The organism is Gracilibacillus lacisalsi DSM 19029 (assembly GCF_000377765.1).
Taxonomy (GTDB): Bacteria; Bacillota; Bacilli; order Bacillales; family Amphibacillaceae; genus Gracilibacillus; species Gracilibacillus lacisalsi.
Genome location: NZ_KB898678.1, coordinates 1 through 57671 on the forward strand (window position 1 = coordinate 1; position 57671 = coordinate 57671).

Here is a 57671-nt window from a genome sequence, read left to right on the forward strand (position 1 = left end):
GTATGTGACAGTTAACTTTTTGAGGTTTTATACCATGTGAAATAAAAGACGTAATGTCCGTACGTTAAAACAATGTAGAACGTTATTTAGCGTAGGCGTCCACTTCGACTCCTGTGGGATCAGCGTGATCTGAAGATCCACTTTTGTAAAGCGATCTTCTTTACAAAAGTTAGCTGAAGACACGCCCCACGGAAAGCGAAGTGGACAAGCCGCAGCGGTTGTTACGCCTATTATTCATGTCAAAATGACTACTTTGGACAGGATCGGCGGGGCTAGCCGGTTTTTCGAATGCAATCTCCATTCAGCAACAAATCGATCGAAAGATATTATCAATCTAGCTTTATGAGTATGATATAATAGACTAAGAAATGGAGGGATTGGATGAGTACCAATGATTCGCAAAAACTTTTACATTTATTACATATGCACCATTCATCTTTCTTAAAAAGTCAGGTAGCACATGCAATTGGAATGGAAATGTATATCCGATCCAAGCAAGTAAATTCAAAGGAAGATCTGGCTTCCTTTTGCTATAGTTACGTCGGTAATTATTTATTATATAACGATGCAATTATTATTAAAGAATTATTTTCAAAACTGAAGAAAAATGATTGGGATCAGGTTCTGTATTTAGCCGAAATATATAATGCCAGAAAAAATGTATTGGAGTTAAAGAAGACTAGCCGCCAAGCAGGGAGCCGTTTCCTTGATCGGCTATTGACGATTGAAGCGACACCTATCCTCTCCAAATGGTCGGAAGAAATAAAGGATAGAGATTCGTTAAATCATTATGTTATTGTATATAGTCTTTATGCATTTGAAAAAGGGTTTGACTTGTTTGCAACGATCCAAACCTATTTATATTTTTCTTTAACAAACCTTATTCAGCATGCGGTAAGAGCGATTCCACTAGCACCAAAAGACGCGGAACAAGTCACATTAGATGCATTAACAAAAGTGGATCAAACAACTGAATTGGCGATGACACTACATTTTAAAGATATGCAGAATAGTGCGATCGGATTGGAAATATCCGCTATGCAGCATAAATATCTTTTATCAAAATTATTTATATCTTAATGGAGGTAAAGATGGAATCGAATAAGCAGTTACAAGCACGGTTTCAGAAAGTCAATCTTCTAGACTATAAAGGTGATCAACCATTAAAAATTGCAAAAGCAGATCAGAGCCACCGTGTGTTCACGACCTATAATATCGATGGATTGAATCAAACAACAGATCCCATTTCGATTGATTTTACAGTAAAAAAAGCGTCTAATATAAAACTATTAGAGATGGAAACGGATAAGCATGCTCAAGAAGATCACTCCCTTCAATTCACCTGTAACATCGAAGAAGAAGCGTTATTATTTTTTAAAAAGCGTGAAATAATCCCAGCTAATCATAGTAAGATTAGTCAGCATATAAAAGTGAATGTCACAGGGGATGCGGAATTTGTCTGGTCAGAAATCGTTCATTTAAATCAAGTATCTGATTATCATTACTATTCGCTAATGGAGATCTGGACAGAAGATCAATGTCTAGCTTATGATCCGGTCCAATTTACCGGAAAGGAAGAGATGTTGGCACATCATGGCATGACAGAGTCATTTCCATATGTTGCTTCGATATGGTATATTTCACCGGATCCGCCTTTTGATGAATGGGATGTCCAGCAGCGCTTATCGCAAGCGAAGCACCATCGAGCAGGGATGACCGATATCGATGGTAAAGGAATACTAATTCGCTGGCTTTCGACGGATTTAACATTATTGAAACAAGAGGTCGACGATGTGCTTGCCTTTTTTGATGAAAAAATCACAGATATACGAAAGTGGAGAGTTTGAAAAAAGTTAGGAGATTATCTTCTAGCTTTTTTTCTAAGGAGGATAAAGATGGGACAATTTCCTAAGGCTGTGGCTTATTATTATAAACGCTGGCACGAGTTTGAGATGGACTTGCATCATCATCCTGCAATCGAGATTATGTATGTTATGGATGGCAAATGTCAGATTGAAATTGATGACCGGATTGTTCATATGCGTAAGGGTCAATATATTTATATTCAGAGTAATGTGAAGCATCGTCTAATTATTGATAAAGATCACCCATGCAGAATGTTAAATATCGAATTTATCCTTCATAGCAATAAAACCACTCCTTATATATCCATTGAACAGCTTTTTCAAACACAGCCGTCCATACGGTCATTATTTGATCAGAACGAACGGTATTTTCTATTAAAGGATGATGAAGCGGTATATTTTACTTTAAGACACCTCGTTCTGGAATTAGATCATCAGTCTGCAAACAATCAACTGTTGATCGATAACTTAATGGTCCAATTGTTACTGTGGATTGACCGTAACCGACGTGAGTATCATGAACAAACAGGTAATCAGCATATTAAAAAGGCATTGACCTATATTCATGAACATTATGATACAGAAATAAAGGTAGAAAGGCTTGCGTCTATCACGCATCTTCATCCTAGCTATTTACATAAAATCTTCCGTCGTTCACAAGGAATGACGATTAATCAATATATTACCAAAGTACGGCTGGAGAAAGCAAAAATGCTGCTAGTTAATACTGAAATTCCTGTTACAGAAATTTCTAATTATGTTGGGGTGAACACGAGTCAATACTTTAGCAATTTGTTTAAAAAGGAAACAGGTTTATCACCGTCAGCCTATCGGGAACATTCTCGTGAAATATAAAAGGTTAGAATTTTACACATATACTGGTCAAGAAACGATAATATTTAAATCGCTTACACTCCTTTCGTGATAAGATACCTTTAAAGACGAAAAGGAGGTAGAGACATGTCATTTAAAATTGCTTTTATCGGTGCAGGTAGTATTGGATTTACGCGTGGCTTGCTTCGTGATATTTTGTCGGTACCAGAGTTCCAAAGAATAGAGGTAGCTTTTACCGATATCAATCAGAAAAACTTAGACATGGTAACACAGTTGTGTCAACGGGATATCGATGAAAATGGACTAGCTATTACGATTGAAGCAACGACAGACAGAAGAACTGCTTTAACAGATGCAAAATATATTTTTAATGTAGTCAGAATTGGTGGATTAGAAGCATTTAAACAAGATGTGGAGATACCATTAAAATACGGTGTTGACCAGTGTGTAGGGGATACACTAAGTGCAGGCGGAATTATGTATGGGCAACGTGGAATAGCAGAAATGTTAGAAATTTGTAAAGATATTCGTGAAGTAGCGGATCCAGGTGTGTTGTTGTTAAACTATGCGAACCCAATGGTCATGTTAACATGGGCCTGTAACAAATATGGAGGAGTTAATACAATCGGTCTTTGCCACGGTGTTCAAAATGGTCATAAACAGATCGCCGAAGTATTAGGAAAGAAAAAAGATGAAGTAGATATCATTTGTGCTGGAATCAATCACCAGACATGGTATATAGAAGTGAAAACAAATGGAGTCGACCGGACTGATGAGTTATTAGAAGCATTTGAAAGTCATCCTGAATATAAGGATACCGAAAAAGTACGGATTGATATGCTTCGTCGTTTTGGTTATTTTAGTACCGAGTCTAACGGTCATTTGAGTGAGTATGTACCGTGGTATCGCAAGCGTCCGGAAGAAATTAACGACTGGATTGATTTAAGCAGTTGGATAAACGGAGAAACAGGCGGGTATCTACGCGTTTGTACGGAGGGACGTAATTGGTTTGAGACAGATTTTCCAAATTGGTTAAAGGAACCATCCTTTGAATACAAAGAGGAAAATCGTGGTGAAGAACATGGTTCCTATATTTTAGAAGGATTGGAAACCGGTCGTGTATACCGTGGTCACTTTAACAGGGTAAACAATGGAATTATTTCGAATTTACCAGGTGATGCGATCATTGAAGCACCGGGTTATGTTGATCGCAATGGAATTAATATGCCGTATGTAGGGGATTTACCACTGGGACCTGCTGCCGTTTGTAGTGTCAGCATTTCCGTTCAGCGCTTAGCAGTTGAAGCAGCTGTCCATGGAGATGATTATTTGTTGCGCCAAGCAATGATGATGGACCCGCTAGTCGGTGCTGTGTGTAACCCGAAAGAAATCTGGCAAATGACTGATGAAATGTTAGTTGCCGAAAAAGAATGGTTACCACAGTATAAAGAAGCGATAGCTCAGGCCGAAAAAAGATTAGCAGAAGAAGAACGAATTCCAACGAAAGATTATCAGGGAGCGGCGCGAGTAAAAGTGAAATCAGTGGCAGAAATGGCCAAAGATAGAGAAACAGCTGTGAAAAATGCCGGAGAAGCAGATAAAGGGAATTTTTGATAAAAGTGAAGAAAATTAGTATAGTAAAGCCACTAGGATATTTTAGTGGCTTTTTTTCGTGTGAACTAATTTTTAGCAATCTCGCGGACAAAAAAGAGTGAAATCAAGGAAAAGTGTCCGTGAGAACCGATCTCGTGGACAAAAAAAGTGAAAACGATCAAAAGTGTCCATGAGATTTAATCTCGTGGACAAAAAAGAGTGAAAACGATCAAAAGTGTCCATGAGAATCAATCTCGCGGACAAAAAAGAGCGAAAACGATCAAAAGTGTCCATGAGAATCGATCTCGTGGACAAAAAAGAGTAAAATCAAGGAAAAGTGTCTCCGAGAACCGCGCTCAAGGACAAAAGAAAGCAATATCAACAAAATCTGTCACCGAAAAAAGGAGTTGAAAATATGAAAATAATCCCTCTAGGAATTTGGGGAGGCTATCCGCAGGCAAATAGTGCTACATCTTCTTTTTTAATTGAGGAAGACGGGTTTCATCTGTTATTAGATTGTGGTAGTGGAGTGCTTGCATCGTTGCAAAATTACATATCCATTCAACAATTAGATGCGGTGATTATCACCCATTACCATCATGATCATATTGCCGATGTTGGAGCGCTTCATTACGCAAAATTGATCCAAAACCAATTAGCGGATCAACCTAAAACAATAGCCATATATGCGCATGATCGGGATGAGCAGTACCACTCTTTATCTTTTAAAGAACATATTGAAGCATTTAATATAATCAAAACGTCACAAATAGGTCCTTTTACAATAGAGACAACAGAGACGAATCATCCTGTATACTGTTTAGCAATAAAACTAGAGGCAAAAGGAAAAAAGGTCGTCTTTACAGCTGATACTGGCTGGAAAAAGTCATTGATCCCATTCTCTCAACATGCTGATTTATTGGTTTCAGAGGCTAATCTCTATCAGGAATATGAAGGGAAAATTCCAGGCCATATGAGTGGTCGACAGGCGGGGGCATTGGCAGAAAAAGCAGCCGCTAAACAACTGATACTAACTCATTTACCTCATTTCGGCGATGTTCAAAATATATTAAAAGAGGCGGAACAAACATATACCAATCAAGCAGCAATAGCAATAGTCGGTCAATCGATTACTATTTAAAAAAAGGTATACCTACTAACACAGGTATACCTTTTCAACTATTGTAAAGTTTCAGATTTATTTGATTTAGTTGATTGTCTAAATTTAATTTCATAAGGAACAATAATACGTTTAGCTGGCTCATCCTTGTTTTTTGCTTTCTCAATTAAGCACCTTGCTGATTGCACACCTAACTGATAAATTTGAATATCAACAGTTGTTAAAGGTGGTGTGGTAATTTCCGATAAATAAAGGTTATTAAATGATGTTAAGGAAACATCTTCAGGGCAACTAAGACCGATTTCTTCTAATGTATTAATAACCCCTAAAGACATCAAGTCATCGGCAACTACCAAACCTGTTGGCGGTTCATCCAACGCAAATAGTTGCTCGACCGCATCACTACCACCGGATTTTAGAAATTCCGCATGTACCGTATATTCGTTTGGTAATGGCAAGCCTGCTTCTTCTATGGCAGACTTATAACCGTTTAGACGGTCAACGGTTACTGTTAATTCAGTTGAACCACCGATAAAAGCGATATGTCGATGTCCGATGTCTATCAAATGGTTGGTTAAGTCCTTGCTCGCTTTAAAGTTATTATTATCAACATACGTAATTTCACTTTCTTGTTCAGAAGGTTTCCCTACAATGACAAAGGGAAAATTTTTCTCCGTTAAAAATTGTTGTACAGGATCAGCAATCCGCGAATAAAGTAAGATAATACCATCAACCCTGTTACCGTTTACCATTCGTTGTACTTCTTCATATACGTCTTCTTCATTACCACCCGTTGATACGTATAAAGAATATTCTGCTTCATGGGCAAAAGAGCCAATTCCACGTAAAACTTCAGGAAAGAATGGATTTTGCAATGCTTTATCAGCTGATGATGGCATGATGACACCAATTGCTTGTGAAGATCGTACCGCGAGATTACGTGCGTTTATATTTGGATGGTATCCCAGATCTTTCATCGCTTTTCTTACACGCTTTTTGGTATCTAAACTGATTCTAGGATTGTCTGCTATAACTCTAGAAACCGTTGAGGGTGCTACTCCTGCTTTTTTTGCTACGTCTTTTATTGTAACTGCCATAATTTTTCACCCTTTAGATTTGTAAAAATGCATTAATGTCTGAGAATTCTGTATTTCTATTATATGTGATCAGGTATTATTATCAAAGTATATTTCACTCTAAAACGAAATTTATCCTTTCGTTCCTCCTGCTGTTAGTCCAGAAATTAAGTAGCGTTGCAAGAATAGATAAACCGTTGCAACTGGAACTGCTATTAAAATAGAACCTGCAGCAAATCTAGTGAAGTTATTTGCAAAGCGATCATTAATAAAATTAAATAATCCAACTGCTAGAGTATAGTTATCCTGACTTGATAGTACGATTGATGGTAATAGGAAATCAAAAAGTGGCATCATAAAATTAAATAATGCAACTACTGCTAAAATAGGTTTTGCTAGTGGAAGCATTACACTCCAAAATACTCTTAAATGCCCAGCTCCATCTATTCTCGCCGCTTCGTCAAGTTCACGTGGAATAGTGTCAAAATAGCCTTTAACTAACCATGCATTAAATGGTATTTGCCCACCTAGATAAACCAATATTAACCCAGTTAATGTATCAAGCATGCCAATCATATTAAGGAAAATATATAATGCTACCATTGCCATCATAACTGGAAACATTTGTAGTAACAGGAAGATATACAGTGCATTCTTTTTTCCAACAAATTGGTAACGAGAGAATGCATATGCTACCAATGAGGTAATGATCACACTGCCTGCAGCTACTGAGATCGATACAATCAATGAATTTTTATACCATAATAAATAATCACTTTCATCGCTAAAAAGCCATTTATAATGCTCCAACGAAAAATTTTCTGGAATAAGTGAAGATGAATATAAGCTGGTACCCTGATTGAGAGACATTCCCACCGTCCACACTAATGGATAAAAGATAATAATGGAAGTGATAAGAATGACTAGGTACATAAGCGTTACTTCGATTTTTGATTTTTGCTTTTGATTCATTACAATTCACCTTCTTCCTTGAATGATTTCGTCTGCCTAAATTGATAAAAGGCAAAACCAGAGATGATAAGTCCCATAATTAGAGAGATAACTGCTGCCATTGCATAGTTGTTTGTTTCAAATGTTAACTTGTATACCCATGATATTAATATGTCAGTGCCACCAGCATTTTGATTTCTTACCGGAGGTCCACCTTCATTAAACAAGTAAATAATGTTAAAGTTATTAAAATTTTGCGCATACTGCATGATTAGTAACGGTGCAGTAGCAAACATTACATGTGGAAAAGTAATAAATCGAAATTTTTGAAAACGAGATCCGCCATCTACGTCTGCTGCTTCATACCAGTCTTTTGAGATACTTTGTAAGACACCTGTAAACAATGCAAATATAAATGGGAACCCTAACCATGTTTGAATTAATATAATCGCTGTCCGCGCGTAGAATGGTTCACTCAACCACGGAATCCCTTCTCCACCGAGGAGTGGAATAATAATATCACGGTTTATCGCACCAAAGTCATCATTAAACATAGCTGAGAAAATTAAAATCGTAACAAAAGCTGGAACTGCCCAAGGTAAAATTAAAATGGTACGAATTAATTTCTTGAATCGAATTCTTGGATCATTAACGATCAATGCTAAGAATAAACCTAAAGCTATTTGCAGCGTCGTAGCAACTACTGTCCATACAATGGTCCAAGCTAAAACACTAATGAAGGTATCCTGCCAGATTGGCACCGTAATAAGTTCTTTAAAGTTTTCAAACCCAACCCAATCGACAAGGTTCCTTGGGGGTGAGTTGTATAAATTATAATTTGTAAATGCCAGTAAGACTGAAAAGATAAGTGGGAATATGACGACAAAAATCATTAGTAATAACCCAGGAACAGTCATTAAATATGGAAAAGCAGTATCATAAAAATCGATAATGGTATCTTTAAGCCCTTTTGGCTGCCATCCATCTTTTATTTTTTTGGCCTGGTTACGTGCATCCATCACATTTCCTACATATAGCGCGATCAAAATAATGGTGGCAATTAATGCTAAGACACCAAAGACCAATAATCGAATCGAGTGATCTGTACCAGGAATAGTACCTAACGTACGTAATCCCCATAATCCAAAATTAATGGTATCGAATAACGTTACTAAAAAAGCGAGCTCTAATAGAATAAAAATAGTTCCTTTTAAAAATCTACGATTATAAAGCTGACCTAACCCTGCAAAAATTATGGATAATATGGTAGCAATGTTAGGATTATGGTTTTTAAAGTTGTTATTGGAATTGTGATTCAATTTGATTACCTCCCCAATAGGACAGAAAAAATGAGAGGGAAGAAATTATTTTCTCCCCCGTGAATGTTTTATTGAGCACCACTAGCATCAATATTGGTTTTTATTTGTTCTACCGCTTCTGGAAGTACTGAAGAAGGATCTTCCCCTTCAGCTAAGAACTGTAATGCATTATTCATTGGTTCCCAAACTTGAGACATTTGCGGAGTACTAGGCATCGGTACTCCATTTTCAATTTGCTGACTGAATGAACTGAAAATTGGATCCTCGATAGATTCAAGTGCACTTGTATTAGTCGGCAGTTCTCCAGCAACGTCAAAGTAATGCTTTTGATTTTCTTCATTTGTCATAAATAATGCAAGATCTGTAGCCCATTCTGTATTGTCAGAATAGTATGATACCATCCAGGCTTTAACCCCAACTAATGATTGAGCTCCTTGCCCATCCATTTCAGGGAATGGGGCAAATCCAAGACTATCACCTAAAGCTTCTGTATAACTAGGTATACTCCATGGTCCGTTAATTACAGCACCAACTTTTCCTTCTGTAAATAATCCGTCTATAACATCAGTTGTGGTGGAAGGAGGAATCTTTCCATCTCCGAAGAATGATTGATAGAGTTCGCCCCCTTCGATAGCACCTTCATTTGCAAGTCCGATATCACTTGTATCATATTCACCGATATCTCCACCAAAAATGTATCCACCAAAACTCTTAAAGAATGGATAAGAGAAATATAAGTCATTTGGTTTCATTAAAAATCCAAATTTATCCTGGGAAGCGTCTGTGTTTTCCTCTAATGCAGTAAGTAAGTCATCAATTGTTTCTGGCTCATCCATTATATCTTTGTTATAAAAAATGCCGTATGTTTCAATTACAGCAGGAACGCCATACATATCGTTGGAACCTTCAAATTCGTACTGAACGGATGCTAGAGAAGCATCACTGTAGTCAGCTAACTGTTCATCAGAAATATCAAGTGGTTGTGCTAAACCTTGTGCAACAATATCGCCAGTTCGATCGTGTGGCTGAAAGAATAAATCCGGTCCACGTCCTTCTGGTCCTGCCAATGATAATTCATCTAATTGATCTAGCATTGATTTAGGAACTACATTAACTGTAATGTCATTTTGTTCTTCGTAATCTGCTGCTATTTTCTCGATAGCTTCTAATTGTTCTTCTTCATCATTGGCCCAAACTGTTAATTCTTCCGGTTTGTCTGCTGCAGCAGAATCATTTGATTCTTCAGCAGTATCTTCTGAGGTACTTTCTTCATTGTTATCAGTATTTGTGTCTTCCTCTCTGTCTGGAGCACATGCTGTGATGATAACGATTGCAAATAACAGTGTAATTAAAGCTAAAAATAATTTTATGTTTCTCATATATTTCTCCCCTTTTTACTAATTTGCGCAATCGATTGCGCTTAATTGGCTTTAATTATACATAGGATTTTTTATATAAGCAAGCGTTTTCTAGAAAAAACTTTCAAATATTTTTTTCTACATTATATGTATTTTTTGAAAAGGAAAAATATATTGACAGATCATCTCAGTTATTGTAATAATAAAGTTAACAACAGTGATAGACACCATTATACAAATGGAGGGCACTGCTTTTGTATTTTTTACAAACAACCCCGGCTAGTAAAAGTCGGGGTTGTTTGTTTTTGAGGAAGGAGGTTAGATTGAAATTGTAAAATTAGTGGACTGATGAGGAAAACGATTGCGCTTTTGTAGGTTGTCTTTTTTTTCGTCATCAATCATCTAATATACTTTCAGTGTTGCTATCTATCAAAATTGTAGATGATGGGGCAATCGACAAAATAACTGCAGAATGAACGGATTGTTTCTATTCCAAAAGGGGGATATTACATGTTTATGGAAGCTATAAACCATAGAGCAACTATTCCATACATCTATGCGAGAGATAAAGAAACAATAGAGATTATGCTAGAAACGAAAAAAGGAGACGTAGAAGCTGTCGAATTAATATTTGCGGACCCGTATGATTTTAAGGGTGATCAATGGCAATATAAAACAAAACAAATGATTAAGACAGGTTCTTCTCAATTAACAGATTATTGGAAGGTATCTGTACAACCTGAATACAGAAGATTACGCTATGGCTTTCAATGTACGGACAAAGATAATACGAAAATTATTGTGACAGAAAGGGGGTTTTATAAAACGATTCCCTTTGACATCGGTAATTACTTCTGTATGCCTTATTTACATGAAAATGATATATTTCAAGCACCTGATTGGGTGAAGGATACGGTCTGGTATCAGATTTTTCCTGAACGATTTGCTAATGGAGACTCTTCCTTAAATCCAGAAGGTAAAAGACCATGGGGGAGTGAAAAGCCTAGCCCAACTAATTTTTTCGGAGGCGACTTTCAAGGTGTCATAGATCATCTGGATTATTTATCCGATTTAGGGATTACTGGTATTTACTTTACACCTATTTTTAAAGCGTATTCGAACCATAAATACGATACGATTGACTATTTTGAAATAGATCCGCAATTCGGGGATAAAGAGACTTTTCGAAGGTTGGTGAATGAATGCCACGATCGAGGCATAAAGGTAATGTTAGATGCAGTGTTTAATCATAGTGGTTACTATTTTGAGCCTTTTCAAGATGTATTAACAAATCAACAAGATTCACGTTTTAAAGATTGGTTTCATATATGGGAGTTCCCTGTAAAAGCAGAAGGCTATCCCAATTATGATGCGTTTGGATTTGTTGCATCCATGCCCAAATTAAATACTGCCAATCCCGAAGTGAAAAAATATCTGCTAGATGTGGCGCGATATTGGGTTGAAGAATTTGACATTGATGGATGGCGTTTAGATGTTGCCAATGAAGTAGATCATGCGTTTTGGCGCGATTTTCGCAAAGTAGTAAAAGAAGTGAAGCCAGAAGCATATATATTGGGCGAGATCTGGCATGATGCAATGCCTTGGCTACAAGGGGACCAGTTCGATGCTGTGATGAACTATCCTTTCACGAATGGTGCGATAGAATATTTTGCTACCCAGCAAATGGACAGTCAAACATTTGCTGATAGTATCACAAATGTATTGCACATGTACCCGCAAAATGTTAATGAACCAGCCTTTAATTTGTTAGACAGTCATGATACGGCTCGAATTTTAACAATGGCTGAAGGTAATAAAGAACTGGTCAAACTGCTTTACGTATTTCAAATGTCCTTTGTAGGATCACCTTGCATTTATTATGGAGACGAAATTGGCATAACGGGTGGTGATGATCCTGGGTGCCGTAAATGCATGGAATGGGATGAGGCGAAGCAAGATCAGGAATTATTTCGCTTTGTTCAAAGACTAATAAAGATGAGGAAGGAAGTACTTGGATTTGGAAACTGTGCGAATTTCAGGTTTCTTAAAATAGATGGAAATACAGTTGTCTATCAAAAAAAAGCTGGCGAAGCAGAGCTTATTTTTGTATTAAATAACAGTGACCAGACGAAGTATATTGAGATAGAGGCACTTTCAAATAGAAAGGCAATAGAATTATTCTCCAATCAAGAGGTATTAGAAGAAGGTACAACAGTGAAAATCGAAGCATACGGATATAAATGCTTTCAATTGCATAATTAGATGCTTTTTCGTTTTTATCCAGCTAGGTTCATACACTTAAGAAAAAACTGAGCAATTCTCCTCTAGTGGCTATTATGGAATAATATCAACTGCTTGACCACCACTCCGGCTGCCCACTTCCCTTTCCGTGGGGTTTGGTCTTCAGCTAACTTTTTCGAGCAAAATTGGATCGGAAAAGTGGATCTTCAGGTCAAACAATTTCCACAGGAGTGAAAGTGGGCGGCCTACGCTATTATCAGGCTCTACAACGCTAGCATGAAGTAACACAGCTGCTTTTATACTCACGGATAGCGGTCATATTGTAAAAAAGATCAACCTATTACTTCTGACAAGAATTGTTGCACCTTCTCATAGCGGAGACTAATTACGGAGACTCCTGTGAGAATTGCACGAGCCGAAAATCCACTTTGCAAAGTGTTTTTCTTTGCAAAGTTAGTTGAGGCTGTGCCCACGGATAGCGAAGTAATTAGTCGGAGCGTTGTAAATATACATCAAACATGTCAAAATAACTACTTCACTTAACGTAGTCATTGCACTGATTATATCTTTTCTAAACTTACAAAGAAAAAAGCTTGCTTTCGATCGAAAGCAAGCCTCTTCATTATTGTTTCGCTTCATATCCTGCAGCGAAAATAGCGACAAAAAATGTAACGCAAACACCGATAATTAATGCGATTCCCATGAGTCTCCTCCTTTTTCACTGAAAAAATCGACCGCTTATGTACATTATTCTTTCTCTATTATAGCGAAGTCTATACTTTTTGTGAAGAGCTGATATGAATTTACATTCGGCCCTTCACCGCTGTTTCTCTAACCCATTTCATATAATTGGATTGCCTTCTTTACATGGTTATTTGCTTTCGTTAGATATTGAGCTGCTTCCTTTTTGTTACAGCCTGTTTTGGCAATCATTAGGGAAAGTTTTACATCATTGTTTGTCTCGTCCATTAATGTTTGAGCTTCCTTTTCCGAGATACTTGTCAATTGCATTAGCATCGACTCTGCGCGCTTCACTAATTTTTTATTAATAAGCTGCATATCGATCATCTCATTCTGATACACCTTACCAAGCTTGACCATGGTTGCGGTTGATATCATATTAATCGCTATTTTCTGGGCCGTTCCAGCTTTTAGTCTCGTTGAGCCGCGGATTACTTCGGGACCTACTATCAATTCGATCCCGACATCACTTAGTTTAGTTGACATTGTCTGCTGATTACAGCTTATCGAAATCGATGCGGCCTGTTTTTCTTTCGCGTAAGTTAGTGCAGCTACGGAATAGGGAGTAGAGCCACTCGCGCTAATAGCAATCAGTACATCGTTTTCGTTAAAATCGTATTGCTGTAGATCATAGACAATATCAGAAGCGTTGTCTTCATGCTGCTCAAGTGGTTCCCACATGGCATTCTTTCCGCCGGCAACGAACGCAATCCAACGGTCAGGTTCTATCGAAAAGGTTGGACCAAGTTCGACAGCGTCTAATACTCCAATACGTCCGCTCGTTCCAGCACCTACAACAAAGACACGAGCTCCATGTTCCCATTTGTCTACAATTAGTTCAACTGCTTCTGCAATAGCTGTTAACGATTTTTGAATTCCCTCTTGAATATGGCGTTCTTCTTCCAACATTAGTGAGACGATATCGATAGCTTCCATTTCATCGATAGCAAGCGATTTTTGGTTTATCGCTTCTGTAACTGTTTTAACCATTATACGACGCTCCTTATTAACGTTCTAGATCAAGCATAAATTTGTATCGATCTGCACGGTAAGAGGATTTTACAACTTCAAATGTTGTGCCATTTTCTAGTTGTGTCGTTCTTTTCATAAAAAGGACTGGTGAATGTTCAGGTATTTCTAAGTATTCAATTTCTTCTTCATTAGCAATAGTAGCTTCAAATATTTGGCTTGCTTTTCCTATTTTTAACCCTAAGTCATGCTCAATATATTGATAAAGTGAATTTTGCACAATATCATCTGTCAAACCTTTAATTAAATTTGCTGAAATATAAGTACGCTCCAAAGCCATGGGAATGTTCTCAGCTAATCGTATCCGTTTAATCTCATAAATTGGTGCGTGTTCAGGTATATGAAGCTGCTCAGCTAAACTCTGATTGGCTGGAATGATTTCGAAATTAATTAATTTGTTACCCGGTTCCATACCGCGTGCTTTCATGTCTTCTGTAAAGCTTGTAAGTCCATTTAAGTTTTGTTCTAACTTTTGCTCGGTTATGAATGTTCCTTTCCCTTTTATCCGGTGTAAATAGCGTTCATTAACTAAATTAGTAATTGCTTGTCGCACTGTCATTCTACTGATGTTCAGCTGTTCAGCGTATTCACGCTCGGATGGTAATGCATCACCTGGCTTGTATTCACCATTTTCTATTTTAGATTTAATTTGCTCTTCTAATTGATGATAAATAGGAATTGGCGATTGCTTATCTATCATTGCACTTTCTCCTTTCTGTTATAGATCTAATTACTAAAATATATAGTGGATTTAGTTAGCATTGTTTTTGGTGTTCTGCTTGCAATATCATTAAATTTCACATGGTAATTTATTAAATATCCGTATTCATTATAGCATCTTCATCTGCAATGATGGTAACATTTTCATGATTGTTCAGGATAGACGCTGGGAACTGTTCGTCAATTCTACCATGCAAGAGTTTGTTTAGTGCTTGATTCTTTTCTTTTCCGGATACTAGCAGTAATATTTCTTTGCTTTCCATGATCGAGCCAATTCCCATTGTAATGGCTTGTTTTGGGACTTCCTCTACTGTACCAAAAAAGCGAGCATTAGCTTGTATCGTTGAACGGGTTAAGGACACGATATGAGTGTGCTGATCAAATGGTGTTCCCGGTTCATTAAAACCAATATGACCGTTTTTACCTAAACCTAAGAGTTGTAAATCAATCCCATTGTATTGTTGGATCTTTTGCTCATATGTTTCGCATTCTGCTGCAAGATCTTCTGTTAATCCATTGGGAATGAAAGTTTGATCTCTAGGAATGTTCACCTTGCTGAATAAATGCTGATGCATATAGTAATGGTAACTATTAGGGTCATCTTTAGGAAGTCCGATATACTCATCTAAATTAAATGTGACAACGTGCTGATAGGAGGTTTGATTCTCCAGGTAATCTTCGGCTAAATAGGCATAGGTTTGAATAGGAGTGCCACCAGTAGCTAATCCCAATGTGATATGTGAACTTGATTTTATTCTATCCAAAATAATATTTGCTGCAATTTTACTCATTTCTTGATGATTGGTTGTGCGAATTACTTTCATCTTTTGTTACATCCTTTCGTAAGCAATTTCTCCGCGGCAAAGTGTAAGAATGATATCATTGTTATCATCTAATAAAACGATATCGGCATCTTTTTTCTCAGCGATGGTACCTTTTCTGTTTATCATACCCAACTCTTTAGCGGCATTTGCGGAAGTCATGGCGATTGCTTCCTCGAAAGTACAACCACTAAATTGAATAATATTTTTCAGTGCATCACCCAATTTCAAAGTGCTACCTGCCAATGTGCCATCCTCTAGTCTTGCTTTTTGTTCTACGACATTGACCTTTTGACCACCTAAGTCATAATGACCATCGTGCAAGCACTTTGCTCTCATTGCATCTGTTATTAACAGTAGTCTGTCTTTTCCTTTTAGTTTAAAAGCTGTCTGAATTGCTTCAGGTGTGGAATGAACACCATCAGCAATCATTTCTACCATAAGTTCATTCTGTAGCCAAGCAGCACCTACTACACCTGGTTCCCGGTGATGAAAACCACGCATCTGGTTATATAAATGTGTAATATGAGACAAACCATGTTTGATTGCTGTCTTAATTTCGCCAGCGGTAGCATCGGTATGTCCTGCTGATGCAATGATGCCTTGACTTTTTAAATGTTGAACAAATTCCATTCCACCATTTACTTCCGGTGCCAGTGTGACAAGCTTGATTTGTTGATGCGCTAATTGATGCCATTTTTGAAACAGTGAAATATCTGGTTCCTTAATATGTGCTTCAGACTGTGCACCTTTTCGCTTCATATTGATGAACGGTCCTTCTAAATGAATTCCGATAATTTCAGCTGCTCCCGGCTCTTGCTGATCCATGTAGGAAACAACATTTTTAATCGCATGTTCGATGTCATCGTTACTTTGGGTCATTGTGGTCGCTAAAAAAGAAGTCGTTCCTTCTTTAGGTAATGTATTTGCCATTGTTCGCAAGGCTTGCTTCGTGCCATCCATCACATCAGCTCCGTTTGCGCCATGTATATGAACGTCGATTAATCCAGGAATCGCTTTTACATTTTTATCTGAAAAATCAAGGACTCGGTACTCCTCTTCTGCTGTTAATTGGTCTAATGTACCAATTTCTTCGATGATATGATCCTTGATTTTAATGAATCCGTTATGAAGTTTCTGGTTATCTGCATATATTTCCGTATTTTTAATTAAAATCTTTTGTCTATCCAATTATGATCACACCTTTAGAGAATGAGTTGTTAATCATAGAATACCAGTTTAAAGTATGGTTGTCTATACCTAATGAAAATATATGGTATATTTTTTGTGAAAAGTGTGTGAACATTTGTTACAAAAAGGTTGCAAATGGTATATACAAGGTGTGGTGCCATTTGTTTAGGTGCTAAACGTCCGACTTCAAGTAACACAAGGATCAGTTAGGGGTAACAGACGATATACGCTGATCATAGTCTCACTTTATCGAAAATAACTTGGAAATGGTAGTTTGTTAGAAAAATAGTTTAAAATATCCTATTATTATAGATTGGTTTATTAACATTTCTAACCGGATTATTTAAATAGTGGTTGAATATGGAAGAATTGTAGAAAAAGTATTGACATTTCCAAACCATCAAGCTATATTAGGTATAGACAACTGTACATAAGTTGTTGATAAACTTTATAGAAAAGGGGTAGTTAGGTTGAAGCAATTTAAATGGAGTCTGTTGTTAGTATTTTTGTTTGTTTTAATAAGTTTAGTAGCATGTTCTAATAATGAAACCGATTCAACACCGGCAGATAATGATGATAACTCTGAAGGTGCCGAAGAGACAGATACAGAAGAAGCATCTGAAGAAGTTGATTTACGAGTGGTTACGACAATGGCAGGTACGGATCCAGCCGGTGAAGTATTTCAGGAAGTATTAGACGAATTTGTAAGCGAACATCCACATGTAACCATTGAAAATGATTCACAATCAGCCGATGCAGGTACAATCCGAACGAAAGTAAATACGGATTTTTCTTCTGATAATGAGCCTGATATGATGTTCTATTTTAATACAGTTGATGCAGAAGGACTTATCGAAGAAGGTAAGGTTGTAAACTTAGAAGAAGCGGAAGGTATTGACTTATCTGGATTTAATTCGATGTTAGAACAACAAAGACATAGCGACGGTAACATTTATGCTGCACCACAATCTGGTTTTTATGAAGGGTTATTCGTAAATAAGAAGTTATTTGAAGAAAACGGCATTGAACTACCTACTACTTGGGAGCAATATGAAGCAGCAATTGAAGCATTTGCTGAAACAGATATTGTTCCAATCGCAGCATCTACAGAGGACTCATATTATGTAGTAGAGCATTACGCACTTGCTGCAGGCGGTATGGAAAATTATACAGCAGAATTGGCAGACCAAAACCCATCATGGGCGGAAGGTTTAGATAACATAAAAAAACATGCAGATATGGGAGCGTTTACACCTGATGCAGCAACAATTGATTTAGCAATGGCACAAGAATTATTTAAACAGGAACAAGCAGCAATGATTTTCGAAGGCTCTTGGTTCTGGGGGCAATTGGAAGAAGCAGGTATGGGCGAAGATGTTACCGTTTTACCTATGCCAGTTTATGCTGATGGAGGTGAAACTGGGGAGATTGTCGGTGGAGCATCTCAAGGATGGTTTATCAGTACTAAATCCTATGAAGATGAAGCAAAGCGTGATGTTGTGGTAGATTTGTTTAACTATTTAACTTCCGAAGAAACGATTGTCCGGATTGCCGGAGCAACAGGGCAGCCACCGGCTAAAGGTGCATTGGACGATTTACCAGCTTATTTGGAAGCAGGTCATCAATTAGTCAGTGATGCTCCAGCAGTAGCATTACCGATCAACGACCGTATTTATCCGGAAGCGTTCACACATATGCGGACAAGCGTCCCTAATATTGTAAGTGGTAACACAACTGGTGAACAAGTATTAGAGGAAGCAGCTGGAATGGAAGAGTAATAGATAACTAGATAGTAAATAGGAGGTTGTCCCTGGATCAGGGTCAGCCTCATTGCTCATCTGGAAGGGAGGACGTCATGAAAGGTGATAAGTTGTATATTTTTCTCTTTCTCACACCTGCTTTTGTGATAACAGGTATCTTTTTGTATTATCCGTTTGTAGAAAATATTTTGCAAAGCTTTTACAAAACGGATGGATTCTTTAATTCTACATTTATTGGGATAGATAACTATGTTCGGTTATGGAATGATGAGATTGCTAGAGAGGCATTATTCAATTCACTGGAGTTAATGTTGTATGTCACTATTTTTCAGGTAGGAATCGCACTTGTTCTAGCGATAATGGTCAACGCGATTACGAAAGGGGCAGGTTTTTACCGGACAACTTTTTTCTTTCCAATCGTTATTTCCGGTGCTGCGATCGGGTTATTATTTACGTTGATTTATAATTACAGAAACGGTTTGTTGAATGAGATTTTAGTTAATCTTGGTTTAGAAAGAGTGTTATGGCTGACCGAGCAATCCTCCTTATATATGGTAGCTATACCAACGATTTGGAACTATGTTGGCTTTTACTTTGTCATCTTATTAACGGCCATTCAAAAAATCCCAAATGACTTTTACGAGGCAGCTGAGTTAGAAGGGGTTACTGGCATTCAAAAAATGTTTAAACTGACGATTCCATTGATTGTCAGTGATTTGAAAACATGTATTGTTCTTGCCATTACCGGTACGTTAAAGATATTTGAACTTGTTTACATTATTACTAGAGGTGGCCCGGGTAGTTCCTCTGAAGTATTAGGAACCTACATGTATCAGAAGGCATTTGAAGATACGGCAATGGGATATGGTGCTACCATCGCAGTGTTAATTGTTGTTTTAGGTTTAAGTTTAGCATTTATCACGAACAAATTATTACAGAAAGAAGAAGTTACGTACTAAAAGGAAAAGAGGTGTTCACCTTTGCATACTCATACACAGGAACAGTTAACATTTTGGGAAAGGTTTCAGGAAAGGTATTTTTCCCAATCTAAAATCGGCAAAATCTTTATTTATGTTGTGCTTACATTATGGTCGATGACTACCATCTTTCCTTTAGCATGGGTATTTTTAAATTCATTTAAGGATTCTCGGGAGATTATCACGGACACGTTTAAAATTCCATCTGATCCAACTGTGCAAAATTATGTCAATGCGTTTGAAACTGTCAATATTGGTAAAAGCTACTTAAACAGTTTTATAATATCTGGTTCTGTTGTGTTGCTTGTGTTATTTATTGGTGGTCTAGCGGCTTTTGCGATGGCACGGATGCAATTTAAATTAAGAGGAGTATTACAAGCTCTCTTAATCGCAAGTTTACTAATCCCGGCATTTGCGACGATTGTTCCTGTTTATCGAATGATGATTCAAATGGACCTTGTTAATACATATCTGGCGCTGATTATTCCGCATACTGCTGGTAACCTGCCTTTTGCGATCCTGGTTATTAGTGGTTATATGGCGACCATCCCCAAGGAATTAGAAGAGGCATCTGTGATGGATGGTTGTGGCCGCTTTAGAATGTTTACAAAAGTATTCTTGCCGATATCATTACCATCCTTTGCAACAGTAGGTATTTTCGTATTTCTTTGGTCGTATAACGACTTATTCTCTTCATTAGTATTAGTTTCACACGAAAGAGTAGCACCAATCGTCGTGTTATTATCTAATGTAAGTTCACAGTATGGTACAGATTACGGTTTAATGACCGCAGCGATTGCGATGACTGTAATTCCTGTTCTTATTTTCTATCTATTAGCTCAGAAGACATTTGAAAAAGGAGCAACATCTGGAGCAGTCAAAGGCTAACGATTGAGAGACAATCAAAAAAGAAAGGGTGATCCATTTGTATATTTTATTACAAGGAGAATTTCACTCATTTTTACCTGGTATTGAAGAATTACAGAAGGAAATTAATTTTATCCTCCATGAAGACGGTATCCCATTAACAATAGAGAAGAGTGATAGTAAGGATACTGTTGTTGAGTTCAGAAATGGTGAAGGTTTTATTTCTTATGGTCAAGCCTATCACGTCTATAGAGCAATTGGTTTATTTGTTCAACACAGTAAAGAACAAGCAACGTTTATGATGAAAGAAACACCACATTTTCAAACAATTGGCCCGATGTTTGACCTGTCTAGAAATGCCGTGATGCGAGTAGATCGATTCAAAGGTATGCTTCGAAAAATGGCATTAATGGGATTTAACGCAGCAATGCTTTACATGGAAGATACGTATGAAGTTAAAGATTTTCCTTACTTTGGATATATGCGGGGGCGCTATTCCCAACAGGAATTACAAGAACTTGATGATTATGCATTTCAATTTGGAATCGAGTTGATTCCTTGTATCCAAACACTTGCACACTTAGAAGAGTTTTTGAAGTGGGATGCAGCAGCACACCTGAAGGATACAAGAGGTGTTTTGTTAGTGGATCAGGAAGCAACATATGAATTTTTGCGAAAAATGATTAAAGCTGCAGCTCAACCTTTCCGAACTAAACGTATTCATATTGGTATGGATGAAGCCGAAGAATTAGGGAGAGGGATCTATTTAAATAAATTTGGCTATAAAGATCGTATAGATTTGATGACAGATCATTTACGACAGGTAAAAGAAATAACAGATAAACTGGAACTTGATGTCATGATGTGGAGTGACATGTTTTTAAAGCTAGCATCTAATTCCGGGGATGATCAGTATGATATGTCAACGGAAATTTCAGAGGTTATGAAAAATAAAATACCTGACAATATCAAGCTAATGTATTGGGATTATTATCATACGGAGCAAGAAGATTATCAGGCATTGATTGCTAAACATAAACAATTGGGACAAACACCTGCATTTGCTGGTGGTATTTGGGTTTGGAATACCTTCGCAACGAATTATGGACTGTCACTAAAAACAAGTGAAGCAGCTCTAACAGTATGTAAGCAAGAAGGTATAGAAGATGTTTTTGTTACTTTATGGGGTGATGATGGTTATGAAAATAACTACTATTCGGCGATGCTTGGTTTACAATTGTATGCAGAACATCAATTCCAAACTACTGTTGATAAGGAATATTGGTATGCCCGTACTAAATTTTGTACTGGTTTAGATGCGAAGTCCTTTTTACAATTAAATGATTTAGATGCCATTCCTGGAGTGGCAAATGAAAACTTGGATCAAACAAATCCATCGAAATTTTTGTTATGGCAAGACGTACTTCTCGGCTTATTTGATAAACATATAGAAGGGGTAGAACATGACGTTTCTCTTCATTATCAACAATTGGAGATTAGGATAAAACAGTCACGAGATCCACGTTTAGAGCTTGACTTTATTTTTGAAGTACCAGAGAAATTATCGGCAGTATTAGCACAAAAGGCTGCTATCGGTATCAAACTAAAAACAGCCTATGATAATCAACAAGTAGAAACCTTACGGCAAATAGCTGATGAAGACTTACCGGTAATTATAGATAAGGTCAAAGTTTTGCGAAATGCCCATAAAAAGCAATGGTTGACCATTAATAAGCCTTTTGGCTGGGAAGTGATCGATATTCGATACGGTGGACTTATTGCTCGTTTAGAAACTGCGATAGAGCGAATTACAGACTATTCGAATGGGGAGATTGAAAGAATTGAGGAGCTGGAACAAGAACGGCTACCGTTTAATACTAATCTAGATAAAACAACCGGTTTAGGTTGGTCTAGTTATTATTATCGGATGGCATCTCCAAACGTGTTTTTTCACGTATTACCAATCTATTAATCAATATTCGAAAGGACTGAGATCCATTCAATTGAGTAGCTATAAAATGTTTGCTGGAGGATATGGGCAAGAAGATGAGGAAGCGATACAATTGGTTACTTACAACGCCAAAACATATTCATTTGAAAAACAGTCTACGATAAAGGGGATTACTTCCCCTTCTTTTTTAGCAATTCATCCTTATTTAGACATCTTGTATGCTGTCAGTGAGGTGGATAACGGAGAAGTAGCAGGGTTTCAGCTTGATTCGAAGTTCATCGAAATGGATAGACAGTCTACAAAAGGATCAGGGCCCTGTTATGTTCATGCAGATGAAAAAGGAGAATTTTTATTAATCGCAAATTATGGGGAAGGGAACATTTCGTTACACCCGTTAAAAGAAGATGGTTCAATAGAAACGTGTAGTGATGCAATTAAACTACCGATTGTTCAGCAAGGTAAGCATTCACATCCACATACTTGTTATCCGTTAGGTGATCAGGATACTTTTTTAGTCACGGATTTAGGTCAGGATACGTTGTCATTGTTTCAATTAATTCGCAATCAACACTGCTTACATCATATTCATTCATTTGAATTAGGACAAGGTAAGGGACCACGGCATCTAGTTGTTTCTCAGAATCGACAATTCATTTATATTGCAAATGAATTCAGTTCTACTGTTTCAGTATACTGCTTTAATGAAGACAAGTTAGAGATGGAGCTTATTCAGGAAATTGCTACTATACCTCCAGACGAAGAGATAGATAATTATTGTGCGGATATACACTTTTCTCCAGATAATCATTTCCTATATGTATCGAATAGAGGAAGGGATTCTATTACTGTTTTTCAGGTGCTTACCGATGGCGTGCTAACCTTTCATGATGAGGTATCAACACTAGGGCGCTGGCCACGAAATTTTGCTGTAACGCCTGATGGTGCATTTATTTTGGTTGCTAATGAACATAGTGACTTGATCACGGTACTGAAAATTAGCTCAGATGGTACATTACAACCATTACCTGATAAATATGAAATGATGAAACCGACTTGTTTAAAATTTTTAAGGGGGCTGTGAGAATGGCAGATATGTTAGTCAATTTATATTCATTACCTGAAGCTTCATTTGATAAGACGCAAAGCTATCAAATCCGAACGGTTTTACCACCAGAAAAACATAAAGTGGTAGATTGGGTCCGTGAGCATTTTTCTGAAAACTGGGTAAGTGAATGTGAAGTGGCTTGCACAAAGGTACCTGCTAACTGCTTAATTGCAGTTCAAGATAATGAAATTTTAGGTTTTGCCTGTTATGATACAACATTTCCAAACTTTTTTGGGCCAACTGGAGTGAAAGAAGGTGCAAGAGGTCAAGGAATTGGTTATCAGTTGTTGTTGGCTAGCTTGTTTCAATTACGTGCTAAAGGTTATGCGTATGCCATCATTGGTGATGCTGGTCCCGTGGATTTTTATAAGAAAACGATTGGAGCGGTACCGATTGATGGTGTGCCTGTCTTAAAACAACTGAAGTCACTTTAAGTAGTTTAGTTCTGGAGTGCAGGCAACTTGTACTCCTGACTGAACAACTTTTTTATTTTTTGTTCAAAGCAAAAAAGTATAAAATCAGCGCAATGCCCGTGTTAATCGAAGTATTTGCCAACGCTCCGACTAATTACTTCGCTTTCCGCGGCACGGCCTCAACTAACTTTGCAAAGTAGATTTTCGGCTCGCGCTATTCCCGCAGGAGGCTATGTAATTAGTTTCCGCTATGAGGAGGTGCAGCAATTCTTGTCAGAAGTAATAGGTTGACTTTTATAAAATAGATAAGAGCAAGAATCGCTATCCATAAGTATAAAAGCAGCAATGTTACTTCATGCTAGAGTTGTAGAGCAGAACTTAGCGAAGGCCGACCACTTTCACTCCTGTGGAAATTGTTTGGCCTGAAGATCCACTTTTTCGGTTTGTGCTCGAAAAAGTTAGCTGAAGTGCAACCTCTACGGAAAGGGAAATGGGCAGCCGGAGTGGTGGTGATATCTTTCACAATGGCCACTAAAGTAATCGCAGATCCACTTAGCATCATATATTTTGTTCAATCTTTCTTAAGCCTACAAATTGAGAGTAATAAACATGAACGGTAATAAAGGATAAAAAATAGGATTAATTTTCTAATATTCATTGACAAGGAAAACGCATTCATGTTAATTTCTTTATAAAGGTTAAACGTTTTATCAAAGTGGTGAAGAAAATGGCTAATTTAAAAAAAATCGCTCAGAAGGCAAATGTTTCAGTTGCTACCGTTTCAAATGTTCTCAATAATAGAGGGCGAGTAGGTGAGGAAACGAAAAAGAAAATCTTACGAATTGCTGAAGATTTTAATTATGCTCCTAATCGAATGGCAAAAAGCTTAAAAATGAACAAATCTCAAACGATTGGTGTTATAGTTGAAGACTTATCTGTTTTTAACGCACCAGAAATAATTGATGGAATAAATTCTTTTGCAGAAGATCATGGATATTCTATATTACTGATGAACTTACGTATGAAAAAAAAGACTGGTGTGCAATATCCTGACACCGAAATATGTAAACAAGAGGCGGCACCAATGTTTAAAGTTTTATTAGCAAGTCAAGTTGAAGGGATTATCTATATTGGGATTCATTCACGTGATGTAAAAGGAATACTTCCTGATTCTTCCATACCTGTTGTATATACTTATTGTGATACATCTAATCCGAAAGATTTATCGGTAAATTATAATGACTTTAGCGCTGCTTTTTATGCAACGGACTATCTAATCGAGCAAGGTATTAAAGATATAGGCCTAATTACAGGATTTAAAAATTCTGAATCAACTATGGAACGATTAAAAGGTTTTAAAAAAGCATTTAAAGAAAGTGAAATAGAATGGAATCCAGAGTGGATTACTAATGGGGATTGGGAGTTCAATTCTGGTTATCATCAAGGCCTTGTTTTATTACAGAAAAACAATAAACCAAGAGCTATATTAGCTATGAATGATTTAATGGCAGGTGGTGTAATAAAGGCGGCAAATGAATTAGGAATTAACGTTCCTGGCGACTTATCAGTTATAGGTTTTGATAATCGAGAGATCAGCCAGTATTTAACACCAAAATTAACTACTATGAGTCTACCATTAAATGAAATAGGGCAGCAATCCATTAAATTATTAATAAAAAAAATAAGAGGAGAAAAAATTTTGTCTAATAAAATTAGATTAAATTGTAAATTAGTTAAACGTGAGAGCGTTTAATCTATTGTATAATGATTAAACGTTTAATCAAATGAAAGCGTTTAACTACAGGAGGTGGTGTATAAAAATTAATGTGATGCTGTAGCTATTTCCTTTTGTTCAGGCATGTAGTACAAAATTAAAGGAGGAAAATTAACGATGAAAAATTATTTTAAAAACCGTTTATCACTTTTTGTTGTAGTAATTGTAATAGTGTTTTTAGTCGCTTGTAGTAATGAAAATGTGGATGAGGAACAAAATGAAGCTGAAAACAATAATAATGCGGATGTACAAACTATTCATATGGCAAAATTAGAATCTGATCCTAATGGAATGATGGAGGAAGCCCGTCAAAGATTTAATGAAGAACATGATGATATAAAAGTAGAATTTGTGGAGATGTCAAATGACGCATCGCAAATGCATGACCAAACCGTAACACAACTGTCGGCAGGATCTGAAAACCTCGACATTGTAAATATGGATGTTGTATGGACTGCTGAATTTGCAGAAGCAGGATGGATAGAGCCATTAGATGATCTATTTACAGAAGAAATGCAATCAGAATTTATTGAAAGGCAAGTTGATGCCATGACGTATGATGGACATGTATGGGCGGTTCCATGGTTTAATGACTTACATCCATTATGGTATCGCAAGGATTTGTTAGAAAAATATAATTTGGAAGTACCAGAAACGTATGAAGAGGCTGTAGAGGTTGCACAAACGATTCAAGAAGAGGAAGGTATTCAAGGATTCAGTATGCACTGGGGACGCGCTGAACAACTTATTGTCAGCTTTACTGAATTTTTACATGCTAATAATGGTGATTTTTTCGACGAAGATGGCAATGTCACGATTAATAGTCCAGAGGCAGTAGAAGCACTTCAGTTTATGGTCGATATGATAGAGGAATATGAAGTGGTATCCCCTTCAGCAATTGGTAATTCAACACCAGAGGATGCTAGAATTCCATTTACTCAAGGACAAGTATTATTCCATCCTAACTGGGGCTATGTGTATTCAGAAAATCAAGCTGATGATTCCCCAGTAAAAGATCAAACGTGGGTAGCTAGTAATTTTGCATTTGAAGGAGGCCAAAAAGCCAATGCTGTTGGAGGTTGGAACTTCGCTATATCCAAAAATGTTAGTGATAAAGAAACAGCATGGGAAGTAATCAAATGGTTTACATCTTTTGATAATCAGAAAGAAATGTTGCTTGGTGGCGGTCAAGTGGGAACCAGAGTAGAGCTATATGAGGATCCAGAAGTATTAGAAGCAAATCCTCAGCTAGAAGAGTATTTAGATGTATTTGAACATGCTTCAGTAAGACCATCACATCCTCAGTATTCTAAATTATCTGATATTGCGCAATCCTATATTCATCAGGCGTTGTCAGGAGATATAACACCGGAAGAAGCCCTGAATGAATTAGCAACGGAGTTAGAGGAGCTTGAATAAAAAGAATAACAGGTATCGAGGAATCCTCGGTACCTGTTATAAGGAGTGTAAATCATGAGATATAGATTTTTACCTTATATGTTGTTATTACCTGTATTTACCATGATTATCGTCATTGTGTTTATTCCTCTTATTACGACTATTATATACAGCTTTCAATCTTATAGATTGACAGATCCAGATGCACAAGCGACTTTTGTTGGTTTAAGTAATTATATCGAAATTTTGCAGGATAGCCGTTTTATATCCTCTCTAATAACTAGTTTAATTTATATTATTGGTAGTGTTATAGGAATGTTAATACTAGGCTTAATTACCGCACAAATTGCAAATCAAGCATTTAAAGGTCGTTCAATATTCCGCGCTTCCATCTTATTACCATGGGCGGTTGCTCCAGTAGTTGCAGCACAGTCTTGGAAATTTATGTTCGAAACAGACTTCGGGATTATCAACTATGTTTTGGAAGGGATTGGGATCATCGAACGAAATATACCGTGGCTTGTTTCATCGGATCATGCCATGATCAGTGTAATCGTAACAAATGTTTGGAAGACAACCCCTCTGTTAACTTTAATTATTGTATCTGGTCTACAGACGATCTCAAAAGAATTATACGAGAGTGCAGATATAGACGGAGCAGGTGATTGGAAAAAGTATTATCATATTACACTGCCATTGATAAGGCCATTCATCGCTATGGGACTTATCTTTACAACACTACAGACGATCAATGTCATCGATATTATTTATGTGATGACTGGTGGAGGACCTGGTGAATCAACAGAAATCTTTACGCTTTACAATTACAAAGTGTTTTTCCAATATCTAGACTTTGGTCTTGGTGGTGCTATGGCTGTTATTGGAGTAGTTATAGTCGGTATATTAATCTACTTCTATACAAGAAGTATGAATAAGCAGTATAACTAATAGGAGGTACTCCTGATGAAAAAAAAGGTAAAAGTTTGGTTTTGGATCGGATTAACGATTGTTATATTAATCAATATAATTCCTTATCTATGGACGATCCTAACCTCTTTAAAACAACAAAATGAAATCTACAACGTAAAGATTTTCCCTGAAACACTTTTTTTGGAAAATTATGTGCAAGTACTATTTAAAAGTGGCTTTTTGAAGAATATATGGAATAGTATCGTGATTTCAAGTGTGACAGCGATAATGTGTATTGTAATTGGGGTACCCGCCGCATATGCTTTTGCAAGGCTACAGTTCCGAATGAAAAATGGATTGTTTATGCTTGTGCTATTTATGACCATTTTTCCGGGTATCTTTATTATCAGTCCGTTATTTAGCTTTTTGCGAAGCATAGGTGCGATAGATACGTACTTTGCCTTAATTTTACCTTACATTGCATATTTCACACCATTAGTTGTTTGGATTTTAACGGGATTTTTCAGAACAATACCGAGTGCTATCGAAGAGGTAGCAATCATGGATGGATGTAGTATTCCAAAATTAATCTGGAAAATTGTATTACCCTTATCGGTTCCTGGAATTATTACCGTTGGGATTATTGCCTTCACATTATCCTGGAATGAATTTCTATTTGCGTTAATCTTTACATCTTCAGATAGTGCTCGGACGGTACCTGTTGCGATTTCTCAGTTCCAAGGTGTGCATTCACTAAATTGGGGGCAAATGACAGCTGCAGCAATAGTTGCAACGATTCCAATTGTGTTAATATCCGTTTTCTTACAGAAGTATATTATAAGTGGGCTAACGGCAGGGGCAATCAAAGAATAAAAACAACAATATATGTACGTTGGGGGATAATATATGTATAAGTTAACGAACAAAGTGTTTACAGCATTCGTAAACGACAAAGGATTGGTTGATTCTCTTTCTGTTAACCAAGACAAATCAGATATGAATTGGGTTATCAATCAAAATTATTTAAAAGAGCATAATTACCCGGATTATCAGAAATTGCTTGGGAATTTTTCGATTGAGATAAATAACCAAACTTTTGATAATCAGGGGGTCGAACCAAGAGTAGATGTGTCAAAGCAACAACTAAAGGTGAATTTTGACTTTTTAGAAGCTGGATTCACTATAGCATATATTTATACAGCAGCTGATAATAGTTATTTTGATTGGCGTATACAAGTTATCAACCATAATGAAAAGGAATTAGTGATTGATCATTTTCAAGTGTGGTGTTCTCTTTCTTATATTATGTTTCGAGATACAGATGTACATCGGAATATGCAGCAGTCTTGTGCGATATTCCCGCATATTTCAAATGATTATACTAGATTGATTGCCAAAAAGAGAGATAACAATGGACCCGATTTAGCTATTTTGAATTTAGAAGGCAAGACGATAAATATCGGAACTTTCTGTCGATATACGAATAGATTTCGTGAGCAAGTATCGCCTTCATTAGATGGAGCCTTGTTTCACCAGCTCATACTAGCAGAAACGAGTGAAACTAAAGAAGAATGTGATTGGATTTATGATAGCTTAGGACAAAGTATTACCGTTCCAGCTGCCAATAAGCAGTCTTGGTTATATCGATTTGCGGCTGTTGATCATACTGAAGAATACCAGCAAACACTTTTAGATTGCGATCAACCGCTTATTCAATATCCGCCGGTTGTATTGAAGGGTAGACATTTTATTGGTGAAGTGTTGGTACCTAGCAATACTACAATTCACCAGCTTATATTAAAGCTTCATGATAAGACGATCGATATCACAAATTATTTAAAGAAATTATCGAAAAGTAAGTATCAAATAGAATATTTGATGCAAGATTTGGGCGAGCATAAATTAGAGGTAGTTTTAGATAATGAAAAAATAGATTTCGTTGTTTTTAATGTAATGGATCCGATACATCGTCTTATCGAAGCACGAGCAAATTATTTAGAGCGCAATGCTTTTATTGAAGAAGAGACTGATGAAAACACTTTTGGGTTTAAACCTATATCGAATCAAGGAGAATCACTTGGTAAGTTATGTTTTTTGTTACAAAAAAATCTGATAGCGGAAGTTAAACCGAATCAAATAGAAAAAGTAGAAAAAAGTGCAGTATTTTATATAAAAAATAAATGGTTTAAAAATGGGGACCTAAATAATCCGTTGAAAATACATGGTGACTTTTATCGTACATTAGATTTTGACTATATTGCACATGTTTTCTTTTTATTGTCAAAAGTCCATCCAACATTTTTGAAAATTCATCAACCTAATGTTTATTTGGAGTGGGCGGCCGAGGTAATGATACTTCGCTTTGATAAGAATTTACATCAAAGTGAACGAGAAAAAAATGAGACAGAAATGAATGGTGTTTTTAACCTATTTATAGAAGATTTATTAGCGGAACTTGCAAAACAAAAAAAGCTGAAATACTGGAATCGGCTACAAGAACTATGGCAAAGTTTCTGTTTGAAGTTGGTAAATAATGTGGATTCCTATCAATCAGCAATAACAGAGCATCACTTTGATAATGCCGGATTTGGTCCAACTAGTGAATCATTGGCAATATATGGGGAATTAGAAGCTGCGGAGAAGTATGGTGAATTAATATTGGCGAATATTGGTATAAGTAACGATTTTCGAAATCAAAATCCAGATCGTTGGTGGGAAGCATTATCTTATATGATTCATTCATTATGGGGAGGTCTTGTATCCCATTCGGCCCTTGTCCTCTTTGAAAAAAGTAAAAAAATATATTATCTGCATGCAGCTTACCGTTCGATGATGGCTGTCCTCTATTGTTATGACTGGAATGCAAGTGCCACTTTAAACGTGCTAAAAGAGGGGGAAGCAGCTTCGACTTATAGTGTGGCCTACCCCAATATTAATAAGCCATCCTTAACCCATAACCGTTTTGGACAATCAGTATTTTTTGAAGATGATCCGGAACTGTTTGCTGGAAATGCAACAGGTGACGATTGGGATATGGGAGAAGAATTAGTAGCGTATTTAAAAGGATTTGGTACAACAACATATGTATATCAAGAAAATGGCAAGGTACACTGTGTAAATGGAATTATTACTGAAAAGAACGGTCAATTGATTGTTGAAAGTTATGCAGCATATCCTAAAGAATATAAGTTTTACCAAATGGGAATAGCGGATGTATACAAACAAGATAATCAAGATTTTTCACAGATAATTATCGAAAGAGATCATGATCAGTGTTGGAAGATTATTAATCTATAACATACATGGGGAGGAAAAAACGATGAATAAGATGACACCGATTCAGCTTTCGCAAGTGAAGATTAAGGATACATTTTGGAGTCCATGGCAAAATCTTGTAAAAGATTCCATCATTCCATATCAGTGGGATGCTTTAAATGACCGGATACCTGGAGCTGAACCAAGCAGAACGGTCAAAAATTTTGAAATAGCAGCAGGTAGGTCAGATGGTAAGCATTATGGCATGGTTTTTCAAGATAGTGATTTGTACAAATGGATGGAAACAGTAGCATACACCCTTCATATGGAAAAAAATGACGAATGGGAGGAGATCATGGATGAAGTTATCCAATTAATTGAAGAAGCACAAGAAGAAAATGGTTACCTCAACACCTATTTTAGTGTTAATCATCCAGATAAAAAATGGACGAATTTAAAAGATGATCATGAATTGTATTGTATTGGTCATTTAATTGAGGCAGCAGTAGCCTATTATGAAGCAACAGGGAAAGATCAAATTATTCAGATCGTCAATAAAGCTATCGAGCATATTACAGAGGTGATTGGAGAAGATCAAGGAAAGCTTGCTGGATATCCAGGGCATCCTGAAATTGAACTTGCTTTGATGAAATTATACAGGATAACTGGCAAAGAGGCGTATATCAGTTTGTGTAAATTTTTCATCGAGGAAAGAGGCAGAAGAACTCCACATCATTTCTTTGACGAAGAAACGAAAAAACGTGGCGAAAAGCCCGAAAATGATTATAGTTATTATCAAGCACATTTACCAATTAGAGAACAACGGACAGCTGAAGGACATTCGGTGCGTGCTACCTATTTATATAGTGGTATGGTTGATTTGGCAAGCGAGTTAGAAGACGAAGAACTGTTAGAGGTGTGTCGTGCCCTTTGGGAGAATACTGTTAATAAGAGAATGTACGTAACTGGCGGGATTGGATCATCCGCACACCAAGAAAGATTTACGGTCGATTATGATTTACCAAATGATAGAGCATATACCGAAACATGTGCCTCGGTGGCATTAATCATGTGGGCTCATCGTATGGTGCAGATAGAGGCCGACTCCAACTATACGGATGTGTTAGAACGAGCATTATATAATGGAGCGTTAAGTGGCATTGCATTAGATGGTAAAAGTTATTTCTATGTTAATCCATTAGAAGTTTGGCCGCATACAACAAACTGTAGACATGATATGAATTCAGTTAAAACAATAAGACAACCTTGGTTCGGTTGTGCTTGCTGTCCACCGAACATTGCTAGATTACTAGCTTCTCTTGGTCAATATATTTATTCTGTTAATCAGAAAGAACTGTATGTCCATTTATATATTAGTGGTGAAACTGAATTTATGATGGATGGTGAGCTTATTAAGATAGCACAACAATCAAATTATCCTTGGGAAGGGAATATTAACTTTCGTATAGACTTAAAAAAGCCAACTCCATTTACATTGGCAGTTAGAATTCCAGGTTGGTGTAAAGAATGCACACTATTCATAAATGGCGAGGAATATCCAGTTGAGAAAGTGAAAGGATATGCAAAGGTTCACAAGGAATGGCATCCAGGGGATGAAGTAATATTATCTCTAGATATGCCAGTAGAAACTGTTAGATCACATCCTGCTGTACGTGAAAATGCTGGTAAAGTGGCACTTCAACGTGGGCCAATCGTCTATTGTCTGGAAGAAATCGATAATGGAGCAAATTTACAAGATATTCAACTAGATTCGAAACAAACCTTCTCAGTAGACTTTGACGCATCCCTCTTAAATGGTGTGATGGTTGTAAAAGGAACAGGCTTCAAAACGGATACTGATAAGATTCAAGACCAACTCTATATAACAGCTCAACCATCCTTTATAAAAAAAGAACTAACAGCAATTCCTTACTACGCATGGAGTAATAGAGGTGAGAATGAAATGTTAGTTTGGATAAGAGAAAAGTAATTTACTATCTTACCAGGCAATTTTGAAGTGTAAAAGCCCCTGTATCAAATATTTTGAAACAGGGGTAGTGTTCTTTATTATAGATCTATTTTTTAATGTATTTTGAGTCTCAGTTCACGACAACCCATACGCTACTTGTATCAGGCGTTTCACCTTGTGTCCACCAGAGTGCTTCATATAAGACACCTTGATACGTAACACGGTCTCCACCATTATATGCAGTGGTGCTGGACCATTCTGGAGCTTCAGGTTGTTCAGGTGTTTCAGGTGCATCCCCGTTTACCAATTCCCATACGTCTGATTCACCAGGAGTATCTCCTTGTGTCCACCACTTTGCTTGATAAACGTTTCCATTATAAGAAACTCGATCCCCATTTAAATAAACAGCATTTGGATCCCACTCCGGTGTGTCGCCAGGTTCTTCCGGATCAGGTTCTCCTGGTTCCCCCGGATCTCCAGGCTCATATTCCCCATCAAAGTTAGCATCAATTACTTGATAGAAACCATTTGCTGTATCCGCTACTTCCCAATACGCAAGAATAACATGATATCCTGACCTTTGAGGAATTTCACAATCATGTGTTGTCGTGAAATCAGGACGTTGCCCATTATCATTATGCGTACAGAATAATTCAAAATCTGCTCGTTCTAACGGAGAATTAGGATCCCAGCCTTCTTTTGTAATATAGTAATCCCAATTGTAGGAAGCATGTGCAGCAGTTAATGTCCATTCAAAGGTAAAGGCGCCACTTGACATCGGAACTTTTGCCCAACGAGTTTCTGATTGTTCGTCTAATTTAGGAAAGACACCTCCAGCACTGGCAATCTGCCCATCTGGTACCCCTGCTTCAGGAAAGTTACCAGGTCCCTCAAGGCTTTGTGGTTCATAAACTACAGCCCCACAATCAACATTAACGCCATCTGCGCATAATAGAGCTCTACTTTCGGGATTACTAACATATCCATGTGCTGAAACAATTGTAGTAAAAGCTAACGACATAAAAAATAATCCAACAACCATCAATCCAACTTTTAGATAACTTAGATTATTCATATTTACACTCATCTCTTCTCCTCCTTGATTATAATACTAGAAGTCTATACCTATTGAAGTAAAAGATATTAGTAAGAGCCCCAATAATTTCGGATTCCACCTCCTTTTCTACCACAACAAAGAAAACCCTTACATTTTATATCATAGAGGATGAAAGTGTTTAATTCAATAGCAGTGGAGGAAATTAGTAAAAAAATCCTATAAATGAAAAACTGAACAAAAATGCAAAAAAAGGATTGCATTACACTCTAGAAATTGGTATAGTTATCTTAACCAATAACAAAACTTATCAACGAGAACATAATCATCTTAGAAATGTCTAGGAGTTTATGTTCTCCTTTTTTTATGTGTAACAATTGCCATGACTTTGCCAGGAACGTGAAGTACAGTCGTTTTTGATTTCAAAAAATGGGGGTAAGGAGACAAATGAATGTGAAATCCGAGGTTATCACAAAAAGTATAAAAACTAATAAGAAGAAAAGCTTTTTCAAAAGATACTTTGGCCAACTTGACTTACAAATGATGGTTATTCCTGGTCTGGTCTTTATTTTTATTTTTAACTATATACCGATGTATGGCGTGTTAATGGCTTTTCAGAATTATGACATATTTGAGGGAATGATGGGGAGCACATGGGTTGGACTAGAGCATTTTAAAATGTTTTTTTCTGATCCAAGGTTTCTGGAAATCATGCGAAATACCTTTGTTATTAGTGGATTGAAGATTTTAATATGTTTCCCGGCACCAATCATGCTAGCTCTTATGTTAAATGAGGTAAAAAACATGGCCTTCAAAAGAACGGTACAAACCATCACTTATTTACCACACTTTTTGTCATGGGTGATCGTTGCTGGATTTGCGATGTCGATATTATCAACTGACAATGGCAGTTTAAATTTTGCATTAGAAAAAATAGGGTTGATTGATGAACCGATTAGTTTTCTAGCAATCCCTGAATACTTTTGGACGATTATCGTTTCTACTAATCTATGGAAATCGATTGGTTTTGCTTCGATTGTTTATATTGCGGCAATTGCAGGAGTGGATCCGCAGCTTTATGAAGCAGCAGCATTAGATGGGGCAAGTCGATTTAAGCAGATCTTTTTAATAACGATTCCCTCGATTATGCCTATCATTGTTATCTTTTTTATTTTAGAAGTTGGAAATCTATTAAATGCTGGTTTCGAAGATTTATTAATTTTAGGAGATTCGGCAATATTACGGTCTGTTTCTGATGTCATTGATACCTATGTTTACCGGGTAGGGATTGGAAGCGGAAGGTATTCCTATGCAACAGCAATTGGATTATTTAAAGCGATTATAAGTGTTGGTTTGTTAACGTTGGCAAATTATATCGCTCGCAGGAATGGCAATAGTCTTTGGTAAAGAGAGAGAAGAGGTGAAGAACTAATGATAAAACCGACATTTGGTGACCGAATCATGATAGTCAGCATATATATTTTTCTGATTTTATTAGGCTTTGTAACGTTCTATCCATTTTGGAATTCGTTAGTGATTTCCTTTAATAGTGGGCAGGACACTATGCTAGGCGGTGTAACTTTTTGGCCAAGAGATTTCACATTGGAAAATTATCAAATCGTTTTCCAGGATAAAAGATTATTGAATGCCTTTTTGATCTCTGTGTTAAGGACGGTAATTGGTACTTTTCTATCTGTTCTAGTTACTGCATTACTGGCGTATGGCTTGTCCAAAAAAGAATTGATTGGTAGAAAATTTTTTATGATTTTCTGTTTGTTAACCATGTTCTTTAGTGGCGGATTAATCCCTACATTTCTACTAGTTAGAGGAATAGGGCTAATGGACTCCTTTTGGGCGATGATTATCCCAACGCTTGTATTAGTGTGGAATATGATTATTTTCCGTACCTTCTTTCAACAATTGCCTAAAGGGCTGGAGGAATCAGCTAAGATAGATGGATGTGGCAATTGGCAAATTTTCTTCCGGATTGTGCTACCTTTGTCAGGACCTGTTATCGCAACGTTATCCCTGTTTACAGCAGTGTTCCATTGGAATGATTGGTTTTTCCCTAGTATTTATATCTCTTCAGAGAACTTGATACCAATTCAGACTTTACTTCGACAAGTATTGAATTCCAATACTGTAACATCACAAATGAGTCAGCTTGATGCGGGAGCTTTAGCGCACATGTCCAATGTAGCGAAAGTTACTGGAAAATCTTTATCAATGGCTACCATGATGGTAGCAACGATTCCAATTATACTAGTTTATCCATTTGTCCAAAAACACTTTGTAAAAGGGGTACTAATCGGATCATTGAAAGAGTAGTGCAATGACATTGGTTTAAGGCTACATGCTTTAAATAATAATTAATTGAAAAAGGGGTTGTGTGCAATGAGGAAAAAGAGTTTTCATTGGTATCTATTACTTGTATTTCTATTAACTGTTGGCATTGTTGCTGGATGTTCTGATAGTGATACCACTGAAAGTGTAGAAGAAGAGACAAATGATTCTGAAACAAACGATGAAGCAGGTGAGGAGGATGACGTATTTGTATTAGGTGAGGAGCCACTGGAAATTTCAATGTTTGGCAATTATGACTGGTACACCATGCCTGGATGGGGGGATGATGTAGCAACAGCTTGGATAAAAGAAAATAAAAAAGTAGATATAACTGCGATTGACGGTGGTGGGAATGCTGAACAAAAATTAACCACGATGATTGCAGGCGATGAGCTGCCTGATTTTATTTGGACAGATCGTGGGGCAGCTGTTGAAAGATTACGGGAAGGTGGAGCACTTGTCCCATTGGATCCTTATCTTGATAAGTATACAAATTTAAGAGACTGGTTCGGTGAAGAAGGTATTAATATGCTTCGTTCAGATGACGGCAAGTTATATCAATTTCCAAACTGGTATAATTCGAGCCCATTTGGCAATGCTGGGTATGTCGTAAATAAAGGAATTTATGAGGATTTAGGATCTCCTCCATTAGAGACTACAGAAGATTTATATCAATACTTACAATTAGTAAAAGACAAATATCCAGATGTTATTCCGTTTGAAACAGGTATAGATGGTCAAGGGATTAATGTTTTATATTCTGCTTTTGCCGAGGGAGAATCTCCGGCTAATATTAACAATGTAGCAGTCCCGAACGGAGATCAGTTAACGTCGATTTTTACGGATGGGAATTATATTGAATCTTTACAATATGTTAGTAAATTGTTCCGTGAAGGATTGCTTACTCAAGACGCTTTAACACAAGATCAGGATATGGTTATTGAGAAAGTCACATCAGGTAACATAGCTGTTTTCGCATCTGCAAGTCCAACTGATCATGCCAGAACTGGTCATTATAATCTTTTGGAAGAAGATCCTGATGGAGGATATTTCATGATTCATCCCATTCATAAAGAAGGATTAGATTCAAATGAAGTTTACCCAGGTTCTTATAATATGATGGGGTGGAATGTAAGTGTTATCACTAAAGGTGCGGAAGATCCCGAGAAGGTTTTTGCTTTCTTGGATTGGTTAACAGGACCTGAAGGGCAGGCTTCACTCATATTTGGTCCTGAGGGAGAATATTGGGATGGATTTGATGAAGAAGGATTCCCACAATTTACGGAAAAATACTATGAGGACCCTGAAGGTTTAGCGAAAGTGGAAGAAGATACAGCGAATTTTCAATGGAATGGGAATTCTAATTTCTTAGATACAGCGAAAGCTAAATTTGAAGAAACATTACCTGAGGAACATCGTAATTGGACGACGCACTGGCAAAATACAATTACATGGGATACCCAATATGATGCAACACAATATTTGAATATTAGCCCGATTCCCGAAAGTGAGGAAGGGATTATCCAGCAACGTGTAGGAGAAATTTTTGAGGAGGCTCGTGCCAAAGCAGTTTATGCACAAAGCGATGAAGAAGTCGAGCAGATAATGGCCGAAGCTGAAACAGCGGCTCAGGATGTAGGTTATCAACAACTCCTTGAATTTCAAACTGAAAAATGGCAAGAGAATCTAGCGATTATGGCTGGGCAATAAATGATTAAATGGAAGGGGAGTAAATCATCATGGAATCGATGGGAATGATCGGTAGATTTTATCAAATATCGTATTGGATGATGAAATTACTACTGGTAAATATGATATGGGTCATTTTTAATTTTCCAATCGTGTATATGGTACTGGCTACATTAACAGTAAACAGTATGGATGAACTGTATTTGCTTCTTATCATCATCATACTGTTACTCCCCTTTATTTTCTTTCCCGCCACTAATGCAATGTTTGCGGTAGTAAGAAGAGGAGTGTTATATAAGAAGGATGATAGATTACTATCTTATTTCTGGAAGACATATAAACAAAATTATGCTCGCAGTCTTGTAGGTGGGATAACGATTACTGTTCTTTGGTTTGTTTGGATTTACAATTATCAATTATCAGGGATTGAGTTAGGTTCTGGATTGTCTTATATTTACCTCGCTCTTACTATGTTTTTATTAGCATTTACGAGTTATTTCTTTGCGGATAGTGTACATTATCACCTTACATTTATTGCATCCATTAAAAAATCTATCATAATGAGTATAGGTTTTCCGCATTATACCATTTCTATAATTGGTGTTTCAGGTGTTTGCCTATATATTTTATACTGGCTACATCCCGTATTTCTTGTGTTGTATGGTGGGATTTTGCCTGCAATTATCTGTTTTCTAGGTTATTATTTCATTTACCTAAGAGCAAAAAGAGTTAAGGAAACGAATGAAAGTAAAAAACAATGGAACCCCCAAAAAGCATAAGCGGCCAGCTCATTGGTCGCTTATGCTTTTGTGTTTGTGAAAATATATCACTTGGTATCATAATTATTAGTAATGATAATGCCGTATCTTGGACTTTCACAGAATTAATAATTCGAGTTGCCAGGTCTACCATTGATGTAGCGCATGCATAAAACGTAGACTGCCCACTACACTTTACAATTTTCTATTTGTCTACTGTTCCTTTGCTCTTACCTAAAATCCTTAGTTCATTAACAAACTAAATCTTTTGTGATTGAATTGAAGAAAGAAGCAGAAAATATCACCAATTACATCAACTTCACCAACTGCAACTTTCGGCAACATTTCACTGCTGTTGCCGAAAGTTGCTATCATCTAATTACATCACGGATTTGGTGGTTGCTTGCTTGTAAAATCTCTTGCTTGGTAGATAGCGGTGTATCACCTACAATGGTATGTGCTAGCATACATGAATTGGTCGCAAACTGAATGATTTGTTGTGGTTGATAGTCTTGGAGTTTTCCGTGAATAATGCCTGTTGCAAAGGCATCACCAGCTCCGATTCGGTCCAAAACACGAAATTGTTCTTGCTTTGCATAATGAAATTTCCCTGCCTGATATAAATAGCCTTTGATAGAATGGTAGTCATCATGATGAATTGTTCGATGGGTACCTGCTATCATAGATATGTTATAATCCTCTGCCACTTTTGGAATCAGTTCCTCTAACTGTTTTTCACGTTCTTGATGCTGACAGTGGTATTCTAATGTGTAAAGTGCATCTTTCTCATTCATCATCACCATATCAGCGATGTTTAGTAGTTGGTCATAGTATGGTTTTGCTTTTAGATGGCCGTTTTCTCCCCATAGAGAAGGACGGTAATTGCAATCAAAGAGAACAGTACCGCCCTGCTCCTTGACTAAATTAGCTAACCGTATCATTTGCTGTCGAACATTTTCATTCATAGCTAGTGTTATCCCACATACATGTAATAAGTCGATCTCTTCAGCGATTTTATGAAATGAATAGTTGGATTTACTTGCGGTATTAAAGCTACTTTCCATACGATTGGAGTAAGTTACACGACTTGGCCGAGCACCAATTCCATTCTCTAAAAAATACATTCCGATATAATTACCTGATCGGGCGATATAATCGGTCGAAATGCCGAGCTTTTGTAAATGAGAAATAGCAGCATCACCAATTGGATTAGCTGGTAGTGTTGAAATGAGTGCACTTTCATATCCTAATTTTTCGATGCTGCCAGTAATATTTACCCCTGTACCCGAAAACGAATATTGTAAAGAATTGGCTTGTGTCAGCAGTAGATTCTCAGGCACTTGCATACGCATCATTACTTCCCCAAAGGCTGCGATTTTCTTAGACATATTGATCAACCAGCTTTTTTACTTGTTGTAGTAAGAAGGTTACATCATCAACGTTAGTCTTGCCAGTTTCTTTATCAATAATCGATGAATAAACATGGGGAATGATCTGCGGTACATTGGCTGATAAGGCAATATCCAATATTTCAGTGAAGTTTGTTTTATCTATACCGCCAGTAGGCTCTAGTGCAAAGTTTTCTTCACCACACGCTTTGGCGACGGCTTTGTACTCATCTATTGTCGCTAAACCTTGCATTGGAAAATATTTAAGTGCCTTTCCTCCCATATCACGAACTAATGAAATAGCAGATTTGACAGGAACCATTGCTTTTTCCGCATGTTCACTAATAGGACCTGTTGAAATATTGACGTAACCAATCTTCCCAGAAGGTGTTACTAAGCTATTAATCCAACAATCTTGCTTATCCGTATTTGCTTTCGTGTGTCCGACATATGGAAATACTTGATTTATATGTTTGCCCGTATATTGTTTTGCTATCTCAGCAACTACTGGTGCTTGCCTACTATCACCTGCTCCGAGTCCGATCGAGACTGCATCCTCTGTTGTTGCACCATACGCTTTCATAGCCTGTATAGCTTCATCTGTTGTTCGGTAATCCTTGGACAGAACACCAACTAGTACATGTTTTTCAGCAGCTTGATAGATATCTTTCGCGTTATCGATACTGTTGGCTAATACATTTAAAGCAACCCGATTTTGATAAAAATGATTAAAAATAGAAGCCATTATGAACTACCTCCTAAAATCTCCTGGATTCTTTGAACAATAATCTCGATATCATTTCCCTGTAATGGGCGGGGATCAATATCGAAAAAGCCTTGCTTTACTCCATAATCTCTAGTGTAGATAGCGATCTTTCCGATTCTTAAAGCAGTAGCTAATTCTTCTGCACTCATGTTTGCTTGGATGGGGTTAACCTTGATTCTTCCTCGATAAATCTCTCTTCCCGCTTCATCTTGGACAATATCAACGGTTACACCATCCAATTCATTTAATACATGTAAGGCTTGAAGGCTATCTCGCTCTTCTCGACTATGATCTTCTTTGTTAAAAAAATGATCAATTGCCTGAAGTAACCCGAAAATTGCTTCTTTTCCTACTTTCATACTTCTGCCGATTCCATATAATTGGACTTTTACCCAATCAATGTATTGTTTTTTTCCTGCTACAATCCCCGAGGTTGGCCCTTCGATAGCTTTCGAACCACTGAAGACAACAAGATCGGAACAGGATATATATTTTTGCAGATCTTCTTCAGCAGCAGCATCAATAATGAAGGGAATGCCATATTTTTTGGCAACGTCCCATGCATCCTCAACCGTTATCATGTTTTTTTGAACGGCATGATGAGATTGAACATATAAAATAGCACACGTATTGTCGTTTATCGTTTCTTCTAAATGTTCCTTCCTACCTTCATTCGCATAGCCGGCTTCTACTAGTCTTCCACCTCCTAAATGAATCATGGTTTCTATTGGAGCTCCGTATTGAACATTGTGTCCTTTAAATAAGATCACTTCATTTTCTGGAATGTCTTTTTGGTGTAGCTTTAAACTATCAAACTTATTTCCCTTTGTTACGAGAGCTGCAATTGACATTGCGATTCCACTAGAAGCAGAATTAACGACGACCGCATCTTCACTGTCTAATTTATCCGCTATATAGCTCCCTGCTTTATCTACTAAATCAGCTATTTCGATATAGTTTTGTGCTCCTATTTTCATTGCGTCCATAACACTGTCATTTGGTGCCGATACCCCTAAAATGCTCATTCTGCCACTTGCATTAATGACTCGCTTTAACCCGTATTTAGCATGTAATGAGTTCGCCATCTTTTACCACTCCTTTAGGTACGATGATTTGATTGGTAATTCTCTCTTCTCCAACTGAATCAACTAAAACCGTTTTTTTATTTTCCATCTTAAATATTGTCAAGTTAGCAATTTCACCTGCTGCACAGGTAGCTAACTCAGGCATTCCTATAGCTTGGGCAGGGTATATGGTTATGGCATTGATGACTTGTTCCAAAGAGTAGCCAAGATAGAGAAATTTACTGGCTACATGAGCTAAGCTGTACACTGGACCATTCTGCCGATTCTTCCGGTAAATATCAGTACTGATCGAAAAAGGATAGATTTGATGCTTTTTGGCATACTCCGCAACTTGAAAGGAAAAGCTTGCACTGCCGTGGCCAACATCTAACAACACCCCACGGTGGATTGCCTGTTGCAGTTCTTTTAGTGGATTACCATTCTGATCAAATAAATTATTGCTTTTCCCGTTTAGAAAATGTGTCACAATATCCTTTCGATCTAGTAATCTTAAAATATCGTTAATAGCTGGCGGTGCTGAGCCAATATGTACCATTAATGGTAGGGAGGTAAGACGAGAAAATTTTTTGGCGATTTGTAATGGGATAATGTTGTTGTCCTTTACCACACTGTTACTTATTCTAGCTTTAAGTCCAATGATTTTCTCGTGGTATTTAGCAATGGCATCTACCACTTTCTGTTCATCTATCCATTCCAGATTAGATAGTTCATCCATTCTTGTAAGGCCGATAGCTGAAATATTTAAAAACACATATAAATTTGTCTTATGTACCTTCTCAGCATCAAGGATATCGCTTACATTGTTTGCGCCACAACTTCCAGCGTCCACAATGGTTGTTACACCTTGTTTAACACCAATTTCATCTATTTCGTCTCCGTATGGATATAATGCTTTATTTGCATGTACATGTAGATCAATCCACCCGCTCGACACATAACAGCCAGAATAATTGAGTTTTTCCTGCGCTATTCCTTTTCCAGCCTTGGTAATGTCAGCAATTCGACCATTTCTAATCACCATATCCACTTTCCGCCCAGTAGCGAATTTCACATTCTGTAGTACATACGAATATGTCATATATTTCACCCCTTATGATAAAAGAATATCAATTTTAAGTATAGATGTCTATACATTAGGTGGTGAATTTATAAATATTATCTGCTTGTTTGACGCAATTGATATAGTATTTACTTGATAATGGATTGGTGATATAATCCAACTAAATTTCTGTTAATGGTATAGATGACTGTATAGGAGGTGTGTAGCTTGTATAGATGGTTTAAAAAGTCGGTTCAGCATCAATTAATTGTATTTGTGTTGTTAGCTGTACTCATTCCAATTAGTTTGTTAGGTACTATTTCTTATTTCACAGCAAATCATCTTGCGAAACAACGAGCAACGGAATCTGCCCAATCTTCCTTGGACCAGCTAGAAAAATCTCTTGAATTTATTGTGAATGATGTTGATAATATGTCAGTTTTTTTAATTGGAAATGAAGATGTGCAACAATATTTAAAAACAGAGAAAAACACGGTGCAACAAAGATGGAATATCTATGGTTTTTTATCTAATTTGACCTATTCTAAATCCTATATTGCAAATATCTTAATTGAACCGCTCAATAAAAACCAGAATATTTCTACCCTTTCAACTTTATCTTCTAATACTGAATATAGCGTGAATCATAAACAGAACGTTATCAAAAGTTTTCGATATGAAAATGATGTCATTACTTTGCATCGCCCGATAAGAAGTACTGATGACTACCAACTAATTGGCTATTTGAACATTTATCTGGATCAACAAGTTATGGAAAAATATATACAAGCTGTAGATTTGGAGTGGGGTGGCACAACATATTTATTGAAGGATGATATCTTATTAGCTGCTGGTAATCGTTCCAATACTGATGTTCATCTGAAAGATTTATCTCAACGGTTAAAAGCAAATCAAAACCCATTAACAACAAAGATGGAGGGGATGGAGAACACAATTATATCTAGTAAAGTGCCAGAAGTTGATTGGGCATTAATTAGTGTCATCCCTACAAAGAAATTTACCGCTGAGAACCGAAAGTTTTTACAACTAACCTTGTTGGCAATTATTATCGCAATTCTTCTAGTCACGGCATTAGTGTTGTTTTTCGTTCGTAAAGTGATTGGACCTTTGTCGAAGTTAACAGAAGTTATACAAACTTCTGATCCAACAGCTGGTTTGAAGTTGGTATCCTTACATTCAAGTGATGAGATTGGCTTATTATTGGATAGCTATAATAAATTGAATAAGCGAATTTATCATTTGCTGGATCAAATAAAAAGAAATGAAGCACGGAAGAGAGAAATAGATTTACAAGCCTTACAGGCGCAAATAAACCCGCATTTCTTATACAATACATTAGCTTCGATTCACTGGATGGCACTAGTGAATCATGATATCAAGATTTCCAGAATGGTTTCTGCCTTGAGTAATTTTTTAAGATACAGTCTTAATAAAGGTAATGAATATTGCACGATAAAACAAGAGCTTGAGCATCTTGATAACTATGTGAGAATCCAACAATTACGATATCCTAATCTATTTCAATTGAACATAGATATTCCAAAAGAAGTGGAGGAATATTATATGCTGAAATTAGTATTACAACCTTTAATTGAAAATAGCATTATTCATGGATTATTGCCTAACGAAAACAAGCAAGGAAAAATCGATATAACAGGGTGTTGGGAGCAAGATAGTTTATGTATACATGTTCACGATAATGGAATCGGTATGTCAAAGGAAAAACTTAAAGAATTAAACGAGTGGTTCTTAATAGATGAAAAATTAGAAGAAGTGGTTGGAACAAGTTATGGTCTTCGAAATGTTAATTTAAGATTATCTATGCATTATGGCTCAACATCAAGGTTGACAATGAATAGTGAAAAAAATAAAGGAACAACTATTTCATTTGTTGTTCCGTTAGAAAAGAGGTTTATAAAATGAAAGTGTTAATTGTAGATGATGAGGTCATCATTCGAGAAGCTATTTCTCAAGTAGTACCGTGGGAAAAGTATGGCTATCAAATAATAGAACCAGCTGCCTCTGCTGAAGAAGCCATCCATAAGATTCAACAATATGCACCGGAAATTGTTTTAACAGATATTAAAATGGCAGGAAAAAGCGGACTTGAGTTAGCATCAGAAATTCAACAGCTACAATTACCAATAGAAGTAATAGTCTTAACAGGTTATGATGAATTTTCCTATGCCCAGAAGGCTATCCGTGAAGGTGTATGTGATTATTTATTAAAAAATAGTGGTCCAGAAGAAATATTAAAAGCGGTTGAAAAAGCAAAAAAACGATTAGAAGCAAATGGAAGAAAGTTTCGTCAAGACAGAACAGAATCACAGTTAACCCTATCCTATACTATTAACAAGTTATTAAATGGTGATGTCACGAAAGTAGAATTGAATCATCTCCATGATTTACTATCACCGACAGATCGTACATTTTATCAAATTATTATAATCGATAGATTAATAGACAATTCCGTAATACTAGAATGTGAGCAACTATGGAATCGTTATTTAAAAGGATGGTGGTTTCAATTAAATGGTCAAACATTTATTCTCACCTATAGATCTGCTGTTTACCAAGATGACTATATGATAAATATGGCTATTCAAAAACTAAATACTGTCTTAGATCATACATTTTTAATGGGAGTAGTAGTTGAAAAAATAAGTGATTTACCGCAGTCTTATGAAACAGCTCACGTTCTTTTAGGTTATCAGAATATATTAAAAGATAGGCGTATGATTACTAGTCAAGACGTGCAAGACCGTAAAGGGATTTCCAAAGCAAAATTTATCCAAAAAAACGAAAACGACTTTATGAAAAGAATCAACAGTGGTAATGCAGCAGATCTAGAAAAATGGATGGAACAACTAGTGGAAAAAATGGTAAAAGATCCACATGCTACCCCGGAATCTATTCAGTTAGTGATCCAATCATTATATATTACCATGGTCAGGCTTATCCATCGGGTTGCCTTTGCGGTAGGTAGTGAAGTGGATGAATTACCTTCCCTTTTACCTGTTCATCAATGGCTGTCATTGCCTAAAGAATTTCTGATCCCGACGTTCACTAGAATGCTAGAATTATACCGCCAGTTAGTTAGTAGTGAAGGAGGATTTGTTGAAATTTCTATTCAATATATGGAAATGAATCTAGGCAATGCGATTTCTTTAAAAGAAGTTGCTCAATTTGTCAATGTACATCCCAACTATTTAAGTGACATGCTACGAAAGCGAACAGGGAAATCTTATATGGAATTAATTACGGAATTACGTTTAAAAAAAGCAAAAGAGCTACTGGTGAATACTCCAGCTAAAATAAAATCTATATCAGAACAAGTTGGCTATTCTGATTGGAAGTATTTTACTAGTCAATTCAAAAAGGAGACAGGACAAACCCCTTCACAATATAGAGAGCAAAAAAAGATGCTAGATGAAAAGAATACAAGCAGTTTTAAGTAAGTTTGTTTTTTTCCACCTATTCACTTTGATTTACCCCCTCAAAAAAATTAAGCGCTTACAATAAAATGATCTTAATTCCAAAAGGAGGTATGAAAAATGAGGAACAACAATCTATTTTTATTTCTAATGGTGTTGATAAGTATTTGGTTAACTGCATGTAACAGTGACCAAGCGGAAAATACAGCAAGTACCGAAGAATCGGCAGAAGCAACGGTGACCATTTGGCACAACTTTGCTGGAGATGATCTGAGAGCTAGGACAGTTCGTGACTTAATAGACCAATTTGATGAGGAGAATCCAAACATAAGTGTTGAATCTGAGGCAATTCCAGTAGATGGTTACCGTCAGCGAATTAGTACGGTAGCTGCAGCGCAGGAACTGCCAGATGTTTTTTTTACTTATGCCGGGAGTTTTACAGACCAATTTTATGATGGTGGATTGATTCAACCGATTACGCCGTTAATGGAGGAACATAGTGATTGGGCTGATTCATTTTTGCCAACTGGTTTAGAAGCGTATGAATATGGAGACAATGGCGATATTTATTCAGCTCCAGTTGGTATGTCATCCACTTCATATTTATTCTATAATAAGCAATTATTTGAGGCGAATGGAGTAGAAGTTCCAGAAACATGGGATCAATTTTTAGATGTGATTCATACTTTTAATGACCAGGATATTACCCCTATTGCTATCGGGAATCAAGCACCTTGGGTGGCGCAATCTACAACCTTTGGAGCGATAGCTGACAGAGTAACAGGAACGGAGTGGTTCATGAAGGCAGTTGAACAAGATGGTGCTTCATTCACAGATCCAGTATTTATTGAAGCCTTAGGTTATTTTAAACAGTTAGTAGATGCTGATGCCTATCAAGAAGGAGCCAATAGTATAGATAATACACAAGCAGAGCAATATTTCGCACAAGGAAAAGCAGCGATGATGATCAATGGATCATGGACAGTAAGTAGCTTAGCAGCATCTGCATCCGAAGACGTGATTGAAAACATTGGAGTTACAGTTGTACCCAGTATAGAAGATGGCGAAGGAAGAGCCAATACGATAACCGGTGGCCCAGGTGGTGGATTTGTGTTGAATAGTGAGGCAGAAGGTAACGTGAAAGAAGCAGGGTTAGAACTTATCTATGCTTTGAGTAATGAAGAGGCCCAAAAAGCCATTGCTGAAAGTGATTCTATGGTTATGTATGACGTAGATATTGATCGAGAAAATGTATCACCCTTATATTATGAGGCATTTAATTTGGTAAGAAGTGTAGAATTTGCACCAGTTTATGATTTGTATTTATCAGCAGCAGCAGGTGAAGCAATAAATAATGGTCTGCAAGAAATCATGCTAGGTGGAGAGTTGGAAACAGTTGCTGAAAAGGTGCAACAAGCGCAGGTTCAATCATTAGAAGAAGAGTAAAACATATGCTACTTATCCAAAAATATAAATAGAGGCTGCTACATGTTATGTGATTGCTGCTGTTTAATGGTCTTACGTTAATAATAAATATTAAGAAGTTTTAGTTAGATTTGATAAGGGGGGATAGAGTGCAAGACATACTTAAAGCAAAACACTGGATTATCATATCGTTACTACCAGCATTATTACTATATACATTTATTGTTATCGTGCCAATATTTTGGTCTTCGTATTATGGTTTCTTTAAATGGTCAGGCATGAATGAACCTAGTTTTATAGGATGGGCCAATTATTTAGAAGTAGTAAATGACCCTATTTTCTGGCGAGCTTTAAAAAATAATATGATCATTGTGGTCGCTTCTGTCTTTGGCCAAGTACCTATCGCATTATTATTAGCACTGATGTTACGTCAAACTACATTATTTCAGCGCTTTGTACGTTCAGCTGTATTCTTACCGACGGTAATATCAACGGTTGTAGTTGGTTTGATCTGGGGATATATTTATAATCCAGAATTCGGTATTGTCAATGCGTTACTTGAAATGATTGGCTTAGAATCATGGACCAGAGCGTGGTTATCCGATCCAGATGTTAATATGTATGCAGTATCAATTCCTATTATTTGGAACTACATTGGTCCGTATTTAATTATCTTTATCGCAGCTATTCAAAACATTCCTACTGAAATAGAAGATGCAGCAAAAATGGATGGAGCGAACGGGTTTCGTAAATTATTTTATATTACTTTACCTATGATGTGGACAACAATAAAAGTTGCAGTTGTACTATGTATTTCAGGCAGTTTAAAAGCTTTTGATCAAGTATTTGTAATGACCGGTGGAGGCCCTGCCCAATCAACCGAACTGTTAGCAACTTACATGTATAACAACACCTTTATGACTTATCGATATGGATATGGCTCAGCGGTATCTACTATGATTATTATTGTTAGTCTTATCCTAATCCTAATTAGTCAAATTTTAATGAAACGAAAAGAAGAGAAGGGGATGGGCATTTAAGATGAGAAAAGATGTGGTTTATGAAGCAAATAGATCCTTTAATCCGGTTTTTAGACAGAAAAAATCTATATTTAAAGTAATAAAAACGGTTTTTTTAATCACTTTCTCTTTTTGTATGATCTATCCGCTCTATTGGCTGTTTATTAGTGCTTTTAAATCAACAGATGAATTCTTTCAATTTCCTTATGCATTACCGAGTGAGTGGACATTCGATAATTTCGTTAGAGCTTGGAATTTAGCCGATTTAGGTGGGGCTATGATAAATTCAACTGTTGTTACAGTTGTCGGAACGATTTTTACTGTATTTCTAGGTGCTTTAACTGCGTATGTACTTTCGCGTTTCTCCTTTAAATGGAAAGGTTTTATCATGTTATTTTTTCTATTAGGTATGTTAATTCCTATTCATAGTACCCTTGTACCATTGTTTTCTATTATGAATGAGATAGGAATGTTAAACACATATTGGGCATTAATATTGCCATATACCGCATTTGAACTACCGATAGCTATCTTCTTAATAACTGCTTATATGTCAAGCATACCAAAGGAAATGGAAGAAGCTGCTGTCATTGACGGAGCCGGCTATTGGGGGATTTTCTTTCGGATCATGCTTCCTATGACAGTTCCTGCAATGGCGACCGTAGCTATCTTAGCATTTTTACGGTATTGGAATGAGTACATTTTTGCGCTTGTATTTATAAATGATGCCTCATTAAAAACTTTACCACTTAGTTTATCGATTTTTTCTGATGGTTACAGTACAGATTATTCTTTAACGATGGCCGCAATGGCTATAGCTGTTATACCGACAGTTATTATGTATGTTTTTTTTCAAGAGCAAATTATGAAAGGAATGGTAGCAGGTTCGGTGAAGGGCTAATTGATGTAATGAAAGCTGTTGGTAAAGAAAAAAAGTCTAGTAAAAAAAGGCTTTAATATATCTGATTCAATAAGGGTGATCGCTGAGTAAAAATGCTAGTGATCACCCTGAAAAATATGTTGACATAAAATAATGAATTCTGTAATCTTGTATAGAGGTATAGTCATCTTATCTATTGTTCCTAAAATAGATTGCGCTTACATCGATATGTATTCTATTAATCTATTAAAGGAGTGGAGGAAAGAGTGATAGTGAAAGGGAAATGTCAAGATGTTATGAAATGGTTAGTATCAGGCTGTGTCGCAATTGTAATAGTTGCTGTTGGTTTATTATTCCTAGCAACAGAAGAAATGACTGCATCAGAACCAGAAGATGATTATCGAGTTGTCGGATATTATACGCAATGGTCAACATATGGCAGAGATTATCAAGCGGTAGATATTGATGCAAGTAAATTAACACATATCGTTTATGCATTTGCGGATTATTGTTGGGAAGGTGAAGGTCATGCAGATACAACTGATTGTGAAGGAGTAACAAATGGTACAGTAGTATCCGCTGATCCGTGGGCAGATTATCAAAACCCGAATGTATTAGGACTTACTGAAGAGGAATTAGAAGATTGGGATCGGGATTTTTATGGAAACTTAGGTGGTTTAGCAATATTAAAGGATGAAAACCCGGGATTACGTACCTTATTATCTATTGGGGGATGGACATTCTCGAAAAATTTCTCCCATATAGCAGCATCAGAAGATACTAGGGAAACTTTTGCAAAATCAGCAGTTGCTTTTATGAGAAAGTATGAAATGGATGGTGTAGATATCGATTGGGAATACCCGGTTAGTGGTGGGCAAGAAGGAAATGTTCACCGCCCGGAAGATAAAGAAAATCACACTTTGTTATTACAAGCGATACGTGATCAATTAGACAAAGCAGAGGAAGAAGACGGCAAGGAATATGAATTAGCGATTGCTTCTAGTGCAAATCCTTCTTATCTAGAAAATAATGAAATGGAAAAAATTGCGGAAATAGTTGATTTTATTGACATTATGACTTACGACTTTAACGGAAGCTGGCAATCTACCAGTGCACATAATGCTCCATTATTTGTTGATCCGGCTGCAATGGACGCAGGAGTACCAGACACAGATGTATTCAATGTAGACACAGCAATCGAAGGACATTTAAATGCGGGTGTACCTGCCAATAAATTAGTGATGGGATTACCTTTTTATGGTCGTTCATGGGCTGATTGTGATAACGCGGAGGATAGCCCTAATGGCGGTTATTATCAAAACTGTCAAGGTGCAGGTGATGGAACATGGGAACCAGGGGTCTATGATTATGATGATATTATGGCCAATAAATTAACGGATGAGCAATATACTGCTTATTGGAATGATGTTTCCAAAGTACCCTATTTATTTAATGAAGAAACAGGCGAGTTTATTACCTATGATGATGAACGTTCGATAGCGAATAAAATCGCCTATCTGGAAAACCGTCAACTTGGCGGGGCGATGATTTGGGAGCTAAGTGCAGATCGTGAGAGTAGACTATTATCTGTAATTTTTAATGAATTTACAAACGGCACAACACCACCTGAACCTACACCTCCTGATGATGGTACGGTTAAGGATATAGCAGAACTCGAGATCAGTGATAATCAGTATATGTATACTAACTCAAGTAATCAGGAAAGCATCGTTTTTAATGCATCCCTTTTGGAAGAATTACAAGAAGATTATGAGTTAGTGATTGATTATAAAGATATTGCTATAGAAGTACCTGTTGCATTGTTGCAGAAAGAAGAAAATATAACCTTCCAATTTGCCGAAGCTGTAGAGGAGATAAACAGTAAGCATGATAATCAAGTTAGCTCAATATATGATTTAACGATATTAGCTGGAGATGAAGTGTTTTCAGATTTTGGCGAGCATCAAGTTACATTGACTTTCACTGTGAATGAAGACAAGATAGAAAATTGGGATCAATTAGTTGTTTATTTATTGGAGGAGAATGGTGAAAAACAGAAAGAAATAGATGTCGAGTACGATAAGGAACAACAAATCGTTATGGCAGAGGTTGCTCATTTTAGTTTATACGGGGTATTCGAGAATAGCACTCCTGATGAAGAACAAACAGAGGATGAAAAGGAAGGCAATGAGTCTGAAATAGATAACAATAATGGAAATTCGAACGAAAAAACAACGGAAGAACCTTCCACTAATAATACGGATAAAGACGACACGAACGATGGGAACAACGAAAAAGAAAGTACTACATCTTCTCAAAGTCAAGATGAGCAAACGGAAGGTCAGCCTCTTCCAGATACTGATACGAACCAATTCGAATTTTTATTAATCGGCTTACTATTAATAACTGGCGGTGGCATCGTGTTTTTCGTATCAAAATTGCGTAGATATTCTTAATATATTTTAGGTATAGACAACTAATCCTATATTATGTTAATCTATATATAATTGGAATTGGCTAATTAAATCACGACTCACATGTTACTAATGAGATTAGGCATGGAGAAAATATAAAGGCTGGTTTATCGCCTTTAATATTTCTTCATGCTTTTTTTGTGGGAAAAGAAAGTATAAAAATTTGGTACTTGTCTAGCTCCGAACGCCCAGAAATTATGCGATTTCACGAATCGCCCTAAGATAAGTCATCATCGGTTCGTAAACTCACCGTGATTCCTTTATTTGAGTTGATTCTGAAGTTGCTACGTTTCTAAACGGGTGCTCTGCGCTTTTCTTATTTAAATGAAAATCATGCCAAAAGGAGATGGAATGATGTTTAAAAACTTATTTAAAAAACCCTCTACCATTATACAAATAAAAGCACCTATTACTGGTGAAATATTACCGCTTGAAAAGGTACCCGACCCAGTTTTCAGTCAAAAGATGATGGGGGAAGGGGTTGCGATCATCCCGAACGAAGAAAATATTGTTGCCCCTGTTGAAGGAACGATTGTCCAAATTGCACCAAGTAAGCATGCCATTGGATTAAAGACGCCAAATGACAGGGAAATACTTATCCATGTTGGATTAGAGACTGTTTCCTTAGATGGAAAGGGATTTCATGTCTTAGTTAAAGAAGGGGATCGTGTTTCAGTTGGAGATCGATTAATGACAGTAGATTTGGGTTATATTCGTAATAAAGTAGATCATATTATAACTCCGATGGTCATTACCAATAGTAACCAAAGCCAAAACGAATATATCTTCACTACAGAAACGGAATGTGTAGCCGGAAAGACAACCGTGTTAACGATTAATGGGTAATGTTAGGAATGACGCTTTCTGCGAAGAATGGAGATGATGGAATGAAATTGAAAAAAATTTTGAATAATAACGCTGTACTTGTAGTGGACAAAGGAGAAGAAAAAGTAGCGATTGGTACTGGCATTGCATTCGGTAAGAAAAAGAATGATGTCATTAACTCACAGAAAGTCGAACAACTTTTTGTAATGAAGGAAAATGAAAAGTTACAGCTGTTGTTAGATCGAATTCCAGAGGAACATTTTCTGATTTCAGAAGAAATTATCTCCTATGCGGAAAAGTATCTTGGCACTATGTTAAGTGAGCATATTCATATTGCTTTAACAGACCATATTTCATTCGCGATTGAACGGACACAAGATGGCATACATCTCCAAAATAAGCTTCTAAATGAAATAAAGATATTGTATCGAAATGAATATGAAATTGGTTTATGGGCAGTGCAGCGGATTCGTGAAAAATATGATATAGACATTCCAATTGATGAAGCAGCTCATATTGCACTGCATATCCATACAATGAAGCTTCAAGGGGGTGATTACCGTCAGACGATTAAGCATACTGCCATAGTAAGAGAAATGATCCAGCATATCATGCAGAAAATGGCGATGAAATTTAGAGAAGATGATATATCTTATCAAAGGCTTGTAACTCATTTGCATTTTGCTTTATCTCGAGTTAGTCACTATGAAATGCATGAATTGGATCAGGAAATGTTATCGATGATTCAAAAGAAATTTGCGGATTCATATCAGTGTACTAAAGAAGTAACAGACATTATACAAAATAAGTATGATATTTATTTTCCAGAATCAGAGCTCGGATATATCACGATGCACCTTAATAGACTTAAACAGTAATTTAATTTTTAAAAATAGGAGGAACGAATGATGGTTATGAAATATCTTCAAAATATCGGTAGATCATTAATGTTACCGGTTGCCGTATTGCCAGCTGCTGCGATATTAATGGGGCTTGGTTATTGGATGGACCCGGAAGGTTGGGGGGAAGCAAATGTAATAGCAGCCTTTTTAATTAAAGCCGGTGAATCTATTGTTTCCGGTGAAAGTATGTCAATCTTATTTGCGGTAGGTATTGCTTTTGGGATGTCCAAAGACAAGGATGGATCTGCTGCATTGAGTGGATTGGTAGCTTATTTAGTCGTTACGACCTTGTTATCAACGGAATCTGTGGCACTGTTACAAGGTGTAGATCCAGACAATGTTAATGCAGCTTTTGATAGTGTTGAAAATCAATTTATCGGAATTATCTCAGGTATTGTTGCTTCTATTATGTATAATCGATTTAGTCATGTAAAATTACCAGATGCTTTTGCGTTTTTCAGTGGTAAGCGTTTAGTGCCAATCATGACAGCGGTATCTAGCTTACTCATATCTGCCGTTCTCTTCTTCGTTTGGCCGGTTGTTTATTCTGGATTAGTTTCCTTTGGTAAGGCCATTCTAGATTTAGATGCTATCGGTGCAGGTTTATATGGCTTCTTTAACCGTTTATTAATACCGACTGGCCTTCATCACGCTTTAAACTCTGTTTTTTGGTTTGATGTTGCTGGTATTAATGATATTGCGAATTTTTGGTCTGGAGAAGGGGAAAAAGGTGTTACAGGTATGTACATGGCAGGCTTTTTCCCAGTTATGATGTTTGGTTTACCAGCAGCAGCGTTAGCAATGTATCATACAGCTAAAACAACAAGAAAGAAAACAGCCGCATCCTTACTTTTAGCAGCTGGTTTTGCTTCGTTCTTTACAGGTGTAACAGAACCGTTAGAATTTTCATTTATGTTCTTAGCTCCAGCATTATATGTAGTGCATGCCGCTTTAACAGGTATTTCCATGGCTGTAGCAGCTGCCTTTGATTGGACAGCAGGTTTTGGATTTAGTGCTGGTTTTATTGATTTCTTTTTAAGTTCAAGATTACCATTAGCTAACCAGCCATTAATGTTACTTGTTCAAGGTTTAGTCATTGGTGTTATTTATTATGTACTATTTCGCTTCTTAATCACGAAGTTTAATTTCAAAACACCAGGCCGTGAAGATGATGTAGAGCAGGTGGAAAATGCAAGTGAAGAATCTTCTGGTGATGATGATATAGCTACAATGGCAAAAGAAATTTATGCTGGACTAGGTGGAGATGACAATGTTGTCACACTAGATAACTGTGTGACACGATTAAGATTAGACGTTAAAGATATGGATGCCGTTGATCAGCAACGTATAAAAAATACTGGTGTACCCGGAATCAATATTGTAGGTAAAAATAGCATCCAAGTAATAGTTGGAACTCAAGTGCAATTTGTAGCAGATGAAATCAAAAAAATACGAAAACAACATTAAAATAACTGAGCATGGAGATTTGGTTCTCCATGCTTTTTTGCTTGGAAGGAAAGTATAAAATTGCGCAGATGTCTAGTTCGAGCGTCCAAATACTAGGCGACTTCAAGAATCGTCCTACGATAAGTCATCATCGGTTCGCAAGCGTATCTGGAATCTTACTTATCCTGACAAATCAATCAGCTTTCTTATCGATACTCGATTCATTTTTTGCCTTGTTCCCACATAGATATAGATATGGCAACTACTGAAACAATTACATCATGCTTGGAAGTATAAGCAAGGTTTACATTATTGGGAGGTTGTTCTATGGATATCTTAAGAAGGGTGCAAGAATATCGTCAAACACAAGATGCCTTGAAATGGGAAGGTACATTTGCAGAGTATCTTGAATTGTTAAAAGAAAAACCATACCTTGCACAATCTGCTCATTCCCGTATCTACCAGATGATAAAAGATGAAGGGGTAGAAGAAGAAAATGGGGTGCGTAAATATAACTTCTTCAGTCATGAATTATTTGGATTGGAAGAAGCGTTAGAGAAACTGGTTGAGGAATACTTTCATCCAGCTGCTAAAAGGCTAGATGTTAAAAAGCGGATTTTATTATTAATGGGACCGGTTAGTGGCGGGAAATCGACTTTGGTCACATTATTAAAAAGAGGATTAGAGAAGTACACGTTGACAGATCGAGGTGCGGTGTATGCAATTAAAAATTGCCCCATGCATGAAAATCCGTTGCACCTGATACCACAGCATTTGAGAGCTGATTTTGAAAGAGAATATGGCATAAAAATTGAAGGAAGTTTATCTCCCTTAAATAGACTACGACTCGAGGAGGAATACGGTGGTAGAATTGAAGATGTTAAAATAGAGCGGATCTTTTTTTCAGAAGATAACCGGGTCGGTATTGGTACATTTAGTCCGTCCGATCCGAAATCACAGGATATTGCGGACCTTACTGGATCAATTGATTTTTCCACGATTGCCACGTATGGATCAGAGTCAGACCCTCGTGCATATCGCTTTGACGGAGAGTTGAATAAAGCTAACCGTGGATTGATGGAATTTCAGGAAATGCTCAAATGTGATGAGAAATTTCTCTGGCATTTACTTTCATTAACACAGGAAGGTAACTTTAAAGCAGGCCGATTTGCCTTGATCTCAGCAGATGAGATGATAGTAGCCCATACGAATGAATCTGAGTATCGTTCTTTTATATCTAATAAAAAGAATGAGGCATTACACTCAAGAATGATTGTGATGCCGATTCCATATAACTTAAAATTAGATCAGGAAGAGCGAATATATCAAAAAATGATTGAAGAAAGTGATATCCAGGACGTCCACATTGCACCACACACTCTAAAAATAGCTGCGATGTTTACAATTCTTACACGATTAAAAGAGTCGAAGCAAAGCAATGTCAGTATGTTGAAAAAGATGTATTTATATAATGATCAAGATGTTGAAGGATTTAGCGATCAAGATGTGAATGCAATGAAAAAGGAATATCCTGATGAAGGCATGACTGGAATTGATCCTCGTTATGTCATCAATCGCATCTCATCGACGATTATCCGTAAAGAAATGCAGGCAATCAATGCGCTTGATGTATTGCGATCATTGAAAGATGGCTTGGATGATCATCCTTCGATTACGAAAGAACAAAAAGAAGATTATTTGGACTTTATTTCGATTGCCCGTAAAGAATATGATGAACTGGCGAAAAAAGAAGTACAGAAAGCATTCGTTTATTCCTATGAAGAATCTGCCAAAACGCTGATGGACAATTATTTAGATAATGTGGAAGCATTCTGTAATAAAGCAAAATTACAGGATCCACTAACAGGAGAAGAAATGCATCCTGA

Annotated in this window: 46 protein-coding genes (1 of these 46 running past the window's edge); 32 read left to right on the plus strand and 14 right to left on the minus strand. The window is 36.8% G+C overall.

The annotated features are described in order from the left end of the window. The first annotated feature begins 381 nt into the window (after positions 1–381). The 5 genes from D569_RS0118380 to D569_RS0118400 all read left to right on the plus strand — a co-directional run bounded on the left by D569_RS0118380 (position 382) and on the right by D569_RS0118400 (position 5433). Positions 382–1080, plus strand: a complete 699-nt coding sequence (locus tag D569_RS0118380; protein ID WP_018933900.1) for an urease accessory protein UreF — start codon at positions 382–384, stop codon at positions 1078–1080. An 11-nt stretch (positions 1081–1091) separates the two neighbouring features. After that, a complete protein-coding gene (locus D569_RS0118385; RefSeq protein ID WP_018933901.1) occupies positions 1092–1847 on the plus strand; it encodes an urease accessory protein UreD in 756 nt (251 codons plus the stop codon). A 48-nt stretch (positions 1848–1895) separates the two neighbouring features. Next, complete coding sequence (locus D569_RS0118390) at positions 1896–2720, plus strand: helix-turn-helix transcriptional regulator (protein ID WP_018933902.1); 825 nt, start codon at positions 1896–1898, stop codon at positions 2718–2720. 105 nt (positions 2721–2825) lie between these two features. Further along, positions 2826–4313 carry an alpha-glucosidase/alpha-galactosidase gene (gene melA / locus D569_RS0118395; RefSeq protein ID WP_018933903.1) on the plus strand — a complete coding sequence of 496 codons (1488 nt, stop codon included), beginning with the start codon at positions 2826–2828 and terminating at the stop codon, positions 4311–4313. 394 nt (positions 4314–4707) lie between these two features. Next, positions 4708–5433, plus strand: a complete 726-nt coding sequence (locus D569_RS0118400; protein WP_018933904.1) for an MBL fold metallo-hydrolase — start codon at positions 4708–4710, stop codon at positions 5431–5433. 38 nt (positions 5434–5471) lie between these two features. Here D569_RS0118400 and D569_RS0118405 read toward each other — a convergent pair whose 3' ends face one another. The 4 genes from D569_RS0118405 to D569_RS0118420 form a co-directional block, all read right to left on the minus strand. Further along, the gene (locus D569_RS0118405) at positions 5472–6509 is read right to left on the minus strand and encodes a LacI family DNA-binding transcriptional regulator (protein WP_018933905.1); all 1038 of its coding nucleotides are present in this window, start codon (positions 6507–6509) and stop codon (positions 5472–5474) included. A 111-nt stretch (positions 6510–6620) separates the two neighbouring features. Continuing rightward, complete coding sequence (locus D569_RS0118410; protein ID WP_018933906.1) at positions 6621–7460, minus strand: sugar ABC transporter permease; 840 nt, start codon at positions 7458–7460, stop codon at positions 6621–6623. Beyond that, a complete protein-coding gene (locus D569_RS0118415; protein WP_018933907.1) occupies positions 7460–8758 on the minus strand; it encodes a carbohydrate ABC transporter permease in 1299 nt (432 codons plus the stop codon). The genes D569_RS0118410 and D569_RS0118415 overlap by 1 nt, the downstream gene beginning before the upstream one ends. Positions 8759–8826: 68 nt before the next feature. After that, on the minus strand, positions 8827–10137 hold the full coding sequence (locus D569_RS0118420) for a sugar ABC transporter substrate-binding protein (protein ID WP_018933908.1): 1311 nt from the start codon (positions 10135–10137) through the stop codon (positions 8827–8829). A 489-nt stretch (positions 10138–10626) separates the two neighbouring features. On the opposite strand from D569_RS0118420, the gene D569_RS0118425 reads away from it, so the two are divergent. After that, a complete protein-coding gene (locus tag D569_RS0118425; protein WP_018933909.1) occupies positions 10627–12378 on the plus strand; it encodes a glycoside hydrolase family 13 protein in 1752 nt (583 codons plus the stop codon). 810 nt (positions 12379–13188) lie between these two features. Here D569_RS0118425 and murQ read toward each other — a convergent pair. From murQ to nagA, 4 genes are all read right to left on the minus strand, one after another. Then, positions 13189–14088: an N-acetylmuramic acid 6-phosphate etherase gene (murQ, locus tag D569_RS0118435; protein WP_018933910.1), complete on the minus strand. Its 900-nt coding sequence runs from the start codon at positions 14086–14088 to the stop codon at positions 13189–13191. A 16-nt stretch (positions 14089–14104) separates the two neighbouring features. Continuing rightward, positions 14105–14827 (minus strand): GntR family transcriptional regulator, encoded by a 723-nt coding sequence (locus D569_RS0118440; RefSeq protein WP_018933911.1) that lies wholly within the window; start codon positions 14825–14827, stop codon positions 14105–14107. Between the two features lie 112 nt (positions 14828–14939). Then, on the minus strand, positions 14940–15671 hold the full coding sequence (gene nagB / locus D569_RS0118445) for a glucosamine-6-phosphate deaminase (RefSeq protein ID WP_018933912.1): 732 nt from the start codon (positions 15669–15671) through the stop codon (positions 14940–14942). A 6-nt stretch (positions 15672–15677) separates the two neighbouring features. Beyond that, on the minus strand, positions 15678–16859 hold the full coding sequence (nagA, locus tag D569_RS0118450) for an N-acetylglucosamine-6-phosphate deacetylase (RefSeq protein ID WP_018933913.1): 1182 nt from the start codon (positions 16857–16859) through the stop codon (positions 15678–15680). 470 nt (positions 16860–17329) lie between these two features. On the opposite strand from nagA, the gene D569_RS0118455 reads away from it, so the two are divergent. From D569_RS0118455 to D569_RS0118510, 12 genes are all read left to right on the plus strand, one after another. Then, positions 17330–18637: an ABC transporter substrate-binding protein gene (locus D569_RS0118455; protein WP_018933914.1), complete on the plus strand. Its 1308-nt coding sequence runs from the start codon at positions 17330–17332 to the stop codon at positions 18635–18637. 77 nt (positions 18638–18714) lie between these two features. Continuing rightward, a complete protein-coding gene (locus D569_RS0118460; protein ID WP_018933915.1) occupies positions 18715–19578 on the plus strand; it encodes a carbohydrate ABC transporter permease in 864 nt (287 codons plus the stop codon). A gap of 21 nt (positions 19579–19599) precedes the next feature. After that, on the plus strand, positions 19600–20484 hold the full coding sequence (locus D569_RS0118465) for a carbohydrate ABC transporter permease (protein WP_018933916.1): 885 nt from the start codon (positions 19600–19602) through the stop codon (positions 20482–20484). Positions 20485–20521: 37 nt separating this feature from the next. Beyond that, complete coding sequence (locus tag D569_RS0118470; RefSeq protein WP_018933917.1) at positions 20522–22435, plus strand: beta-N-acetylhexosaminidase; 1914 nt, start codon at positions 20522–20524, stop codon at positions 22433–22435. A gap of 31 nt (positions 22436–22466) precedes the next feature. Further along, complete coding sequence (locus D569_RS0118475; RefSeq protein ID WP_156823005.1) at positions 22467–23495, plus strand: lactonase family protein; 1029 nt, start codon at positions 22467–22469, stop codon at positions 23493–23495. A 2-nt stretch (positions 23496–23497) separates the two neighbouring features. Continuing rightward, a complete protein-coding gene (locus D569_RS0118480; protein ID WP_018933919.1) occupies positions 23498–23953 on the plus strand; it encodes a GNAT family N-acetyltransferase in 456 nt (151 codons plus the stop codon). Between the two features lie 706 nt (positions 23954–24659). After that, complete coding sequence (locus D569_RS0118485) at positions 24660–25685, plus strand: LacI family DNA-binding transcriptional regulator (RefSeq protein ID WP_018933920.1); 1026 nt, start codon at positions 24660–24662, stop codon at positions 25683–25685. Positions 25686–25823: 138 nt separating this feature from the next. Beyond that, positions 25824–27125, plus strand: a complete 1302-nt coding sequence (locus D569_RS0118490) for an ABC transporter substrate-binding protein (RefSeq protein ID WP_018933921.1) — start codon at positions 25824–25826, stop codon at positions 27123–27125. 54 nt (positions 27126–27179) lie between these two features. Then, positions 27180–28052 (plus strand): carbohydrate ABC transporter permease, encoded by an 873-nt coding sequence (locus tag D569_RS0118495; protein ID WP_018933922.1) that lies wholly within the window; start codon positions 27180–27182, stop codon positions 28050–28052. A gap of 15 nt (positions 28053–28067) precedes the next feature. Further along, positions 28068–28886, plus strand: a complete 819-nt coding sequence (locus D569_RS0118500) for a carbohydrate ABC transporter permease (RefSeq protein WP_018933923.1) — start codon at positions 28068–28070, stop codon at positions 28884–28886. A 33-nt stretch (positions 28887–28919) separates the two neighbouring features. After that, on the plus strand, positions 28920–31310 hold the full coding sequence (locus tag D569_RS23155) for a hypothetical protein (protein WP_018933924.1): 2391 nt from the start codon (positions 28920–28922) through the stop codon (positions 31308–31310). A gap of 22 nt (positions 31311–31332) precedes the next feature. Then, positions 31333–33258: a glycoside hydrolase family 127 protein gene (locus D569_RS0118510; RefSeq protein WP_018933925.1), complete on the plus strand. Its 1926-nt coding sequence runs from the start codon at positions 31333–31335 to the stop codon at positions 33256–33258. Positions 33259–33367: 109 nt separating this feature from the next. Here D569_RS0118510 and D569_RS25050 read toward each other — a convergent pair whose 3' ends face one another. After that, positions 33368–34324 (minus strand): lytic polysaccharide monooxygenase, encoded by a 957-nt coding sequence (locus D569_RS25050; RefSeq protein WP_018933926.1) that lies wholly within the window; start codon positions 34322–34324, stop codon positions 33368–33370. A gap of 414 nt (positions 34325–34738) precedes the next feature. Between D569_RS25050 and D569_RS0118520 the strand changes: the two genes are divergently transcribed. The 4 genes from D569_RS0118520 to D569_RS0118535 all read left to right on the plus strand — a co-directional run bounded on the left by D569_RS0118520 (position 34739) and on the right by D569_RS0118535 (position 39102). After that, positions 34739–35698, plus strand: a complete 960-nt coding sequence (locus D569_RS0118520) for an ABC transporter permease (RefSeq protein ID WP_033405195.1) — start codon at positions 34739–34741, stop codon at positions 35696–35698. A 24-nt stretch (positions 35699–35722) separates the two neighbouring features. Then, the gene (locus D569_RS0118525) at positions 35723–36619 is read left to right on the plus strand and encodes a carbohydrate ABC transporter permease (protein ID WP_018933928.1); all 897 of its coding nucleotides are present in this window, start codon (positions 35723–35725) and stop codon (positions 36617–36619) included. A 66-nt stretch (positions 36620–36685) separates the two neighbouring features. Beyond that, a complete protein-coding gene (locus D569_RS0118530; RefSeq protein WP_018933929.1) occupies positions 36686–38344 on the plus strand; it encodes an extracellular solute-binding protein in 1659 nt (552 codons plus the stop codon). A 29-nt stretch (positions 38345–38373) separates the two neighbouring features. Further along, entirely contained in the window at positions 38374–39102 is a 729-nt protein-coding gene (locus D569_RS0118535; protein WP_018933930.1) for a YesL family protein, read from the plus strand. A 222-nt stretch (positions 39103–39324) separates the two neighbouring features. On the opposite strand, the gene D569_RS25055 is transcribed toward D569_RS0118535, so the two are convergent. Genes D569_RS25055 through D569_RS0118555 form a run of 5 tightly spaced genes read right to left on the minus strand, consistent with a single transcriptional unit; the run spans position 39325 to position 43398 of the window. Continuing rightward, a complete protein-coding gene (locus D569_RS25055; RefSeq protein ID WP_281169078.1) occupies positions 39325–39456 on the minus strand; it encodes a hypothetical protein in 132 nt (43 codons plus the stop codon). Continuing rightward, positions 39453–40469, minus strand: coding sequence for a sugar kinase (locus D569_RS0118540; protein WP_018933931.1), 1017 nt, complete (start codon positions 40467–40469; stop codon positions 39453–39455). The genes D569_RS25055 and D569_RS0118540 overlap by 4 nt, the downstream gene beginning before the upstream one ends. Then, a complete protein-coding gene (dagF, locus tag D569_RS0118545) occupies positions 40462–41214 on the minus strand; it encodes a 2-dehydro-3-deoxy-phosphogluconate aldolase (protein ID WP_018933932.1) in 753 nt (250 codons plus the stop codon). Before dagF ends, D569_RS0118540 begins: the two co-directional genes overlap by 8 nt. Next, positions 41214–42320: a DgaE family pyridoxal phosphate-dependent ammonia lyase gene (locus tag D569_RS0118550; RefSeq protein WP_018933933.1), complete on the minus strand. Its 1107-nt coding sequence runs from the start codon at positions 42318–42320 to the stop codon at positions 41214–41216. The genes dagF and D569_RS0118550 overlap by 1 nt, the downstream gene beginning before the upstream one ends. Then, on the minus strand, positions 42298–43398 hold the full coding sequence (locus D569_RS0118555) for an amidohydrolase/deacetylase family metallohydrolase (RefSeq protein WP_018933934.1): 1101 nt from the start codon (positions 43396–43398) through the stop codon (positions 42298–42300). The genes D569_RS0118550 and D569_RS0118555 overlap by 23 nt, the downstream gene beginning before the upstream one ends. A 189-nt stretch (positions 43399–43587) precedes the next feature. Between D569_RS0118555 and D569_RS23160 the strand changes: the two genes are divergently transcribed. The 10 genes from D569_RS23160 to D569_RS0118605 all read left to right on the plus strand — a co-directional run. Beyond that, the gene (locus tag D569_RS23160) at positions 43588–45303 is read left to right on the plus strand and encodes a sensor histidine kinase (protein ID WP_018933935.1); all 1716 of its coding nucleotides are present in this window, start codon (positions 43588–43590) and stop codon (positions 45301–45303) included. Further along, positions 45300–46838: a response regulator transcription factor gene (locus D569_RS0118565; RefSeq protein WP_018933936.1), complete on the plus strand. Its 1539-nt coding sequence runs from the start codon at positions 45300–45302 to the stop codon at positions 46836–46838. The genes D569_RS23160 and D569_RS0118565 overlap by 4 nt, the downstream gene beginning before the upstream one ends. A 96-nt stretch (positions 46839–46934) precedes the next feature. Continuing rightward, positions 46935–48260 (plus strand): extracellular solute-binding protein, encoded by a 1326-nt coding sequence (locus D569_RS0118570; protein ID WP_018933937.1) that lies wholly within the window; start codon positions 46935–46937, stop codon positions 48258–48260. A 128-nt stretch (positions 48261–48388) separates the two neighbouring features. Further along, positions 48389–49279: a carbohydrate ABC transporter permease gene (locus tag D569_RS0118575; RefSeq protein ID WP_018933938.1), complete on the plus strand. Its 891-nt coding sequence runs from the start codon at positions 48389–48391 to the stop codon at positions 49277–49279. 1 nt (position 49280) lies between these two features. Further along, a complete protein-coding gene (locus D569_RS0118580) occupies positions 49281–50159 on the plus strand; it encodes a carbohydrate ABC transporter permease (RefSeq protein WP_018933939.1) in 879 nt (292 codons plus the stop codon). 251 nt (positions 50160–50410) lie between these two features. After that, complete coding sequence (locus tag D569_RS23730) at positions 50411–52594, plus strand: glycoside hydrolase family 18 protein (RefSeq protein WP_018933940.1); 2184 nt, start codon at positions 50411–50413, stop codon at positions 52592–52594. 372 nt (positions 52595–52966) lie between these two features. Then, complete coding sequence (locus D569_RS0118590) at positions 52967–53458, plus strand: PTS sugar transporter subunit IIA (RefSeq protein ID WP_018933941.1); 492 nt, start codon at positions 52967–52969, stop codon at positions 53456–53458. Positions 53459–53499: 41 nt separating this feature from the next. After that, positions 53500–54315, plus strand: a complete 816-nt coding sequence (locus tag D569_RS0118595; protein ID WP_018933942.1) for a PRD domain-containing protein — start codon at positions 53500–53502, stop codon at positions 54313–54315. Positions 54316–54345: 30 nt separating this feature from the next. Next, positions 54346–55806, plus strand: a complete 1461-nt coding sequence (gene nagE / locus D569_RS0118600) for an N-acetylglucosamine-specific PTS transporter subunit IIBC (RefSeq protein ID WP_018933943.1) — start codon at positions 54346–54348, stop codon at positions 55804–55806. A gap of 306 nt (positions 55807–56112) precedes the next feature. After that, positions 56113–57671, plus strand: partial view of a PrkA family serine protein kinase gene (locus D569_RS0118605; protein ID WP_018933944.1) — the 5' portion only. It continues 337 nt past the right edge of the window; only the first 1559 of its 1896 coding nucleotides appear in the window; its start codon is at positions 56113–56115; the stop codon falls past the right edge of the window.

What these genes read in the sequence shown, in the direction of transcription:
- D569_RS0118380 (WP_018933900.1), top strand. Translation starts at nt 382, where the DNA reads ATGAGTACCAATGATTCGCAAAAACTTTTACATTTATTACATATGCAC.
- D569_RS0118385 (WP_018933901.1), top strand. Translation starts at nt 1,092, where the DNA reads ATGGAATCGAATAAGCAGTTACAAGCACGGTTTCAGAAAGTCAATCTT.
- D569_RS0118390 (WP_018933902.1), top strand. Translation starts at nt 1,896, where the DNA reads ATGGGACAATTTCCTAAGGCTGTGGCTTATTATTATAAACGCTGGCAC.
- melA (WP_018933903.1), top strand. Translation starts at nt 2,826, where the DNA reads ATGTCATTTAAAATTGCTTTTATCGGTGCAGGTAGTATTGGATTTACG.
- D569_RS0118400 (WP_018933904.1), top strand. Translation starts at nt 4,708, where the DNA reads ATGAAAATAATCCCTCTAGGAATTTGGGGAGGCTATCCGCAGGCAAAT.
- D569_RS0118405 (WP_018933905.1), bottom strand. Translation starts at nt 6,509, where the DNA reads ATGGCAGTTACAATAAAAGACGTAGCAAAAAAAGCAGGAGTAGCACCC.
- D569_RS0118410 (WP_018933906.1), bottom strand. Translation starts at nt 7,460, where the DNA reads ATGAATCAAAAGCAAAAATCAAAAATCGAAGTAACGCTTATGTACCTA.
- D569_RS0118420 (WP_018933908.1), bottom strand. Translation starts at nt 10,137, where the DNA reads ATGAGAAACATAAAATTATTTTTAGCTTTAATTACACTGTTATTTGCA.
- D569_RS0118425 (WP_018933909.1), top strand. Translation starts at nt 10,627, where the DNA reads ATGTTTATGGAAGCTATAAACCATAGAGCAACTATTCCATACATCTAT.
- murQ (WP_018933910.1), bottom strand. Translation starts at nt 14,088, where the DNA reads ATGGTTAAAACAGTTACAGAAGCGATAAACCAAAAATCGCTTGCTATC.
- D569_RS0118440 (WP_018933911.1), bottom strand. Translation starts at nt 14,827, where the DNA reads ATGATAGATAAGCAATCGCCAATTCCTATTTATCATCAATTAGAAGAG.
- nagB (WP_018933912.1), bottom strand. Translation starts at nt 15,671, where the DNA reads ATGAAAGTAATTCGCACAACCAATCATCAAGAAATGAGTAAAATTGCA.
- D569_RS0118460 (WP_018933915.1), top strand. Translation starts at nt 18,715, where the DNA reads ATGAAAGGTGATAAGTTGTATATTTTTCTCTTTCTCACACCTGCTTTT.
- D569_RS0118480 (WP_018933919.1), top strand. Translation starts at nt 23,498, where the DNA reads ATGGCAGATATGTTAGTCAATTTATATTCATTACCTGAAGCTTCATTT.
- D569_RS0118485 (WP_018933920.1), top strand. Translation starts at nt 24,660, where the DNA reads ATGGCTAATTTAAAAAAAATCGCTCAGAAGGCAAATGTTTCAGTTGCT.
- D569_RS0118490 (WP_018933921.1), top strand. Translation starts at nt 25,824, where the DNA reads ATGAAAAATTATTTTAAAAACCGTTTATCACTTTTTGTTGTAGTAATT.
- D569_RS0118495 (WP_018933922.1), top strand. Translation starts at nt 27,180, where the DNA reads ATGAGATATAGATTTTTACCTTATATGTTGTTATTACCTGTATTTACC.
- D569_RS0118500 (WP_018933923.1), top strand. Translation starts at nt 28,068, where the DNA reads ATGAAAAAAAAGGTAAAAGTTTGGTTTTGGATCGGATTAACGATTGTT.
- D569_RS23155 (WP_018933924.1), top strand. Translation starts at nt 28,920, where the DNA reads ATGTATAAGTTAACGAACAAAGTGTTTACAGCATTCGTAAACGACAAA.
- D569_RS0118510 (WP_018933925.1), top strand. Translation starts at nt 31,333, where the DNA reads ATGAATAAGATGACACCGATTCAGCTTTCGCAAGTGAAGATTAAGGAT.
- D569_RS25050 (WP_018933926.1), bottom strand. Translation starts at nt 34,324, where the DNA reads ATGAGTGTAAATATGAATAATCTAAGTTATCTAAAAGTTGGATTGATG.
- D569_RS0118520 (WP_033405195.1), top strand. Translation starts at nt 34,739, where the DNA reads ATGAATGTGAAATCCGAGGTTATCACAAAAAGTATAAAAACTAATAAG.
- D569_RS0118525 (WP_018933928.1), top strand. Translation starts at nt 35,723, where the DNA reads ATGATAAAACCGACATTTGGTGACCGAATCATGATAGTCAGCATATAT.
- D569_RS0118530 (WP_018933929.1), top strand. Translation starts at nt 36,686, where the DNA reads ATGAGGAAAAAGAGTTTTCATTGGTATCTATTACTTGTATTTCTATTA.
- D569_RS0118535 (WP_018933930.1), top strand. Translation starts at nt 38,374, where the DNA reads ATGGAATCGATGGGAATGATCGGTAGATTTTATCAAATATCGTATTGG.
- D569_RS25055 (WP_281169078.1), bottom strand. Translation starts at nt 39,456, where the DNA reads ATGATAGCAACTTTCGGCAACAGCAGTGAAATGTTGCCGAAAGTTGCA.
- D569_RS0118540 (WP_018933931.1), bottom strand. Translation starts at nt 40,469, where the DNA reads ATGTCTAAGAAAATCGCAGCCTTTGGGGAAGTAATGATGCGTATGCAA.
- dagF (WP_018933932.1), bottom strand. Translation starts at nt 41,214, where the DNA reads ATGGCTTCTATTTTTAATCATTTTTATCAAAATCGGGTTGCTTTAAAT.
- D569_RS0118550 (WP_018933933.1), bottom strand. Translation starts at nt 42,320, where the DNA reads ATGGCGAACTCATTACATGCTAAATACGGGTTAAAGCGAGTCATTAAT.
- D569_RS0118555 (WP_018933934.1), bottom strand. Translation starts at nt 43,398, where the DNA reads ATGACATATTCGTATGTACTACAGAATGTGAAATTCGCTACTGGGCGG.
- D569_RS0118565 (WP_018933936.1), top strand. Translation starts at nt 45,300, where the DNA reads ATGAAAGTGTTAATTGTAGATGATGAGGTCATCATTCGAGAAGCTATT.
- D569_RS0118570 (WP_018933937.1), top strand. Translation starts at nt 46,935, where the DNA reads ATGAGGAACAACAATCTATTTTTATTTCTAATGGTGTTGATAAGTATT.
- D569_RS0118580 (WP_018933939.1), top strand. Translation starts at nt 49,281, where the DNA reads ATGAGAAAAGATGTGGTTTATGAAGCAAATAGATCCTTTAATCCGGTT.
- D569_RS0118590 (WP_018933941.1), top strand. Translation starts at nt 52,967, where the DNA reads ATGTTTAAAAACTTATTTAAAAAACCCTCTACCATTATACAAATAAAA.
- D569_RS0118595 (WP_018933942.1), top strand. Translation starts at nt 53,500, where the DNA reads ATGAAATTGAAAAAAATTTTGAATAATAACGCTGTACTTGTAGTGGAC.
- nagE (WP_018933943.1), top strand. Translation starts at nt 54,346, where the DNA reads ATGGTTATGAAATATCTTCAAAATATCGGTAGATCATTAATGTTACCG.